The sequence below is a fragment of the Saccharopolyspora sp. NPDC050389 genome, assembly GCF_040655595.1.
Classification (GTDB): domain Bacteria; phylum Actinomycetota; class Actinomycetes; order Mycobacteriales; family Pseudonocardiaceae; genus Saccharopolyspora.
Genome location: NZ_JBFAKG010000018.1, coordinates 69,679 through 126,308, shown reverse-complemented (window position 1 = coordinate 126,308; position 56,630 = coordinate 69,679). Strand labels below are relative to the sequence as shown.

Below are 56,630 nucleotides of genomic sequence, written 5' to 3'. Positions count from 1 at the left end.
CAGCGTCGCCAGGACCGGCGAGAGCACGGCGTAGGCGATCGAGAAGACGGTCACCAGCTGCCCGGCTTCGGCGATGCCCACCTGCAGATCCGCCGAGATCTCCGGCAGGACGCCGGCGACGACGAAGGCGTCGGTGCCCACGGTGAACGTGCCCAGCGCCAGCACCGCCACCCGGAGCGGGACGCGGCCGGTGGCGGGTTCAGCGGTCTTGGTCAAGGGGGCTCCCCAAAACGGTACCGATCGTTTCCATGTGGCAGACGGTACCGATCGTTTCCGTTTCGGTGCAAGCTCGGATATCGTGGCGGTATGGCAACGCGCGCTCGGGAACGTCTCGTCGAGGCCGCGGAGCAGCTCTTCTACACGGAGGGCATCCGGGCGGTCGGAGTGGAACGGCTGGTCGCCGTTTCCGGAATCGGCCGCGCGTCGTTCTACCGGCACTTCGGCAGCAAGGACGACCTGGTCGTGACCATGCTGCGCGGCTACTCCGACGGCGTGCTGGAGTGGCTGAACGCGGAGGTCGCCCGCCGTGGCGGCGGGGCGTTGTCGATCTTCGACGCGTTCGCGGAACGGTTCGCGGCGCCGGACTTCCGCGGCTGCGCCTCGATCAACACCATGGTCGAGATGGCCGACCCGGACAGCCCGGCGCACCGCGTCGCGGCGGAGCACAAGGAAGCGGTCACCGACTACTTGGACGGCCTGCTGAAGGAGGCGGGCCACCGCCGGCACCGGCAGCTGGCGGAACAGCTGATGCTGCTGATCGACGGGGCCAACGTCACCGCCCTGCGCGAGCGAACGGCAGAACCGGCCAAGCGCGCCAAGGCAATCGCCAAGTCCCTGCTGGACGCCGACGCCTGAGCAGGCCCGCAGCGTGCCGGGATGTCGCCGTTTTCGCGCGAAACCGCCGTTCTCCGTGAGGTAGGGCGGCGATTTCGCGCGAAATCGCCCAGCGTTTCCGGATCTCGGCTCGGCGTTGATGGGCCCGTCGCCGGATCAGCGGTGGCCGTCGCGGTGCGCCGGTAGCGCCGCTGCCGCGAACCCGGCCGCGACGAGAACCCCCGCGCTGGCAAGGAATGCCGTGGCGTAATCCACCGGGGCCTGAGGGGCCTGGGTGCCGGAGATGGAGATCAGCGCGGCGAGCCCGAAAGCGCCGCCGATCTGTTTGGTGGTGTTCATCAGGCCGGCGACGGCGCCGGCATCGGTGGCGCCCACTCCGGCGGTGACCGTGGTCGTGAGCGGTGTGTTCAGCAGGCCACCGCCGAAGGAGAGGACGAGCGCCGGGCCGAGGATTCCGGCCAGGTATCCGCTGTCCGCGGCGATGCGGCTCTGCCACGCGAAACCGGCCGCAGCGATCAGCGCGCCGACGACGATCAAGGTGCGGCCGGTGGTATGGCGCATCAGCCAGGGCGTGAGGCGCCAGCCGACCGCGATGGTCACGAGCGTGTGCGGCAGGAAGCCGAGGCCCGTTTGCAGGGCGGTGTAGTGCAGCACGTCCTGCATGTAGAGCGTGAGGAAGTACCACATCGGCGCTTGGAAGCAGGCTCCTACCAGCAACATCACCGCGTTGCCGAGGGCGATCGAGCGGTTCCGGAACAGCCGCGGCGGCACCAGCGGTGAGCTCGCGAATCGGCTCTCGACCACCGCGAAGAGCGCCAGCGCGGCGGCTCCGGCGGCGAGCGGCACCAGCGTGAGCGGGGCGGTCCAACCGAGCGGGACGTTCGTGACGCCGTAGGTCAGGCAGGTGAGGCCCGTGGTGGCGAGGATCGAGCCGGGTAGGTCCAGGCGCGTCCCGCGCGCCGGGCGGGGAGGGTCGGCGGCCAGCACGCGGGCTGCGGAAACCAGTGCCAGCGCGCCGATCGGCACGTTGATCAGCAAGGTCGCCCGCCAGGACAGGTACTCGGTGAGGATGCCGCCGACGAGGTTGCCCGCGGCGGCGCCCGCCACGCTGACCGCGGTCCAGGTCGCCAGCGCCTTCGTCCGATGTGGACCTTCGGTGAACGTCGTCGTCACCATGCTGAGGGTGGCCGGGGCGAGCACCGCCGCGCCGAGTCCTTGCGCGGCGCGTGCGGCGATCAACGTGGCGGGATCGGTGGCCAGGCCGCCCGCCAGGCTCGCCGCGGAGAACGCCGCGAGCCCGGCCAGGAAGATCCGCCGGCGACCGTGCAGATCGGCTAATCGCCCGCCCAGCAGCAGGAATCCGCCGAAGGTCAGCAGGTAGCCGTTCGCCACCCACTGCAGGGATTCCGGGGTGAACCCCAGCTCGGCCTGGATCGAGGGGAGCGCGACGTTGATCACCGAGACGTCGAGCACGACCATCAGCTGCGCCGCGCAGGCCAGCGCGAGCACCGCGCCGGCGGCTCGTTCCTGCCGCATCGAGTCCTCCACCGTTGATGATACGTCTGTATCAGATACACTTGTATCACAAAGGAGGGAGGCGCATTGCCGAAGACCGTCGACCACGACCAACGGCGGGCCCAGATAGCCGAGGGCCTGGTGCGGGTGGCCGCACGCGAGGGGCTGCACGCGGTGACGATGCGTTCGGTGGCCGCCGAAGCCGGCGTCTCGCTGCGGCTGGTGCAGTACTACTTCCAGACCAAGGCCCAGCTGATGCACGACGCCCTGCGCCACCTGGAACGGCAGAGCCACGAGCGGTGGGCGGCGCGGCTGGCGCGGATGCCGAGCCCGCCGTCGGGTCGCGCCTTCGTCGAAGCGTTCCTCGCCGAGGCGCTGCCGACCGACGAGGCGAGCCGGGCGTTCCACCTCGTCGGCACGTCATATGCGGTGCTGGCGATGACCGACCCGGAACTCGCCGACCAGCCCTTCGTCGCGGGCCTCAACCACCTCGAAGAACAGCTCGCCGAGGCCCTGCGCAAGGCTCAAGCCGACGGCGAGCTGTCGGAAAACCGCGACGCATCAGTGGAAGCGGCTCGCCTGATCGCGCTCAACCACGGGCTGGGCACGGCGATGCTCGTCGGACAACGCACCGGGCAATACGCGGAAGCCGTGCTGCGCCACCACCTCGACGAACTCTTCACCGCCTCAGGCGAGCCCTGACGATCGTTCCCGCAGGTCAGGACCCGTGCGTGTTTTGCGTCGCTATAGAGCCTGTTTCCAAACTCGTCCTGCTTAGCGGTGCGGGTGGCGGAACCTCAGAGGCCTTCTCGGCTGTGGGATCCCCGACTTATGTATGACCAATACGCGGCATCGGGGCTGTCCTCGCGAGAAGACCTCTGAGAACCCGCAGCGGTGCCGGTTGTGTAGGTGGGCTAAGCGGCTGCGCCGCTTCAAATACAAAACGCCCGCGTTACCACATCCGCACGTCACCACATCCAAAACAGCCTCTATAGCAGCACAAAACACACACGGGTCCAGCCGGGCGGAACGCAGGCCCTGGCCTGGTCAGGAATCCTTCTTGCGGCGAGGTCGGAGGCTCGCGGCGAAGCGGGGCTTTTCGAGCGCGTTGTAGAGCGCCATGAACGCCTGCTGGACATCGCGGCGGGAATCGTCCGGTGTGGACGGTGCGGCCTTGTGGTCGGGGTCGGGCATGCTCTTGACCTGCATCCACCGCTCGTTCCACAGCGCTTCCATCGCGGCGTTCCACCGCTTCCGCATGTCGTCGACCACCTTCTCGCGCTGCTCGTCGGCGGCCTCCCGGCGCTGCCGCCCCGCGGCGACCGCCTCGCCCAGCTCACCGGCTCGCTCGCGCTCGTGCCGGCGCAGCTGCTGCGCGGCCGTGGTGGCCCGGGCGGTGATCTCCTTGTACCGCTCCGCGGCCGGAATCTGCTCAGTCACCGGCTTCCTCCCGGATCTCGCACCGCTCGTCCGCCGATCGCGGGGCCGGGACCGCCGGCACCGGCTTCGCCTGGTCGCCGAGGTCGAACGGCAGGATCACCTCGGGCCGGGAGTGCACCGCGCGGTCGAAGAACAGGCCGCGCCGCGCCCGCGGCGACCAGTTGACGACCTGCCCTGCCGCGAACGCGGCCAGTTCCTGGCCGTGCACGTCGAAGGCGACCCAGGCGCCGATGTCGTCGACCGGGCCCATGCCCAGGGTGTTCTTCACGCGCTGCGCGCTGCGCCACCAGCCGATCACGTGCACCCGCAATTCCGGGCCCTGCTTGAGGATCTTCCGGAGGTGGTCCAGCCCGCTGACGCGGGTGGTCGGATCCTTGCGCTCCAGCGTGGTGTGCGCCGCGTCGGCGGCGTAGAGCACCAGGCAGTGCGGCCGGTCGGCGCCGGATCGTTGGTCGATCGTCTCGGCGGTGGCGGCCAGCGCGGCCTCGATGCCGTCCAGGCCGACCAGTTCGACGTCGTGGCCGTCGCTGCGCAACGCTTCGGCGACGCCGCGGGCGTCGTCGTCCACGTCGTCGAGCAGGGCGGCGATGGTGAACTTGATGCTGCCCGGAACGTATTGGCGCGCGAGGGAAAGCGTCGCCGTGCCGAGCACGCTGGTCGCATCCGCCAGCACCGAGCCGATCACCGCGATGTTGCGTCCCGGCGAGCGCACCAGCCGAACCGCGGCGGCCGTGCCGTTGACGTCGATGATCTGCCCGAGCAGGACCTTCGGCACCGCCGCCGGTGCCCGAAGCTTCGCATAATCGTCCAGTGTGGACAGATTGGGCAGGTTCGAGCCGTCGAACAACCGCGGTGGCGGGGCGTTCTCGTCGCGCCGCTTCCAGAGTTCCTGCTGCAGCGCGTCGAAGGTGTTCTTCGCGGTGGCGTCCGGGATGCGCGCGATCTCGTTGCCGTGCTTGACGCCCGACTCGTGGTTGACGACCGCGTGCCAGCGGGGCAACTCCAGCGCCGCGTTGTTCTGTTCGGCCAGCACCCGCCGCGCCTTGGGCAGCGCGATCCGCAGGATGAACTGCTCGAAGATCGCCGGCTTGCCCCAGAACGCCTCGATCCCGGACACGTCCTGGCTGGCCAGCACCAGGTGGATGCCCTGCGAGCGGCCGCGCCGCGCGACGTCCTCCAGCAGCGTGGCGGCCTGAGCGGTCACCGGGTCTCGCTCGGCGAAGAGGTACTGGAACTCGTCGATCACGGCGACGATCCGCGGCCACCGACCGTTCGGGTCCTCGGCGCGCAGCTCCTCCAGCTTGGTGACCTCGTGCTCCTTGGCGGACTCCGCACGCCGCCGCATCTCGTCGGCCAGGAACCGCAGCAGCGCCAGCCCGAACTCGCGGTCGGTGTTGACGTTCACCCCGACCAGCTGCGCGTGCGGCAGCCAGCTCGGGTCGCGGCGGCCCGGAGTGAACTGGGCGAACGAGACGCCCTCCTTGAAGTCCAGCAGGTAGAGCTCCAGCTCGTCCGGCGAATACCGGGCGGCGAGCCCGCCGAGCATGCCGTAGAGGAAGTTCGTCTTGCCCGAGCCGCTGGGGCCGCCGATCAGCGTGTGCGGGCTGCCGTCGCCGAGGGTGATCCACACCGGCTCGCCCTCGTTGAACCCGACCGGCGCGTGCAGCCCGGCCGTCGAGCGCTGCGTCCACAGCTGGTCCGGTACCAGGTCGTCGAAGGTCCGCACCCGGGCCCGCCGGGCGAGGAACGCCTCCGCGATCGCTGAGCACGCCTTGGTGACCTCGTTGCGCGACGGCGATTCGTCCAGCTGCACAACGGCTTCCGGACCGGTCATGCTGGTGCGCGCCCGGTCGCCGCCGAGCAGCCTGATGGACTCGATCGCGCTGTTCACGGTCAGCGAGAGGTCCACGACGATCAGCTGGATGCCGCAGGCCAGGCCGTTGCGCGCGATCCGCTGCAGCTGTTGCTGCTGATCCTCGCGCAGGGCCTCGCCGTTGCCGAACAGCACCGCGATCCGCCACGGCTCCGAGCGGTGCCCGCTGTCGGCGGCCAGCGAGCGCAGCGAGGTGTGGCCGCCCACCAGCGAGCTGGTGTGGATCCGCCGGATGTGGTCGGAGAGCGCTTCGAGCATCTCGTCGAGCCGGGTCGGATCGTGCGCGGTGAGCAGGCCCGCGCGGGTCAGCGGGTAGAGCCCGGGCAGCGTTCCGGTCAGCTGCGCGACGTCCCAGACGTGGATGCGCACCAGGCCGGGCTGGAAATGGCTGAGCAGCCGCAGCAGCAGGTTCTGCACCAGGGCTTCGGCGGAATCCGGGTTGCCGTCGGTGACGATCCGCAGGTGCGACTCGTCCAGCAGCGGGATGGCGGCCGGGAACGGTTGCGGGTCGGGCGAATCCGGGACGGTCGCGGTGCCGATCCGCCACAGCTCGGGCGGCGGCGCGGCGGCGTCCCGGGTGCCGAGCTCGCCGAGCCACTCCGGCCACGGAAGTCCCGCGGTACCGGGAGCGGCCTCCGCGACGAGCCCGCCGAGCTGCTCCGGGCCCTGCTCGGTCCACTCGGCGTAGATCTCCGCCCGCTCGCGCAGCGCTTCGCGCATCGCGGCCTGGAAAACCGGGTCCTCGGCGTCGGCGATCTCCGCCGGCTCGCGTTCCGCTGCGGCCACCCCGACCTGGGCGATGCGCAGCGCGAACTCCTGTTGCGCGCATTCGGCGAGGATGCGGGCGTGTTCCTGCTCGGCGGCGCCGAGCGCGGAGGCGATGCTGGTGCGCAGGCGCCCGAAGGCCGCTTCGATCCGACTCCGCCGCTCGTTGCGTTTACCCACGCCCCACCTCGGAACCCGTGTTACAGACCGTGATCAAAATACCACTCGACGAGGAGCCGGGCAGGCCCCTGGGGCACCCATGCACGAGGGCGAATGTGGCGCGGTTGAGCGCCGAAAGCCGAAAACGCCCGCGCGTACTACAACCGGGTGGCGAAGTCGCGCACCGTGTCGAGGACGTGCTCGATCATCCCCTGAGATCGCTCGATCTGGTCATCCGCGCGGTGCAGGCCCGGCGGCACCACCGTCTCCGGGTGTTCCGGGTCGAGCTTCGCCAGCGCCTGCTCCGCCTCGGCTAGAGCGGTGCGGCTGGTGTTGAGGTGGGCGCCCGCGTCCGCCAGGTGTTCCTCCACGAGGCGCAACGTCTGGATCAGTTCGTCGAGTGTCGACACGGTGCCACAGAGCCTGTCTACGAGATCGGGTTGGACTTCTGTCGTTTCGGCGGTGTGACGATTTCGCGCGAGACCGTCACCCGGTACGCGTGGAGGACGGCGGTTTCGCGTGAAACCGCCGTCCCGCGGAACGGCCGGAAACTAGAGGCGGCCCGCGTAGCCCTCGGTGGAGTTGATCGTGCCGTTGATCGTGGCCTGCGCGCCGCTGATCGTCTGCATCACCTCGGCGAGCTCGCCGTGCGCGCGCTGCATCTCCTCCTGGGTGCTGCCCTGGGTGGCGGTGAGCAGGGCCGACTGCGCCTCTTCGAGCGCGAGGTTGCCCTGTTGCAGTGCGGCGATGCTTTCCTGCATCTTCTGATTCGCCAAGGCAATTCCCGCGCGAACTTCTTCGACGCCCGCCATCTGGACTCTGAACCTCCGTGGTGCACAACGCTGTATCGGTCCACAAGTTAGCGCCCGGTGATGGCGACGGCGCAGGCAGGTGGGTGCGGATGATCACGACTCGATCGCGGTGCGTGACGACCAGCGGAATTGATCACCCGACCGGAAGAGGCCGGCGCTGAAATGCGCGTTTTGCCCGATACCGGCTCGTCAGCCGCGCCCGGTGGCGTCCACAGTGGAGCTCGGTTCGCCGGCTTCCGCGTCGATCGCGGACACCTCGATGGCCGCGACGCCGGACGGCGGCGTCGGCGCGGCCGACCACCGGGCGGTGGCGCAGTGCTCGTCGACGCGCAGCCGCGACCAGCCGTTGCCGCCGAGGGCCGAAACCGCGCCGAGCACGATTTCCGGCAGGTCGCCGAGCGCCGGCCCGAGGTCCATCGCGACCCGCACCAGCGGCGGATCCACCGAGTACTCGGTGATCGTCGCCGTGCGCGAGAGGCGGCTGGCCACCGCCCGCGCCGGCCACTCCGCGCCCGCCCGCCGTTCGGTGACCACGTCCACGAGCAGCCGCAGCCGCGGGCGCGGATTCCCGCGCTCGTCCAGATCGCCGATGCTCTCGGGCACCTCCGCCGGCGGTTCGTCGGGGTCGCCGGGGTCGGACCTGCCGAACAGGATCGACCCGCCGGACCACGCCTCGACCAGCAGCCGCTCTCCGCCGTCGACCAGATCGCCCACCAGCTCCGGGTGCTCCACCACCGTCCACGCCGTCGGCGGTTCGCAGGACACCCGGTGCCTGGCGTAGTCGGGGCCGAGCTCGCGCAGGAAGTTGCGCACCGCGCGGGACAACCCGGCCACGTGCTGCCCGGTTTCCGCGCTGGCCCGGCTGATCGTGACCGACCAGCAGCCAGGCTCCTCGTCGGAGCAGTCCCCGGACGCCACGATCCGGCCGCCGATTCGTCGCACCAGCCCGTGGCAGGCGGCGCGCGCGGAGGACTCGTCGTCGGCCGCGACGACAACGGTGATCAGCAATTCGAGCTCGGTGTTCTCAGCCATCGCGAGAAGCATTCTCGCGCACTGAACCCGAACGTCGAACGGATGATCAGGTGAAGTCGCGACGAGCCGGCGGCGGCATGTGCCCGACGACACAGCCGGCCGGTTTGACCTTCACACTGATGTGACGGTTGGAGCATGGCCGCAACACCCCGGAAAACACCGCGACAGCAGGGAATTCCCGCCGCGGCAGCCCATCAGGAGGCGGCAGTGCACAACCAGCTCTTCGACTACAGCCCGATCGTCGACCGCGCGCCCGTGCGTTGGCCGGGCGGCGCCAAGCTGGCGTTCTACGTGGGCCTGAACGTCGAGCACTACGAGATCGACCGGCCGTCCACCAGCATCTTCGCCGGAACCAGGGAGCTGGCGCCCGACCCGCTGAACTACGGCTGGCGGGACTACGGCCCGCGGGTCGGCATCTGGCGGCTGGTGGACATCTTCGACCGGCACGGCATCCGGCCCAGCGTGCTGCTGAACTCCGACGTCACCGAGCACTACCCGCAGATCGTCGAAGCGGGCAAGCAGCGCGACTGGGCCTGGCTGGCGCACGGCAAGAACAACTCGATCCTGCAGGCGAACATGCCGGTCGACGAGGAGCGCGCCTACCTACGTGACGTGGTCGACACCATCGAAGCCGCGACCGGCACCCGCCCGCGCGGGTGGATGGGGCCGGGGCTCACCGAAACGTTCCACACGCCCGAGCTGCTCGCCGAGCTCGGCCTGCGCTACGTGCTGGACTGGAGCAACGACGACCAGCCGTACCGGCTGAACGTGCCCGGCATGCTCAGCGTGCCCTACCAGACCGAGCTCAACGACGTGACGCTGTTCGTGGGCACCGGGGTGAGCGGCCCGGACTTCCTGCAGGCGGTCAAGGACCAGTTCGACCAGCTCTACGCGGAGTCGGCGGACAGCGGGCGGGTGATGTCGCTGGCGCTGCACCCGTTCGTCATCGGCCAGCCGTTCCGGGCCAAGTACCTGGACCAGGCGCTGGAGTACATCACCGGCCACGAGGGCGTGTGGCTGACCACGAGCGACGAGATCGCCGAGCACCACGCCCGCTCGACCGGCCCGGCCGCGCCTCGCGATTGATCCCAGGGGTGGGAAATGTCGTTGAGCCCGTGGCTGCCGTTCGAGAAGACTTGGGCTCTCGACATTTCGTGCCGCTGGATCCCGACGGCATGGCCGGCGGATGGCTGTACGTGGTGGTCGAGGCCCGTACCGGCGTCGTCTACCAGCAGCAGCACGGCGGCACCGCTTGCCAGCAGGGGCAGGTGGAGGGCTTCCTGGTGCCGACGTTCGGCGCTGATGCGCTGGACGCGCTTCGCGAGCTGTTCGAGGCGCCGGCACGTGGAACCTGACGTGGCCGGACGAGGAGCGCGGCAGGCTGCGCGGGATCGTCGAAGGCATCCCGCACTGGTCATCCGACGGGCGCACCGAGAACTTGCGCGTCCTGAAGCTGGACGAGAGCCGGATCGGTGAAGCCGATGAGGCTTGGGTGCCGGTGGTCACGCCGGACGGCCCCGGAGTGTTGCTGTGGTTCAACTCGGACTGAACGAGACCACCGCCGCGATGACCACCCCAGCGACGGACGAGACCTAGAGCTGCTGCTCCGCCTCGGCGGGCGGCTCCGGCGGCTCGCCCTGGTCCAGGCCGTAGTAGTGGTAGAGGTCGCGGCCCTCCTGGTCGGAGAGGTGGCCGTGCTCCGCCTCGATGCGAGGAGCGTTGCGCACCCGGTCCTTGGCGACGCCCAGGTCCAGGCGGTTCTCCTCGGTGGTCGCGCCGGACAGCGGCACGAAGGTCTCCTTGACGCCGAACACGCCGATCCGGACGGTGACCCACTCCGGCTGGTTGGTCACGTCGTCGACGTAGACGTTGCCGACCCGGCCGACCCGGTCGCCGTTGCGGTCGAAGACCGGCGTGCCGATCAGGTCCTGTGCGCGCTCGACGTTCATGGCCACCTCAGCTCGCTCCACCCCACCCGGAGGCGCCGACCCCCCGCCGGCATCCTCAAGCTGCCCGTGGAGGGCTTGAGCTGCAACCGCGCAAGCGACACGCCTCACCCGAACAGGTAATGATCGAGATTATTTGGCGCCCACTATTAATGATCCTTCGTTTTCGGTCGGCTACGAGTTCAGTTCGCGGCCGATGAAGGTGAGGACGTCGTTCATCACCTCGGCCTTGTTGACCTCGTTGAACAGCTCGTGGCGGCCGCCCGGGTAGATGTGCTCGTGGAACTCGCCGCCGCGGATGCGGTCGATGCCGGTGCGGGTGTCGGCCTCCGGCACCAGCTCGTCGTCCTCGCCGTGCACCCACAGCGTCGGCCGGTCCAGCGCCGGCCCGTCGTTGATGGCCAGCAGGCACTCGTCGATCGCCTGCAGCGTGGCGCGCTTGAACGGGCCGTGCCAGACCAGCGGATCGGCGACGTACGCCGCGCCGACCTCCGGGTCGCGGGACAGCGTCGCCGGGTCGATCGGGGTGTCCGGGATCTCGTCGTGCTCCAGCAGGTCCAGCACGTGCCAGGTGCCCAGCACCGGCGCGGACAGCACGACCGCCGCCAGGTGCTCCTGGTGCTCCTGCGCGTAGCGGGCGGCGAGCATCCCGCCCATCGAATGTCCGATTAGGACGACGGGCAGGTTCGGGTGCTCGGCGGTGACCTGCCTGCGGAGCGCGTCCAGATCGGCCACGATCGTCTCGGCGTCCTCGAAGAAGACCCGGTCGCCGGGGGAGCGGCCGTGCCCGATGTGGTCCGGGGCGTAGACCAGCGCGCGGGCGCCGACCAGCTGCTCCGCGACCCACTGGTACCGGCCGGAGTGCTCGCCGTAGCCGTGCGCGATCAGCGCGATCCAGCCGGGATTCGTCCCCGACCACTCGCGCACCGCCAGCTCGCCGTGCCGTCCGCTGACCACTCGATCCGTTGACTCGATCATGCCGCCACCCCAGCACACCCAATCCGGCCGGGCCAACCCCGGCTCTTCTCACCGAACGGCGAATTCGCGCGAAATCGGCCGTTCCCCGATGTCGGAACGCCGATTCCACGCGAAGTCGTGCCGCCGTCAGCGGTGGTACGCGCTGCCGTTGATCGTGCCGAACCCGCACACCGGGCCCACGTTCCAGGTGACGGAGAGCGCGTCGGTCTCGTCCGGCGGGATGACCTGCGCGCGGGCCGGCGTCGGCTGGCAGGGGCCGTCCATCGGCTCGCCCTCGTGCGGGACGGCCGTCCAATGCAGCGTGGCGCTGGCCGACTCGCCGGGCGCCAGCGTGATCAGCCCGGGGCCGGGGTTCGGCGTGCGCTCCATCTTGGTGGGCACCGCCTGGCCGGAGCCGTCGACCAGCTGCATCCCGCCGTAGCCGTAGAGCGTGCAGGTCTCGTTGCTGGAGTTGCGCAGCACCAGCTCGGCGTAGCGCTGGCCCGCTCCCGCCTCGGAGTTCTGCACCGAGCCAGTGAGCATCGAGGTGTGGCAGCGCTCCACCTTGTTCGGCTGGGCGCGCGCCGGCGACGAGGCGGGCGTCGCGCGGCCGCCGGTGGCGGCTTCGGGGGCCTCGGAAGCTTGAAGATCCGGTTTTGCAGCTGTGCTCGTGGCCGGTGGTGCCGGCTGGACGTTCTGCTCCGGTGCCGTGATTACCTGGCCGGTCTGCGCGTTCTGTGCGCTTTGCGCTCCGCAGCCGGCCATCAGCCCGGCGATCAGCAGTGCCCCGGACGCCTGGAGCGTCCGCGAGCCGAAAATCCGCAATCGGTTCGGGGTCACGGTGACCACCTCCCGTCCCCCGGCCTCGCGGCGGGGTCGTCGGTATTTGCTCTGCTGTTCCTGAAGACGTCCGACCGGCGGCGGGGTTGCCCGCACGGTCGATTTTCCCGCCGTCGGTGACTTCGTGACCTGCGGCGGGGTAGTGCTCCGGTTGCCCCGATCGACTCCCGCGACCAGCGGATCGAGTGACGGCCGGCTGCGCCGAATAGGTCTTCTCACGACTGGGACCAACCCGATTCGGGTAATTCCCGACGCCGCGAATCCGTTACGCCTCGCGCAGATATCGACCGATCGGGTGGGGATCTTGACCTGAACGGCGGGACTGCCCGTTTGCTCGACTTCGATACTTTGGCAACTGCAGAAGGCCGAAGTCAGGGGGTTGATCATGGCCGAGCGAATTCCCGGCATTGACGTAGCGCGATATCAGGGGGAGCCCGACTGGGGAGCGGTTCGCGGCGCCGGATATGTCTTCACGTACATCAAGGCGACCGAAGGAATCGGATATGTGAGCCCGACGCTGGACGCCCAGCTGGCCGGCGCCCGCGGCGCCGGGCTGGTCACCGGGCTCTACCACTTCGCCCGCCCGGACACGAATTCGCCGCAGCAGGACGCGGCCGATTTCGCCGCCCAGCTGGCGCGGCTGAACTCCAGCGCGCCGGGCAACCTGCCGCCGTGCCTGGACATTGAGACCGACGCGCCGAACCTGGGCGCGTGGGTCAAGGGGTTCATCGACGCGGTCCGCGGGCACACCGGGCGGCAGGAGATCGTGGTCTACGCCTCGACGTCCTGGTTCCAGAGCAAGCTCGCGCCGGAGACCTGGGTCGATCCCGGCGTGTTCCTGTGGGTCGCGCACTACGGGCGCCCGCCGGGCGAGCCCGGCTACCTCACCGACCGGGTCGCGATCCACCAGCACGCCTCCGACGGGAAGGTTCCGGGGATCGCCGGCGACACCGATGTGAACGTCTCGCTGGTTCCGCTGGAGGTGCTCACCGGGGCCGGAGCCCCGCCGCCGCCTCCGCCTCCTCCGCCGCCGCAGGAGACCTACGTCGTGCAGCCCGGCGACACGCTCTCCGAGATCGGGCAGAAGCTGGGCGTCGACTGGCGGGAGATCGCGCGGGTCAACGGCATCACCGACCCGGACCTGATCTACGTCGGCCAGGTGCTGAAGATCCCGCGCTGAGGAAGCGCCGTTCTCGCGACGGAGTCCCAGGTAGGCCCCGTGCCGGGCGCCCGGGGCTCTGCGTCGGCAGCCCGCTCCGGCGGGCTTCGCAGTTGGCGGATTGCCCAAAATGTTACTGCCGCGTATGTCGTTGCCGCACGCTCGCGATCAGTACCGACTACCGTTTTTCGCGTGAACATCGCGCAAGGTGGAGGTGAACGCGATGGCGGGTACAGCGGAGCTGGTCCGAAGCCACTGGACGCGTGGTGAGCCGGGTCGTGAGGCTCCCCAGGAACTCGTGGTCGCGCTCTATCGCTGGTGGGTGGTCGCGATGGCGCTCAAGATCACGGGCGCCACCTGGGACATCTGCTGGCATTTCCGGTGGCTGCGCGACGATCTCGCGCCACCGCACATGATCAACACGGTCGGCACCGTGATCGTGATCGGGTTGGTGATCTTCCACACCTACACCGGCATCGGCGCCGATCGCGCCACGCTGCGCTGGATGCAGTGGGGGCTGGGCATCTTCCTGGTCGCCGCGCCGCTGGACGTGATCAACCACCGGATCAACGGGCTGGACATCACCGCGTGGAGCCCGTCGCACGCGCTGCTCTACCTCGGCACCGGGCTGATGAGCGTCGGCCTGATCCGCGGCTGGGCCCGCTACGGCGGCGGTGACCGGTACTACTACCCGATCGCCTGCTTCCTGTGGTTCACGGTGCTGGACAACTTCCTGTTCCTCAACCAGCACCAGGAATACGGCGTGCTCGGGCTGGCGGCGTGGGAGCGCGGAACGCCCTACGCCGAGGACATCCTGCTGCAGTTCGCCGCCGACGACCTCGGGCGGCCGCTGGACTGGATCGCCGTCAAGTCCTTCACGCTCCCGGTGCCGGACTGGGTCTATCCGACCTGGGCGGTCATGACCGGCCTGGGCACGCTGCTGCTGGCCCGGTGGCTGGTCGGACGCCGGTGGACGGCGACCACCATCACCGCCGGCTACCTCGTTTTCCGTTGCGTGGCCTGGGGATTGCTGGCGGCGGCCGACTTCCCGATCTCGACCGTGCCGTTCTTCCTGCTCGCCGGGGCGGTGGCGATCGACCTGTCGTTCCGGTTGGCGTCGTGGATCCGGCCGTTCGCCGGTGCGGCGATCGTGACCGCGGTGGCCTACCTCGCCCTGTGGGCGCAGCAGACCTACCTCGCCGCGCCGCCGGTCGACTACTGGTCGGCGCTGTACACGGTGGTCATGTTCGCCGCGGCGTGGTGGGGCATCTCGTACCTGCTCGACACCGAACGCGGTCGCCGGTTGCTGTCGCGCGGTCAGACGATGACCGGGGCGCGGGAGAGCACGACGCCCAAGCCGTAGGCGATACCCATCACGCCGACCTCGGCAGCGGCCCAGCCGATCAACGCGGCGCGCTGGTGGCGCGCGATGCGGGGCAGCAGGCGGAACCGCATCTGCGAAGCCACGATGCCCAGCAGCACCAGGCAGCCGATCTTGGCCAGGATGATCTGGCCGTAGCCGGTGTTGATCAGGCCGGGCAGGCCGACGGTCGGCGTGATGATCAGCACCATCAGGCCGTTGAACAACCCGGAGGCGCCGACCACGAAGATCGCGATGGTGGCGAGCTTCGAGAAGCGCGGTAGGGCCTCGGCGAGCAGCCCGCGGCGCGGCGCGACGAACAGCGCGATCGCGGCCAGGCCGCCGGTCCACATCGCGGCACCGATCACGTGCAGTTCCATCGAGATCATGCTGAAGTCGTGGTACTGCCAGTCCGTGGCGTGGCCGGTCAGCGGCATCGGGAGCAGGCCGAGCAGCGCGACGATGGTGCGCAGCTCGGCCGGCACCTTCTCGCCGAACCGGACCGCGAGCAGGCCCAGCACCGCGCACACCAGCCCGGCGCCGGCGCTGGCGAGCAGGCCGGGGCCGGCCGGCACGTTCGCGATGTAGTCGATCAGCAGCTGGGTGGTCACGGGCCGGCCAGGGCTGAGGTCGGCGGCGTGCAGCACCAGGGAAAGCAGGGCGCTGAGCATCCAGATCAGCGAGGTGATCACGGTGACCCGCCGGGCCAGCGACATGACCGGCTCGGTGTGCTTCGGGCGGTCGAAGCCCAGCAGCTTCGGCAGCAGGCTCAGGCCGACGGTCCCCAGCGCCGCGATGTCGAGCAGGGCTCGCACGACGGGCAAGCCGAAGTGCACGAGCGGCGGCGGGTCGGGAAGGCCGGGAATGGTGCCGACTGCCGTGTAGGCCGTCGCGGCGAGCGCGGTCAGCAGTGCGCCGCCCAGCAGTGCAGCCACCACTGCGGCCTTGGTGCCGAGCACGTTGCGTTCGTCGGCTTCGGCGGGGTGCTCCGGCTTCGCGGTCCGGCCGTGCTGGGAGACATCAGAGTCGGCAGCCACGAGTGCATCGTCTCACCCGGACGAGCGAGCATTGGCCTTCGGCCCTGAGGATGAGCCGGATTTGATCACTGGTCGTGACCGAATTGTTTCGGTGTGCGAACGGTATGTCGGGCGTGATGTTGTCGCGGTGTCGCATCCGTCACCGTTTCCGCGGCGATTAGTTGATCTTCATTGTTTCTGATTTCCCTGCTGGCGGGCTGTTTTTGAGGGCGCATCGATAATCCTCGGGTTTGTGGTCGAGGCGATGCCGTTGCGGCCCGGGCGGGTCGGGATGTGTTGCTGGCAAAGTCCTCAGCGACGTTGTTCTACAGTCGTGCACGTGTATCCGGCGGACAGTGCAGAAGCGCACGCGGGAGGTGCGTCCGGCGCGCCTCCATCGTGCGCGAGTGCAACGATTCCGAAACCGGTTGGGTTCATTCCGCTTGTTTCTCCGGGCGGTCGACTTTCGTTCACTGGATCGGTTCGCACATATTCGTCTGGCGTTTCACGAGCCGCCGCAATTCCGTGCTTTGCTGTAATGCCCGGCGGACGGGCCGGGATGTGCGTACGGGTTCCCCGGAGAGTTGGCCGGGTCGGTGCCGCAGCGCGTTTACCCAGGTCCGACAGGGTTTCGGGGTCGGTTTCGGGCCGTCTCGGCCCGGCGGCCCGGCGGGCGCCCCAGGGTGCGAACCCGGCACGTCTCAGGGAAATTGGGGGTCCGGCCCCGGATGTGAGCCGGACTCGCGAGACGCGAGATTGAGCGGTGTGGACGGACAGCGAAGGCGGGAATCAGCGGGCTCGGAGCCCGATACTGGTAGCAGGCCGACGCGGCGGACGCCGCGGGGCTCGACAGCGGGACGTGTCATGGATCGCGCACTAGGGTGTTCGGTAGACGAACGTTCCCGCAGCCTGGTGAAGAGGACTGATCCGGTCGTGCAGCACCATTCGGCCACCGTCGCGGGACGTGGTTCACGATGACTGCGCTCGCGGTACTGCTCGCCGCACTCGGGGCCTGCGGATATGCCGTGGGGGCGAGGCTGCAGCACGCCGCCGTGCACGACACGATGGACGGCAGCGGGCTCGGCCTCCGCAGCCAGGCCCAGCTCATCCGCAACCCCCGCTGGCTGGGCGGCCTCGCCGCGCTCGGCAGCGGCACCGTCTTGCACGCCTGCGCACTCGGCCTGGCACCGCTGAGCGTGGTGCAGCCGGTCGGCGTGCTGGCGTTGCCGATCACCGTGCTGCTGAACCTCAGGCAGCAAGGCATCACCGCCCGGGACCTCAAGCCCAGCGTTGCGCTGTCGGTGGTCGCGGCCACCGGCGGCGTCGGCGCCTTCGTCTTCCTCGCCGCGGGCAGCGCGACGGCCACCCCGATCGCCGGCGACGCGCAGTTGCTGGCGACCCAGCTGGTGGCCGGCGCGATCCTGGCGTTGGGCGTGCTGGCCATGCTGACCCGCTCGAAGGTTCGGTGCGTCCTCTTCGCCGCCGGTTGCGCCGTGGCATACGGGTACGTCTCGGTGCTGATGCGGGCAGTGGCGCAGCAGCTGGGGACGACCGAGCTGCTGAACATCAACCCGCTGCCGCTGCTCGGCATCGTCGTCGCGATGGTGGTGGGCGGTTGGCTGCTGCAGCACGGGTACGCCAGCGGCCCGCCGGACCTCGTGGTGGCCTGCCTGACGGTGATCGACCCGCTGCTGGCGGTGGGGCTGGGCATCGGCCTGCTCGGCGAGGCCGATCACGTCAGCACCTGGACGGCGGTCGGCGAGGGCCTGTGCGCCGTCGTGGCCTGCGCGGGTGTCTTCGCGCTGGCCCGCTACCACCCCGACACCCAGGAACGCAGTGCACCCGCCGCCGCTGCGCCCCCTTCGACCACCGTGACCACTGCGACCTCAACGAACACTGCGAACGGCAGCAGTGATCTTGCTGGACCGAGTTCGACAGATCGTCCTGACGGGAGTTCCACTTGACTTCGCAACCGCCCAGCAGGCGCCCGATGCGGATCGTGGTCGGCGCGACCACCTATCCCCCCGACGTGAACGGGGCGGCGAACTTCGGCCACCGCCTGGCGACCGGGCTGTCCGGTCGCGGCCACGAGGTGCACGTCGTCTGCCACTCGACGGACCGGGAGTCGCGCACCGAGGTCGAGGACGGCGTGACCGTGCACCGCGTCGCCTCCTTCGGCTCGCCGTTCCACCCGTCGATCCGGGGCCTCCTTCCTTGGCAGGCCCGCCAGGCGGACCGGCTGATCGCCGAGATCCAGCCCGACGTCGTGCACGTGCAGTCGCACTTCTTCATCTGCCGCGGCCTGATCAACTCGGCTCGCCGCCGGGACATCGGGCTGGTCGCCACCAACCACTTCATGCCGGAGAACATCTTCGGCTACTTCAAGGTCCCGGAGTTCCTCCAGCAGGCGGCGGGCCGCCTGCTGTGGCACAACCTGGTCAAGCACTACCGGAAGGCGCAGCTCGTCACCGCGCCCACCCCGCGGGCCGTCCAGCTGTTGCAGGAGAACGGCTTCGAGGACCTGGCGCTGCCGGTCTCCTGCGGCATCGACGTCGAGCGGTACCGGCGGCGGGCCCGGAGCTACCGCAAGCAGCACCCGGACCCGGCCATCCGCACCGTGCTGTTCGTCGGGCGCCTCGACGAGGAGAAGCACATCGACGACCTGCTGCGGGCCATGGCGCTGCTGCGCACCGAGGTGGCGACGCGGTTGGAGATCGTCGGCAACGGCAGCCGGCGCGACGCCTTCGAGCAGCTCGCGGTGGAACTCGGCATCGCCGACCGGGTGCACTTCCACGGGTTCCTCAGCGATGACGAGCTCCTGGACGCCTACGCCCGCGCTGACCTGTTCTGCATGCCCAGCATCGCCGAGCTGCAGAGCCTGGCCACCATGGAAGCCATGTCGGCGGGCACCCCGGTGGTGCTGGCCAACGCCATGGCCCTGCCGCACCTCGTGCGGCCGGGCGAGAACGGCTGGCTCTACCCGCCGCGGGACGTGCACGCCCTGGCCCGGGCGATCGACGACGTGATCGGCGACCGCGCGACGATCGACCGCATGGGCGCGGCCAGCGAGCGGTTCGTGTCCCGCCACGACATCGACGAAATCCTGGGCCGGTTCGAGGCGATCTACCACCACGTGACGGACCCGGAGAGCACCGTCGAGCTCGACGAGATCCGCACCGAGCTGGCGAGCTGACCCACCATGACCATCCCGGAACTCCACCCCGCGGAGCGGGTGGAGCACATCAGCGGCGCCGAGCTGCACTATTGGGTCTACCGCGAGCACCTCGCCGAGAACGGTTCCGCCGAGCCGGTGCTGCCCGCCAGCCTGGCTGCGTCGCCCGAGCCGGGCGTGGCGATCGGGCCGGTTGACGCCGCCGAGACGGTGGTGATGGTGCACGGCCTGCGCGGTACCCACCACGGCCTGGAACTCGTCGCGGCGGGCCTGCCGGACCAGCGCGTCGTGATCCCGGACCTGCCCGGGTTCGGGGATTCCGGGCCGATGACCGGGCGTCGGCACGACGTCGCCGGCTACGCGCACATCATCACCGAACTCATCGAGCGGCTCGGCGGCCGAACCCGGCCGGTCGTGCTGCTCGGGCACTCCTTCGGCTCGATCGTGGCCGCGCGCGTCGCCGCCGCCTCGCCAGAACTCGTCCGGCGCCTGGTGCTGATCAACCCGATCGCGACGCCCGCGCTGCGCGGGCCCCGCGTGGTGTTGTCCGGACTGACCTCCGCCTACTACACGCTGGGCAAGCGGTTGCCGCTCCGGGCCGGGCACTCGCTGCTGAGCAACAGGTGGGTGGTGCTCGCTGCGAGCCGGGCGATGACGCGGACGAAGGACAAGCAGCTGCGCGGGTTCATCGACGAGAACCACCTGCGGTACTTCAGCCGCTTCCACAGCCCGGCGCTGCTCAGCGAGACCTTCGAGGCTTCGGTGACGCACACCGTCGCGGACCACGTCGACGCGCTCCGGATGCCGACCCTGCTGATCGCGGGGGAGTCCGACGAGATCGCGCCCCTGGCCGGTCAGCGTGCGCTGGCGGCTCGGCTCGCCGACGCCGAACTCGTGGTGATTCCCAACGTCGGCCACCTGGTGCACTACGAGACGCCGGAGCCGGCGGCCGAAGCGATCCGACGTTTCCTCGGAGCGCCATGAACGACCTTGGGCAGCACGGGAGCGGTACCTCCGGCCTGCGTTCGGGCGAGGCCGGGGCGGCGACGATGAACGTCGTCGTCGACGCGCGCTGGACGCGAACCGATCAGCACGACGGGATCAGCCGCTTCGGCGCGAGCTTGATCGAGGCATTGCACCACCTCCATCCGGTGACGATGTTGATCCATGACGAGCGGCAGCTGCGGTTGCTGCCGTCCGGGGTTCCGCACGTGAAGGTCAACAGCCCGTTCTCGCCGCGGGAGTTGTGGCTTTCTCGCACGCTGAACCGGCTCGGTGCGGACGTCGTGTTCAGCCCGATGCAGGTGATCGGCGGGTTCCGGCGCGACTACCGGCTCGTCCTCACGCTGCACGACCTGATCTACTACCGGCATCCGCAGCCACCGGGTTTCCTGCCGTTGCCGGTGCGCGCCGCGTGGCGGCTCTACCACAAGGCCTTCTGGCCGCAGCGGGTCATGCTCAACCGGGCGGACGCGGTGGTCACGGTCAGCGAGACGACCCGCAAGCTCATGGCCGAGCACCGGCTCACCCGGCGCTCGGTGACGGTCGTCCACAATGCACCGTCTCCGCCGTCGGGAGACGGCGCCGCCACCAAGGCGGAGCCCGGCGTCGATTCCGCTGCGGATCTGGAACGGCCGGGTGGGCCGCGGGAGCTCGTGTACATGGGCTCGTTCATGCCGTACAAGAACGTGGAAACGTTGATCGCGGGCATGGCTCTCCTTCCGGAACACCGGTTGCACCTGGTCAGCCGGATCGCGCCGGCGCGCGAGGCGGAATTGCGTGCGCAGCTGCCTCCGGACGTGGATGTTGTTTTCTGGCGTGGGATCAGCGAAAGCGACTACCAGGCGTTGCTCGGCAGGGCGAGCGCGTTGGTGACCGCTTCCCGGGACGAGGGTTTCGGGCTGCCGATCATCGAGGCGATGAACGTGGGGACGCCGGTGGTCTGCAGCGATCTGGAGATCTTCCACGAGGTGACCGGGGGACACGCGAGGTTCTTCGATCCGGGGTCGTCGAAGGACTTCGCCACCGCGGTGCGTGCCGTGGAGGATCCCCGGACGCGTGTGGATCTGGTCGCCGCGGCTCGCGGTCAGGCGGCGAAGTTCACCTGGGCCAACTCCGCCGAACGACTGCTGGAGCTGATGCGGGACCTGGTCCGCTGAGTTCCTGCCGGGGAACGGAAGCGGCGTGGTCGACGCCGGGTTGCGGCGGGTCTCAGGCGTCGCCTCGGGAGGACGGCACCGGCGCGGCGCATTGGTGAATGCACGAGCCGGGATGCCGTCGACGGCGTCTGAGATTCCGCTGGCACCGCAAATCGTGTTTCGAGGCAGGTTCTAGCGGGTCAGTGCGACCAGATCTTGATTGCTCGCACGACGTATGCCGTCCGTGGATTCTGGGAACCCGTTGGATACGTGCTGAATTCCGCTTCGGTGTCGCAGTCGGGATCCTGGTAGGCCGTCACCGGGTGACCGGTGTTGTTCACGAAGGACCGCGTCTCCACGCCCTGCTGGAGCTGGACGCACTGCTCCAACGCGTGCGCCTGGAGGCCGACTTCGTGCGACTGGCCGGCGAAGTTCTCCTCCGGCCAACTGCAGAAAGATCCTGTCGGGCAAGGGGTTTCGGGTGGTGCGGCGTATGCGCCGCCCGCGCCGACCGCGATCGCGGCGAGGACGGACAGCACCGGGACGACTATTCTCCAGAGGCCGCCACGCCAGATCCGTCGCCGGGAGGACGAGAGGATCGCGATTCGGCGCGACGCGGTGGAAGAAGCGCACTCGGACATGCGAAAAATCCTTTCTTGAACGGATAATAAGTGGACGGCGGCCGAAATCGGCTCGCTGGAAACAAGATTCCCGAAGCCCGGATCGGAATGCCAGCGAATTTGCTGGATACACCCCGACCGGGTGGATTTCCGCGCCTGCGGAAAATGTCGCGGTGCCGCGGCGATCGGCCGGACGGGCTGTCGGAGCGCCCTCGACTGCGGTATACAGGCACTCGGTTACCACTCGGTAGTGCGGAGGTCGGCAGTGACGTTGGATGCTGATGTCGTCGTGGTGGGCGCCGGCCTGGCTGGCCTGGTCGCCGCCGCCGAGCTGGCCGACGCCGGCCGCCGGGTGGTGCTGGTGGACCAGGAGCCCGAGGCCTCCCTGGGCGGCCAGGCGCACTGGTCGTTCGGCGGCCTCTTCCTGGTGGACTCCCCGGAACAGCGCCGGTTGGGCGTCCGCGACTCCCGCGAGCTGGCCCTCCAGGACTGGCTCGGCTCCGCCGGATTCGACCGGCCCGAGGACCACTGGCCGCGGCAGTGGGCGGAGGCCTACGTGGACTTCGCCGCCGGGGAGAAGCGCGGCTGGCTGGCCGCGCAGGGCGTGCGGTTCTTCCCGCTGGTGCAGTGGGCCGAGCGCGGCGGCTACCTGGCGACCGGCCACGGCAACTCCGTGCCGCGGTTCCACGTCACCTGGGGCACCGGCCCCGGATTGCTCGCGCCGTTCATCCGCCGCCTGCGGGAGGCCGCCGAACGAGGCCTGGTGTCGTTCCGGTTCCGGCACCGCGTCAGCGAGCTGATCACCAGCGGCGGAGCGGTGACCGGCGTGCGCGGCGAAGTGCTCGCGCCGAGCACGGCGGAGCGCGGGCAGCCGAGTTCTCGCGACGTGGCAGGCGATTTCGAGCTGCACGCGCAGGCCGTGGTCGTCGCATCCGGTGGCATCGGCGGGAATCTGGACCTGGTGCGCCGGAACTGGCCCAAGCGCTACGGCCGGCCGCCGGAGGAGATGATCGCCGGGGTGCCCGACCACGTGGACGGGCGGATGCTCGAAGTGGTGTCCCGAAGCGGCGGGCGCATCATCAACCCGGACCGGATGTGGCACTACACCGAAGGAATCCGCAACTACGCGCCGATCTGGAGCAAGCACGGCATCCGGATCCTGCCCGGCCCGTCGTCGCTGTGGCTGGACGCGCAGGGCCGCCGGCTGCCCGCGCCGCTGTTCCCGGGCTTCGACACCCTCGGCACGATGGAGCACATCGTGCGGACCGGGCACGACTACACCTGGTTCGTGCTCAACCGGCGCATCATCAGCCGCGAGTTCGCGCTGTCGGGCTCCGAGCAGAACCCGGACCTGACCGAGCGCAGCATCCGCAAGCTGCTGCAGCGCGGCGGCGGTGGCACACCGGGTCCGGTCGCCGAGTTCGTCCGCCGCGGCCCCGACTTCGTCGTCCGGCGCACCGTGCCGGAGCTGGCGCGCGGGATGAACGACCTGGCCGGCGAGCAGTTGATCGACGCCGCTGCCCTGGAACGCGAGATCGTCGCCCGCGACCGCCAGGTCGAGTCGGGGCTGGGCAAGGACGAGCAGGTCATCGCCATCCGCGCGGCCCGCCGCTACGTGGTCGACCGGATGATCCGGGTCGCCGAGCCGCACCGGCTGCTGGACCCGGCCGCCGGGCCGCTGATCGCGGTGCGGCTGTCCATCCTGACCCGCAAGACGCTGGGCGGGCTGGAGACCGACCTGTCCGGCCGGGTCCTGCAGGAATCGGGCGAGCCGCTGCCCGGGCTCTACGCGGCCGGGGAGGTCGCGGGATTCGGCGGCGGCGGCGTGCACGGGTACCGGGCGCTGGAAGGCACCTTCCTCGGCGGCTGCCTGTTCTCCGGCCGTCAGGCCGGGCGAGCGGCCGCCGCTGCCGTCGGATAGCCCTGCTGACCTGCGGAATCCGGCTGGCTCGCGGACAATCGGATCATGCGAGATCCGGCCGAGTCGGGCCCGTGGGTGTTGCGGATCGGGCGCGAGGAACTGCTGATCCGGCGGCGGTACGAGGTCATCAGCATCGTCAACGACTTCCTGATCGCGGTCTGGTTCATCGTCGGCAGCCTGCTGTTCTTCCACGAGTCCACGGCGACGGCGGGCACCTGGCTGTTTCTGCTGGGCAGCTGCGAGCTCGCGGTCCGGCCGGTGATCAGGCTCGCCCGGCACGTGCGCCTGCGGCGATTGCAGCCGGCCGGGCTGCGTGGATCGGACCAGGATTTCTGATCCGCCGATTCCCGGCGGCCGAATGCGGCTCGATCACAGGAAGCAGCCGCTGACGAATCCGCTGACGCGGGTGCGGCGATTCGTGACGTCGAACCATTCCGAATTCGTCGATCCGTCCGGGCAGCGGACGGATTCCCCGCCGGCCGCCTGGCGAATGTTGACGTTGTCGCCGGGATTTCCCACGCCGCGCGCGGCGGCCCCGGTATTGGGCGCCGAGCGGATCAGCACCCCGGGCTCGCGGAAGTCGCCCGCCCGGCCGTGTGAGGCCTTGTCGGCCAGTTCGACCAGGCTGTTCTTGATTTCGGCCGCGATGGTGATGACCTGGGTGCCGAGCCCGGACATGGGCAGGACGGCGGCGGTGACCGCAGCGAGCAGTGCATTGCGAACCGTTCGCATGGAATACCCCCCGATTCGCCCGCCGGGTCGCTTCCCATTGCCCCCTGATATTGCCGAAGCGTCCCTTTGGCGAGCAGCTCCATTTTATGGAGAATTGCGGCCGACCGGCAGTATCCGATTGGGTAGAGCGCAATTGAGCGCGGCGACCGGACGGCCGGTGACCCATGGCGATCGGGGCGCGCGGAGAAGCCCACCTGTGGGTTAGCGGCGGCGGGCCACCGCTGCGGTGCGTGCAGACGAAGACGGCCCCGGAACACGGGGTTCCGGGGCCGCTCTCGGGCGTTCCAACGCTTGGCTGCGAAGCGCCGGGCTGCTTCGAACCACGGCCCGCTACGCGCATCGCCACGCAGGATGAGACTGGAAATCCAGGTGCTCAGCCGGCGCGGGAGCCGATGCCGGTCAGGGAGCGGACCTCCATCTCCGCCTGGCGGTCCTCGTCGACCGCATCCTTGCCGATGAAGGTCCCGATGATGCCGCAGATGAACGAGACCGGGATGGACACGATGCCCGGGTTCTTCAGCGGGAAGAAGGCGAAGTCCAGGCTCGGGATGATCGAGTCCGGCGAGCCGGACATCACCGGCGAGAAGATCACCAGCAGCAGGCAGGAGCCGAGCCCGCTGTAGATGCCCCACAGCGTGCCGGTGGTGTTGAACCGCTTCCAGAACAGCGAGTACAGCAGCGTGGACAGGTTCGCCGAGGCGGCGAACGCGAACGCCAGGCCGACCAGGAACGCGATGTTCTGCCCGATCACGAGGATGCCGCCGAGGATCGAGGCCACGCCGATCACCAGCGCGGTCAACCGGGCGACCCGCACCACGGAGTCCGAGTCGATGTCGCCGCGGCGGATCACGTTGGCGTAGATGTCGTGCGCGAACGACGCCGATGCGGTCAGCGTCAACCCCGCCACCACCGCCAGGATCGTGGCGAAGGCGACCGCGGCGATGATGCCCAGCAGCACCGTGCCGCCGATCCGGTAGGCGAGCAGGGGGGCCGCGGAGTTCTCCGCGCCTGGCGCGTCGAGGATCGCGTCGGTGCCCACCAGCGCGGCCGCGCCGTAGCCGATGACCAGGGTGCAGATGTAGAACGTCGCCACCACCCAGGTCGCCCAGACCACCGAGCGGCGGGCCTCGCGGGCGTTGGGCACGGTGTAGAACCGCATCAGCACGTGCGGGAGGCCGCCGATGCCGAGCACCAGGGCCATCGACAGCGACACGAAGTCCAGCTTGGTCAGTTCGGACTTCCCGTACTGGACGCCCGGGGCGTAGATGTCGCGGCCGTGCGGGTTGTTCTCGGCGGCGTGCTGCAGCAGGTTCGTGAAGCTGTAGCCGAACTTGCCGAGCAGGAAGATCGTGATCATCGCTACCGACAGCAGCAGCATGGCGGCCTTGATGATCTGCACCCAGGTGGTGCCTTTCATGCCGCCCACCAGCACGTAGATCATCATGATCGCGCCGACCGCGGCGATCACCAGGGCCTGGCCGAACTTGCCGTGCACGTTGAGCAGCAGGGCGACCAGACCGCCCGCGCCGGCGATCTGGGCGATCATGTAGATGATCGTGATGGCCAGCGTCGAGGAGGCCGCCGCGGCCCGCACCGGGCGCTGGCGCATCCGGAAGCTGAGCACGTCGCCCATGGTGAAGCGGCCGGTGTTGCGGGTGCGCTCGGCGAGCAGCAGCAGGTTGATCAGCCAGGCGACCAGGAAGCCGATGGAGTACAGGAAGCCGTCGTAGCCGTAGACGGCGATCGCCCCGGCGATGCCCAGGAACGACGCGGCGGACAGGTAGTCGCCGGAGAGCGCGATGCCGTTCTGCACACCGCTGAACGAGCTGCCCGCGACGAAGTAGTCGCTGGAGGTGCCCCGGTTGCTCACCCGGTACACGATGAACAGCGTGATTAGCACGAACGCCGCGAAGACGCTGGTGTTGATGATCGCGTTGTCGGCCGGGATCAGCTGCGGCTCATTCACTGGTCGAACTCTCCCGCGTCCTGTCGGATCCGGTCGACCTCGGGGTCGATGCGGCGGCGGGCGAACCGGACGTAGAGCGCGGTCAGGCCCAGGGTGGTGACGAACTGGCCGACGCCCATGACCAGGCCGACGTTGATCTCGCCGATCAGCGGCCGGGCCATGAATTCCCGGGCGTAGGCGGCGATCGCCACGTACCCCATGTACCAGATCAGGAAAAACGCCGTCGCCGGGAAAACGAACCATTTCAGTCGGCGGCGCAGGTCGCGGAATTCCGGGCCCTGCTGGATAGCGACGAAATCGGGACGTTCGTTAGTCGCGCGAACGGAGCTCTTGTCGATTCCACCGAAGGCTACCCGCGGATTTCCGGGCTGGTCGCGGGGACCGCCGCGCAGCGCGGATTGCGTTGCGTTGCTCATGCATCCTTCCTGGAACTTCGCGTTGGCCGCTGGGCTCTGGGCCTGGCGGTGGCGGGGAATTCTAACCATGTGTCGCGCGGGATCGACAGTGTGGTGATCACCACTCGGTTTCGGCCGTGGCGGAGCGGCTCGCGGGCCTCGGCGGGACGGCCGTCGACGCTTGGTTACTGCCCGGTATTGCCAGGTCAGAGGTCTGGCTTCGCCGGTGCTGATCTTGTTGACCAGGTCTTTTGCGCGTCTCGCGACCAAAGTGGAATATCCCGCTCTAGGCTGAACGAGTGAAAAAGCAGTCGGGTCTGGAGTCGGGTTCGAACACTCGGTGTGACAGCGCCTGTTTGTCGTAGTGGAATGGGAAAAAGCCCCCGGTGCTATCTCGGGTTCTGGGCCTTATAGTGCTTGGGCACTGAAGGACAGTCGCGCGATCCGAAAGGTCACGGTTCGGTACCAGTGTTCGAAATGCGCCAACCGGGGACGCTCGTGGTTACTCTGAGTGAATCTGATCCCGCATTGGTACGGTGCCGTGCCGTAAGCCGTTTCCGGTCGCCGGGTGGTGCTCGACCGCGGCTGGATTTCACCCCCGACAGCCCAGACGACGATTGCGGGACCGCACGCATGCGCCGTTCTCCAACGCATTGTTCGCCCGAGAGGGTCCAGACCTTGGTTGACCAGCACGAGGACCCGAGCTCGCAGCCTGGAGGGTGCTCGTGACCGCGGGTGGATTCGGGCGCGCCCGCGACACCATGACGCAGTGGCGCAACTGGTCGCTGCCGACCAAGCTGGCCGCGGTCGTGCTGGTGCCGGTCATCTTCGCGATCACGCTCGGTATCGGGCAGATCCGGTGGCAGGTCGATCGCGCCGCCGAGTACGGCCGCGTCGCGGACGTGCTGGACGCCGTCGACCGGGTCGAGCCGCTGCTCGTCGGCGTCCAGCACGAGCGCGCCCGCTCCGTCGAGTTCCTGGTCGGCGACGGCGACCTCGGCGCGGCCGAGGAACCGGCCGGCGCGGTGGACCGCGCGGGCGCTGACCTCGGGCAGATCCTCGCCTCGCCCGACGTCGACACCGGCGTCGTCGCCGACCGCTACGGCGAACTCCGGCCCCTGCTGGACGGGCTCGGGCAGCTCCGCCAGCAGATCCGCGAGCACCGGATCAGCCCGGCCCGGGCGATCGGCGAGTACACCCGCGTGATCAACTCGGTGCTGGCCCTGGACCGCGCGCTGAGCAGCAGCGTCGCCGACCGGAGCCTGTCCAGCACGGCGACCGCGCTGCAGGACATGCTGGGCCTGACCGAGGAAGTGCGGCTGCAGCAGGCCTGGGTGCTGACCGGGCTGACCGAGGCCGACATCGACTCGGTCGCGCTGGAGAACCTGAGCGGTTCACGGGCCCGCCTGCTCAGCAAGATCGGCGATGCTCGTTCCACCGTCGCCGCTTACTGGCAGCAGCGGCTGGACCAGACGCTCGCCGCCCCAGCGATCCTGGACCGCAACCGGATGCTCGACGCGATCGTGCGCGAGAGCACCGACAACATCTTCTCCGGCGAGTTCTCGGTGCAACGCGAGGACTGGAACGCCGCCACCGAAGCCTCGGTCACGTTGATCGACCAGGGTCACGACGACCTCGCGGCCGACGTGCGCGCCACCGCTTCGCGGCTGGAGGACGAGGCCAGCAACGCCGCCGGCTGGGATTCGGTGCTGCTGCTGTCCGCGCTGATCGCCGCCGCCGCGGTCATCATCGTGATCGCCCGGCAGCTGCTCGGCTCGCTGCGCGACCTGCGCAGCAGCGCGCTGGACGCCGCGGAGTACGAGCTGCCGGCGGCAGTGGCCAGCATCCGGCAGGGCCGGACCGCCGACGCCGTCGTCGAACCGTTCCCGGTGGACACCACCGACGAGGTCGGGCAGCTGGCCCGCGCCTTCGACGAGGTGAACCAGCAGGCGCTGCGGCTCGCGGTGGAGCAGGCCGACCTGCGCCGCGGCTACGGCGAGGTGTTCGTCAGCATCTCCCGGCGCAGCCAGAGCCTGCTGGAACGGCAGCTGCGGCTGTTCGAGCAGCTGGAGCAGGACGAGGAAGACCCGGACCAGCTCGCGCGGTTGTTCCAGCTGGACCACCTGGCCACCCGGATGCGGCGCAACAACGAGAACCTGATGGTCCTCTCGGGCAGTGACCTGGCGCGCCGCTTCACCCAGCCCACCGACCTGGCGGACGTGCTGCGCGCCGCGGTGTCCGAGATCGAGCAGTATCCGCGTGTCGTGGTGCAGCCGCCGCCGGCGGTCAAGCTGCGTGGCCACACCGCCAGCGACCTGGTGCGACTGGTCGCCGAGCTGCTGGACAACGCGGCGAACTTCTCCGCGCCGGACACGAGCGTCACGGTGTCCAGCTACCAGGCCGGCGACGGCACGGTGGTGCTCGACGTGCTGGACCAGGGCATCGGCATGGGGCACGACGAACTCGTCCGGGCCAACGATCGGCTGGCCCAGGTGGACGAGGACGACCTCGCCACCTCCCGGCGAATGGGGCTGTTCGTCGCCGGGCGGCTGGCGGTTCGCCACGGCGTCGGCGTCGAGCTGCACGGCGGACCCGACGTCGAGGGCGTTCGGGCGACCGTGATGATCCCGGCCGAGCACGTCGTCTCGGTCGAGTCCGGGCCCGCCCTGCAGCCCACGGCGACGCCGCCGGGCCAGCGCAACGGGCACGCGCACACCGACCTGCCGACCTCCGGGGTGCTGCCGCGCCGCGGCGCGCAGCCCGAGGCGGCGCAGGACAGTTCGCCGTGGCAGGAACCGGCTTCGGCGAGCCTCTTCGAACCCGGCCCCACGCGGGAGGATTCGCCGACGGAGCACCTGTTCGACGCGCCGCTCGACATCCCGCAGCAGCCGCGCGCGGTGTCCGCGGAGCTGGGCGTCGACTGGCCGGAGGCCGAGCCGCCCGCGGAGCGGCCCGCGGCCGAGTCGCCGCTGTTCACCGAGGTCTCCACCCAGTGGTTCCAGCCGGCCAGCGAGAACCCGTACGCGAAGGAGCGCGGCGACTCCGATGAGGTCGGCTGGCCCGACGCGGAGGGCGAACCGGCGGGCTTCCCGTCGAGCTCGGACTTCCTGCCGGGCGACCGGCAGGCGGAGGAGCCGTCGCTCACCTCGTCCGGGCTGCCGCGCCGCGTGCCTCGCGGGCAGCAGCCGGCGGAACCGCAGGCCGACAAGCCCGCCCGCAGCGCGGAGGACATCAGCCGGCGGCTCGCTCAAAACGGCGTCCAGTTTGGACACCCGGTCGACGTGCCCGCGGAAACGCCCGCGGAGACCTCCGGGGCGGGTTCCTGGTTGTCGGAATCCGCCGGGCAGGATTCGTGGGCGGAGCCGGCTGGATCGGACGGCCCGGCGACCGAGTCGCCGTGGATCCCGGACACCTCCGGGGCGGACGCCTGGAACTTCGCCGCCGACAAGGCGCGCGAGGCGGCGGAGGCCGCGGCGAACCCGCAGCCGGCGTCGTTCACCCAGGCAGGCCTGCCGCGCCGGACCCCGAAGGCGCACCTGGTGCCGGGTAGCGTGACGAACTCCGAGCCCCAGGCGGAGGCCACGAATTTCCAGCGGGACGCGGATCAACTCCGCGGTCGGCTGGCCGACTTCCAGAGCGGTATCAGTCGTGGTCGGCATCGAGCAACCGATGAGGGCTGACATGGATTCCGCAGCGCGAAGGCGTGATCACCGCGGCGACGAACAGGAGGTTGCATGACTGCTCAGGAGATGATTTCCCGCAGGTTCGGCTGGCTGATCACTGACTTCACCGAGCGCGTGGCCGGTGTGGCGCACGCGATCGTGGTGTCCGCCGACGGCCTGGTGCTCACCGCCTCGGCGGCGTTGCCCAGGGACCGGGCCGATCAGCTGGCCGCGGTCGCCTCGGGGCTGCTGAGCCTAACCCAGGGCTCGGCGAAGTGCTTCGAGGCCGGACGAGTCGTTCAGACCATTGTCGAGATGCAGCGCGGAACGTTGCTGCAGATGGGCATCAGCGACGGCTCCTGCCTGACCGTGCTCGCCGCCCCGCAATGCGACATGGGACTGGTCGCCTACGAGATGACCATGCTCGTGGAGCGCGTCGGCCAGATGCTCACGCCGGAAATCCGGTCGCAGCTGCAGGGAGCGCCGAACGCGTTCACCGGCCAACTGGTGTGAGGATGCGATGAGTCGACGCTCGGAATACCCACGGCAGGGCCGAAGACGGGACAACTCGGGAGACGACAGCTTCGCCAACGTCGTCAACGGGTTCACCTTCGGTAGCGGGCGCAAGAAACGCAAGCGGGACGAGCCGCAGGAGCAGTACGCCGAGCATTACGACGACCGGTACGACGGCCAGTACGACGACTACGGCGATTACGACGACAGGCAGGAGCCGTACCCGGACGACCTCGTCGAGCCGGAGGCGCCGGCCGCGTCCAGCATCCGGTCCTACACCTGGACCGGCGGGCGCACCAGGTCGAACCACCAGCTGGAGCTGGAAACCCTGGTCTCCACCGGGGAGATGTACCAGGCGGGCGCGGCGGTTCGGCTGGAGCACCAGTCGATCGTCGAGCTGTGCCAACACCCCAGGTCGGTGGCGGAAGTGGGGGCGCTGTTGTCCGTGCCGATCGGGGTCGCTCGCGTGCTGCTGGCCGATATGGCCGAACTGGGGTTGATCACCGTCCACCAGACGGTGAGCGAAAGCGGTAGCGCACCACACATGGTGTTGATGGAAAGGGTTTTGAGTGGACTCCGTCGGCTATAGCGCGCCCCAGCTCGGCTCCGCGCCGCCGCAGGCCGTCAACCGGGGCGGCACCACGTCGACCTCGGCGAAGATCGTGGTCGCAGGTGGTTTCGGGGTCGGCAAGACGACCTTCGTCGGGTCGGTGTCGGAGATCGTTCCGTTGACAACCGAGGCGGTGATGACGGAGGCGAGCCGGGGAGTCGACGACCTCGGCGCGACGCCGAACAAGACCACCACCACGGTCGCGATGGACTTCGGCCGGATCTCGCTGGCCTCCGACCTGATCCTGTACCTGTTCGGCACGCCCGGTCAGCAGCGGTTCTGGTTCATGTGGGACGACCTGGTCCGCGGCGCGATCGGCGCGGTCGTGCTGGTGGACACCCGCCGGCTGGCCGACTCGTTCTCCGCGATCGACTTCTTCGAGGACCGCGGGCTGCCCTACCTGGTCGGCGTGAACCTCTTCGACGGCCAGATGCTGCACTCGATCGAACAGGTCCGCGAGGCCATGGCGATCGGCCCGAACGTGCCGATCGGGCCGTGCGACGCCCGGGACCGGGAGTCGACCAAGCGGACCCTGATCGCACTGGTCGAGCACGCGATGCGGCACTGGACGACCAAGCATCCCGGCTGATCGGGGCGGGTTCCGATACGAGGTCGTGAGTGTTTTGGGCCGCTATGACGGTCCAAAACACTCACGATTCTTCTTTCACGCCTTGCGGCCGACACCGCCGAGGAGGTTGTACTCGGCGTCGGACGGTTCGGTGAGGCGCGGGCCGTCGGGCCACCAGTCGAAGAGTTGCGTCAGGCCCGGCTCGACCATTTCGAGCCCGCAGAACAGATCCTGGATCTCTTCCCGCTTGCGGTAGTAGCAGCTGCCCATCATCGAGTTGAACCGCAACTGGGACTCGGTCGCGAGTTTTGCCCGCGAGCTGCCGTCGGACGGGTTGTGCAGGTGCGAGATCGCGAGGTACGAGCCGGGCGCCAGCGCGTCGACGTAGGCCGACATGATGCCCAGCGGATCCTCGTCGTTGGTGACGTGGTGCAGGGTGTTGCACTGGATCAACGCCACCGGGCGGCTCAGGTCCAGGTACTTGGTCACCACCGGGTTCGACAGGATCTCCGCGGGATTGCGCAGGTCGCCCATTGCGAAGTGGGTGTAGTCGTTCTCCTCCAGCAGCGCGCGGCCGTGCGCTGCGACCGACGGGTCGTTGTCGATGTAGACCACCCGGGCCTCGGCGTTGAGCCGCTGCGCCGCCTGGTGGGTGTTCTCCGCGGTGGGCAGCCCGGAACCGAGGTCGAGGAACTGGTCGATGCCGGCCTGGCCGGACAGGAACCGGACCACGCGGATCAGCCACGCCCGGCACTGCCTGCCGACCTGCACCGCCTCCGGGGCGATCTTCAGGATCTGCTGCAGGACCTGGCGGTCCACCTCGAAATTGTCCTTGCCGCCGACGAAGGCGTCGTAGACCCGCGCGATGCTGGGCTTGGTGGTGTCGATCTGCGGCCTGTCAGCACTTGCCATGGGGAGGATCCGCTCGGTCCGGGGTCGAAACGATCAGGAGCAGGGTATTCCGACCAGGTGCGATGGGTAAACACCTATCACTCAACGGCGCCAGTGATCTGCACGTCGTGGGCGGCGGCATCCGGCTCGGCGAACCGCAGCAGCCGGTGGCCTTCCTCCGCTATGGCGTCGGCGTCTTTTTCGGACAACTTCCGGTACGGCTCGACCAGTAGCGTCGCGGAGTTCTTCTGCCGGTCGAGCCGCCAGGTGCCGTGCAGGAACCCGTCGACCAGGATCGTGCCTGGCAGCACGGCGTTCTTGACGCTGAACAGGCGCTTGCGGTCTTCTTCCCGCATGACCCGGCTGCGGTCCTTGTGCGAGAGCAGCAGGTTGTCGAACGGCGGCAGGAAGCGCGGCGGGCTGGGCACGTCTGGATCCGGCCGAGGCGCGTCGGGGAGGTCGAGCAGCTCGCGCCCGTTCTCGTCGCGGAAGCTGCGCAGGTCCAGCCTCGACGCGATCGCCTTCAAGCCCGTGAGGCCGCACCAGGCCTGCATGTCCGCGACCGTGGCCGGGCCGAACGCCGCGAGGTAGCGGCGGAGGACGTCCTCCAGCGCGGGTTCGGTGGCCAGCGGTTGCCCGAGCCAGGTTTCGGCCGTCGCATAGGTCGGCTGGCCGCTGCGGCCCCAGACCGCGCGCGGCGGGATCTGCACCAGCGGCAGCAGGACGCGGATCGCGAACGCCAGCGACGCCGGCTTCCGGTCCGGCCACTTCTCGGCGAGCAGCGGGCCGAGCTGGGCGGCCGTTCGGGGCTGCTCGTCGAGCAGTTCCCGGGCGACGGCTGCGAGCTTGGCGTGGTCCAGGCCCGCGATCTCGGCCCGGTGCTGGTTGTTCGTGCGCAGGGCGCGATCCATGATCGGCTGCACCAGCGGGCGCAGCAGCAGGCAGTCGGCGGCGGAGACCAGGTGAACGGTGCCGCGCATCAGCACGATGCGGACCACGCTGCGATCGAGCAGCCGCTGTGCCAGGTCGTCGGGCCGGAACTCCGCGAGGCGGGTCCACAGGCCGAAGTACGGAGGGAACGGTGCCTGCGCCTGCATCCCGACGAGGTGGTCGATCACCTCCACCGCGGACCGCTCGGAACGGCGCAGCAGCAGTTGCCGCTCCAAGGTCGCGCGGTTCAGCTCGCGCAGGCTGAGCACTGTCATCGATTTCCTTTCGCCGGACGGACCTTATGTCGTCGGGCCGACAGGGTTCGGTGCGAACGGATCGTTCGCCTCGATAGGCGTGGCGAACCGAGCCGAGGGGCCGGTGGCAGACTTGCGGCGATGAGCGGAGCGGTATTGGTCCTCGGGGGCCGCAGCGAAATCGGTGTGGCGGTGGCGGAGCGCCTCGTCAAGCGCGGGCACGGCACCGTGGTGCTGGCGGCGCGGCGGTCGGCGGACCTGGACGTCGAGGAGGCCGCGCTCCGCGAGGCCGGGGCCGCCGACGTGGCGAGGGTGGAGTTCGACGCTTCGGACGTCGACAGCCACGCGGAGCTGCTCCGCGGCATCGTCGACCGGCACGGCCCGATCGACGTCGCGGTGACCGCCTTCGGCCTGCTCGGCGACCAGGAGCGGGCCGAGCGGGACGCGGCGCACGCGATCGACATCGTGCACGTCGACTACGTCGCGCACATCAGCGTGCTGACGCAGCTGGCGAATCTGCTTCGCGAGCAGGGCAGTGGCGAGATCGTCGTGTTCTCGTCGGTCGCGGGCGTGCGGGTGCGGCGGGCGAACTACGTCTACGGGTCGGCGAAGGCCGGGCTCGACGGCTTCGCCAACGGCCTTTCCGACGCGCTGGTCGGCAGCGGCGTGCGGTTGCTGATCGTGCGGCCCGGGTTCGTCATCGGCCGGATGACCCGGGGCATGAGCCCCGCGCCGTGGTCCAGCACGCCCGACCAGGTCGCGGATGCGACGGTCAACGCCCTGCGGCGGGGGCGGCGCGTGGTGTGGGTGCCGCCGATCCTGCGCTGGGTGTTCGCGGCGATGCGCTTGGTCCCGCAGGCGATCTGGCGCCGCATGCCCCGCTGAGCCTGGCGATCTTCCGGTCGGTGCGCGGTGTCGGTGCCGTTTCCGCAGGTCACGGGCCGTGAGTGTTTTTTGCTGCTATAGCGGCACAAAGTACACACGGGCCCTGACCTGCAGAGATGTACCCATTCACAGCAGACCCTGCGTTGTTGCGTCGATCGCGAGGAGATCGCGCAGGGCTTTGGTGCCCGGCTGGGTCAGGCGGACCGCTCGGCCGGTGCCGATCCGCTTGATCCAGCCGTTGTCGAAGAAGCTGCGCAGCAGGTGGGCCCCGGCGGAGCCGGCCAGGTGGGAGCGCCGTTCGGTCCAGTCCAGGCAGGCTCGGGCCAGCGGGCGCCGGGTGCCGCTGAGGTCTGCGGCGGCGATGCCGAGGGTGCCGGTGAGCCAGTCCACGCCCGCCTCGGTCATCGCGAATCCGCCGGTCTGGTCGAGCAGGCCCGCGGCGGTCATGCCGTCGGCGATCGCGACGCCGAGCCGGCCGGCGAGGTGGTCGTAGCAGGTGCGGCCCCGGGCCAGGGCGGCCGAGGCGCCGACCGCGCGCAGGCCGCGCGGCTGCTCCCGGCTCGGCCCCAGGTGGCCGATGAACGCCTCCAGCAGATCCGCCGCCTGCGAGTTCGCAAGCTGGACGTACCGGTGCCGCCCCTGGCGGCGCTCGACCAGCAGCCCGCCAGCGACCAGCCGGTTCAGGTGCTCGCTGGCCGTCGAGGCGGCGACCCCGGCGTGCGCCGCGAGCTCAGCCGCCGTCCAGGCCCGGCCGTCGAGCATCGCCAGGCAGAACGCGGCACGGGTCGTGTCGGCGAGCAGCCCGGCCAGTCCGGCGACATCACGTGCCATCGTCATGCCGGTCATTCTGCAACGGCGACGGTTCGGCGAGCACCGAACCGTCTCGGCCCTATGGTGCGGGCATGTTCCGAGAATTCCACGCGCTGCACCACGCCGACGCGCCGCTGCTGCTGCCGAACGCCTGGGACTTCGCCTCCGCTGCGGCGCTGGTCGAGGCCGGTTTCGAGGCGATCGGCACGACGAGCCTCGGCGTTGCGGCGGCCCACGGCCTGCCGGATGGCGCGGGTCGCACGCGCACGCAGACGATCGAACTCGCCCGTCGCCTGGCGGACCTGCCGCGGCCGGTCACCATCGACATCGAATCGGGCTTCGGCGGTGGCCCCGGAGAGGTCGCGGAGCTGGCCGCGGAACTGGCGGGGGCGGGCGTCGCCGGGATCAACCTCGAAGACGAGCTCGGCGATCCCGCGCGCTATCAAGAGCTGATCGGCGCGGTGAAGGAGCGGGTACCGGGACTCTTCCTCAACGCCCGCACCGACACCTACTGGCTGGGCGACGAACCGTCGCTCGCCGACACGATCGACCGCGCGAAGCGCTATGCCGCTGCCGGTGCGGACGGCGTCTTCGTGCCTGGCATGGCCGCAGACGACGACATCCGCGCGCTGCGGGGCGCGATCGACGTGCCGATCAACATCCTTTTCCAGCCAGGACAACGCATCGAGCACCTGGCGGAGCTCGGCGTCCAGCGCATCAGCATGGGCTCGCTGCTGTACCGCGCAGCGCTGCACGCAGCCGTAACCACGGCGCGCAGCGTCCGTGACGGTGCTGCCGTGGCGACCGGCATCCCCGGTTATTCGGTTGTGCAGGACTACGCCATCGGTGGCCGTCGGCGGGGTTCCGGCGGCTTCCAGTGACCTCCGTCCGGGCCGGTCCAGCGCTCGACCCCGGCGCCGAGGTAGTTGCGGAACCAGCTCGCGGCGAGCTCCGCGACCTGGTCCAGCGCGCCGGGTTCTTCGAAGAGGTGGCCGGCGTGCGGCACGATCTCGATCTTGATGTCCGTCAGCGGCAGCGACGTGAGCAGCTCGGCCGCCTGCCGGTTCAGGTTGAGCACCTCGCGGTCGTCGCCGCCGACGATCAGCAGCGTCGGCGCCTGCACCGATGCCAGCCCCTCGCCGCCGAGGTCCGGGCGGCCGCCGCGCGACACCACGGCGGCGATGCGGTCCGGACGCCGGGCGGCGGCCTTCAGCGCGGCGGCCGCGCCGGTACTGGCGCCGAACAACCCGATCGGCATGCGTCTGGTGGCCGACCACTCGTCGAGCTGGTCGATCGCGGGCACCAGCCGTTCGGCGAGCAACTCGATGTCGAAGCGCAGTTCGTGGGTCCGCTGGTCGAACTTCGCCTCCTCCGGGGTGAGCAGGTCCAGCAGCAGGGTGCCGAATCCGGAGTACTGCAACGACTCCGCGACCGCGCGGTTGCGGGGGCTGTGCCGGGAGCTCCCGGAACCGTGCGCGAACAGAACCACCGCCCGAGCAGGCGGTGGCACGACGAGATCCCCTTCGAGGTCGCCCTTGGGGGTCTTGACGATCACCGGCTCGGTTGCGACTTGAACCATGTGAGCCTCCTCCAGTTCCGCAAGCTCCGACTACCCCGAGTCGCGGGCCCCGACACGCGCGCGCAGCTGATCGACCGGCTCGGGCGCTGCCCACCGGCTGGTGCCGCGTGACGTCCGTGAGTGTTTTGGGGCGCTATGGCACCCCAAAACACTCACGGGACCCACACGAGGCGGCACGAGGCCCATCCCATGTAGTCGTGGGACTGGGTCCGTCCGCCTCATGCCGGAGATCTACTAGCTCTCGGCGAGCGTGACCGCGCGGCAGGCCAGGTGCAGGGCCAGGCGTTCGTCGCGGTGGCTCAGGTCGACCGCGAGGAGGCGTTCGACGCGTTCGATGCGGGCCGCGACCGTGTTGCGGTGCACGCCGAGCACCGCCGCCGTCTCCGCTATCGACGACTCCGCGTCCAGGTAGGTCGCGAGGGTCCGGATCAGGTCGCCGGGCTGGCCGCGCAGCGGCGCGATGAGCGCGCGGGCCGCCGGCTCGAAGGTGTCCGTGCGGGTCCACTCCAGCAGCAGCTGGGCCATGCCGAGCTGGTCGACGTGCAGGAACCGGCCCGACTCGGGGCGGGTCTTGGCCATCCGCGCGGCGTCGGTGGCCTCGGCGATCGTCGTCGCCAGCCCGTCGGCCTGCGGGTGCGGGCGGCCGACTCCCATGTGCGCGTCCAGGGTGCGCTGCAGCTCGTGGGTGGCGGCGCGCAGTTGCGCGGCCAGCGCCCGCACCCGGTCGGCCGTCGGCTCCTGGTCGAAGGTGACCCAGCCGGTCCAGCCGTCGCCGTGCTCGACCACCACCGCGTCGACGCCTTCGGCGTGCAGCACCCGCTCGACTTCCCGGCCGCGCGCAACGGCGTCCACTGTGGACTGGGTGCCGATCCGGATGCCGACGTGCCAGCCGCCGAGCCCCCAGCCCGCGTCCGCCGCGCGACGGCGCAGGTCGGCGGTCGGCTCGTCGTCCAGACGCAGCAGGTCGCTCAGCAGCGCGGCCCGGGACCGGGCGTCGCGTTCGAGTTCGAGCCGGTTGGCGAGCAGCCAGCGCTGCACCGCCGCGGCGGCGACCGACAGCGCCGGCGGCACGATGTCGGCGCGTGCCGCATTGGCGTAGGGCAGCTCGGCGGCCAGCCAGAGCGTCGGCCGAGCCGTGTCCGGGAGCAGCACTGGGTGTGCGAGAAGCACGTCGTCGTCGAGCGGGACGCGCTGCGGAACCGGCTCGTGCACACGGACTTCGGTGGCGTGGGGAAGTTTTCCGGCGAGCAGCGCGCCGCTGTCGTCGAGCAACGCGACCGGTGCGTCCAGCAGCCCGTTCAAGGTCGCGACGATCTCTTCCGGCGGGCGGATGCGCGAGCCGAGCGCCTCGTGAGTCGCCAGCACCAGGTCCGCGCGGTCGAGCGCCGGAGCGGCCAGCAGGAGCCGGGCCGAGATCAGCAGGTCGAGCGGCGACGCGGTCGCGGCCAACAGCGGGATGCCGAGCCGTTCACCGAGCAACCGGGTGGTTTCCAGCAGCTCGCCGGCAGGCAGCAGCACGCCCGCGCCGCCGCCGTCGGCGACCCGGCGGAGCAGCGCATCGATGCGCCAGTCGGTGGCCGGTATCGGCTGCACCAGCACCACGAGCTCGCCGGGCTCGACGGGACGATCGGGTGCCATCGGCCGGGCCAGCCGCACGACGCGCTCGACGTCGCCCGCCAGCACCCGCACCGACTCGCGCCATTCCGGCAGCGCGAGCAGCCGGCGCACGCTGATGCTCATCGCCGCACCTCCAGCAGGATCGGGTCGCAGTCGATGCCGAAGGCGCGCGGCTCCAGCACCGGCAGGCGACGCGGATCGGTCCAGAACTCCGCGGCGGGCAGCTGCAGGACGGTGACCTCCACGCCTTGGCGGACGACATCGCAGGGGATCGGCACGCCGGTGCGGCGATCGAGCACCGCGAGAACGTCCGGTGTGGACGCCACGGGTTCGCCGTCGCGCATCGCGAACAGGTACTCGTTCTCCATCTCCAGCCGCAGCAACGACCGGCTCCGGTGATCCCGGACCGTCGCGCTGCCGCGGGCAAATCCGGTCCGGCCGTGCTCGCCGGGGCCCGGCCGCCGCGACACCTCGACCACCCGGCCCAGCCCGAGCACCCGCCCGCCGGTGGCCGCCGCGAGCGCCTCGGCGCCCGGCCGTTCGCCCACCGAAAGCGCTTGCCTGCCAAGGGAAACCGCAGAGCTCATGCTGCCTGGAATCGCGCAGGACGGCAGCTCGCGAGCGGAGATCGGGGCGATCGCGAGAACCGCCCAGCCACCGGAACCGGCGAGGAAGGCGCGCGCGGTGCGCTCCAGCTCGGCTGCGGTCGCCTCGGCGAGCACCAGCACCTGCCCGCCGGGCTCGGCCAGCACGGCGGGCGTCAGCCCCTTGCCCGCGGCGGCCACGGAGAGCTGGTTGAGCCGGGGCACGCCGCGCCCCGACAGGTCGGCGTCCACCACCGGCAGGCCCAGCCGCCCGCCCACGACCAGCGGCAGGACCCCGTTGAGCCCGCCGACCTCGATCGAGACCAACGCGTCCGCGGGCCGGCCGGTCCACCGCTCGATCGCGGCGATGGCGGCGCCGAACTCCGCCCCGCTGGGCAGCTTCTCGGCGAACACCGCGGTCGCCCCGACCACGCCGATCGGCACCACCTGCGCATCGGCGCCGAGCTCGCCGACCGGGGTGAGCGCCACCCGGTGACCGGCGGCGAGCCGGTTGCGCAGCAGCGCGGCGCCGGTGACGGTGTCGCCGCCACCGCCGGAGCCGAGCAGCGAAACGCCCCGCTCCAGCGCGGGCACGTCAGGCAGGCCGATGCGCATGACCAACAGCCTGCCCCACCAGCGAATATCCAGCGCGGACGGCCCCGCTCCGGGGTTGGGGTCGTGAGTGGCGATGGGTGTGGTGACGGCCATCGCCACTCACGAGGATCAGGGTTCGACGAGCTCCTCCACCGGGCGGAAGTCGTAGGGGAGGCCGAAGGCCGCGGGGCCGAAGACCGCCAGGGCCTCCGGGGTGCGCATCAGGTCCGGGGTGGAGATGCCGATGACCGTGACCCGCTGGCCGTAGCGCAGGGTTTCGGTGGTGATCGGCTCCGCCTGCTCGGATTCCAGCACGCACACCAGGTCCGGCACCACGCACCGCACCTCGCCGTCGACCAGCGCCACCAGGTTCTCGTTCTGGAACTCCAGCTCCAGCTTGTGCTCGCCGTCGAAGGACACCGCCGCCGCGCGACCGCGGGCGAACCCGGCCTCGGTGCGCCGCTCCACGTCCGAGACCTTGCCCCGGAACAGCACCCGCAGGTTCCCGTACAGCGTGTCCTTCAGGACCTCGCCGAGGTGCGTGATCGGGTCGCCGTTGCCCTCCCGGGCCTCGCGGATGGCCTTGCCGACGGTGTGCGCCAGCGTGAGCGTGCGCGGGATCGCGGTGCGCTTGACGTCCGCTCCGCTCATCGAGTACTCGGCGATGTGCGCGACGCCGCCCAGCCGGATGGTGATGCCGCGCGCCAGCCACTCCATCCGCTCGTTGTCGTCGCCCGCGTCGATCACCGCCGTCTCGCCGCGCTCCCCGGCCACCGCCATCGGCGAACCCGTCACGCCGTAGACCCCGAAGGTCTCCATCTGCAGCTCCGGGAACGCCCGGCCCATGCCGTCGGCGTCCACCACCGGTAGGCCGGTGCGCGCGGCCACCACCAGCGGGATCATCGAGTTGATCCCGCCGCATTCGATCGGCATGGTCGCGCTCGCCGTGGCCCCGAGGTAGGACTCCAGCGCGCGCAGCGCCGACACCGGCTCGTCGCCGCTGGGGATCTTCTCGTGCACCACCGTGGGCGCGCCCATCTGCGCCGTCGGGATCACCAGCGCATCATCGTCCACTTCGGACGGATTGAGCACCGTGATCGGCCCGGACTCGCGGATCGCCTGCTGCACCAGCAGCCGGCCGACGTACGGGTCGCCGCCGCCACCGGTGCCCAGCAGCGCCGCGCCGCGGGCCAGGTCTTCGAGGTGCTCCTCGGTCAGCTGCCAGCTCACTGCGCGACCCCCACCGGGTCGATGTCGTAGCCGAAGTAGCGCGGCCCGGCCAGCTCCAGGCCCGCCGGGGTGTGCCAGCGCGGGTCGGCCGGCGCGGCGATGACCGCGATCCGCTGGCCGAAGCGCAGCGCCTCGGTGGTGACCGCCTCGCCGGATTCCCTGTCCAGCGTGCAGATCAGGTCCGGCACCGAGGCCAGCACGGTGTCGCCGCGCTCGGCGACCAGGTGCTCGTTCTGGAACCGCAGCACCAGCTCGCTGCCGCTGTCGCCGCCCATGCCGGTCAGCCGCGCGTCGCCGCGCGCGAAGCCGGTGACGGTGCGCCGCGAGACGTCGACGACCTTGCCGGTGAACAACCGTCGCCCGCCCAGCCGCGCGACGACCGCGTCCACCGGATCGGCGTGCTCGGCCTGCGCGGTGCGCACCAGCCGGCCCAGCTCGGCGCAGAGCGTCAGGGTGCCCGGCACCAGCGAGTCGCGGGCCTGCTGCCCGGTCATCGCATACGTGCTGATCATCGCCGAGCAGCCCATGTCGATGGTGGCGCTGCGGGCCAGCCGCTCGGCCCAGTGGTTGTCCACAGTGTCCAGAACGCCGCGATTGCCCTTCTCGTCGGCGATGGCCATCGGGGTGGCCTCGACGCCGTACAGCGTCGGCAGCACCATCTGGATCTCGGGGAACGCGCGCCCCATGCCGTCGCCGTCGATCAGCGGCAGGCCCAGCTGCGCGGCGGCGGCGACCGGGATCAGCGAGTTGACCCCGCCGGCCTCGGCGCACGCGATGTGCGTGAGCTCGCGGCCGAGGTAGTCGGCGAGGGTGCGGGCGGCCAGGCCGATCTGCTCGATCGACGGCAGCTTCTCGACCATCACGGTCGGCGCGCCCATCATCGCCACCGGCAGCACCGCGGCATCCGCGGGCACTTCGTCAAGCGGCGTCAGGGAAACCGGGCCGTGCTCGCGCACCGAGGCGGCGGCCAGCAGCCGGCCGATGTGCGGGTCGCCGCCGCCACCGGTCCCCAGGATGGCCGCGCCACGGGCGATGTCGTCCAGGTCGGACAGCGTGATCTCGCGCATGGTTCAGGCCCCCAGCTGCAGGTCGCCGACGGCCTTCACCCGGATGCGGGTCGCGTTGCCCGGCAGGTACGGGATCGGCACCTCGTCGAAGTCCACGATGTCCACGGTGGACGGGCTCGCGCCCGCGGCCACCGCCCGGTCGATCGCCTCCTGCTTGGCCTCGTCGACCACCGACTCGCGGCGGCCCGGCTCGATCGCGTACACCCGGTCCACCTCGCCGCCGATCTGCGCGATCGCGGCCCCGATGGCGTTGGCCACCGCGTAGTTCTCCGGCCGGTGCACCTCGCCCGCGTCGCCCAGCTCGTCCGGCAGCAGCACCGAGCCGCCACCGACGGCGACCACCGGTAGCGGCTCCGCGGAGGTCCGCATCCGCTCGACCGCGTCGGCGTTGTCCGCGGCGATGCGCTCCAGCGCGGCCCGCACCATGTCCTTGTCCAGGTGCTTGACCAGCTCCGGGTCGCCGATCTCGGCGCGCCCGGCGGCCACCGCGATGTCCGTCGCGGTGAGCGTGTCGCCGCCGAACACCAGCGCCTTCGAGGTCAGCCGGTAGCCCACCGACTCGGGCCCGACGGTCACCGCCGACTCCTCGCCGCGCACCAGGCTGCCGCCGCCGATGCCGATCGACAGCACGTCCGGCATCCGGAAGTTGGTGCGGATCCCGGCGACGCTGACCGCCGTGGTCGCCTCGCGCGGGAAGCCCTGGTTGAGCACGCCCACGTCGCTGGTGGTGCCGCCGACGTCGACCACCGCGCAGGTGTCCAGGCCGGAGAGCACGGCGGCGCCGCGCATCGAGTTCGTCGGGCCGGAGGCGAACGTCGCGACCGGGTAGCGGCGGGCGAAGTCGACGTCCATCAGGGTGCCGTCGTTCTGGCTCAGGTAGAGCGGGGCGGTGATGCCGGCACCGGTCACCGACGCGGCGAGGCCGTCCACGATGTTGGCCGCGAGCTCGCGCAGCGCGGCGTTGATGACGGTGGCGTTCTCCCGCTCCAGCAGGCCGATCCGGCCGATCTCGTGGGACAGCGAGATCGCCACGTCCGGCAGCTCCGCGGCGATGAGCTCCGCCGCGCGCTGCTCGAATTCGTGGTTGACGGGCGAGAACACCGAGGTGATCGCGACGCTGCGGATGCCGTTGCGGCCCATGTCGTCGATGGCCTTGCGCAGCTCGGCCTCGTCCAGCTCGGCGATGTGCCGGCCGTCGAACTCGTGCCCGCCGTGGCACAGGTAGCTGCGCCCGGAAACGGCGTCCACCAGCCGCTGCGGCCAGTCCACCATCGGCGGCAGCGACGCGCCGGCGGGCAGGCTGAGCCGCACCGCGGCGGTCGGGGCGAGGCGGCGGGCCTCGACGAGCGCGTTGATGAAGTGCGTGGTGCCGATCATCACGGCCCGCACCGCGGCCGGATCGAACGCGTGCTGCCGCTGGAGACCGTCGATGGCCGCGACGATGCCGGAGGTGACATCGGTGGTGGTGCTCATCTTCACCGCGGCGAGCACCTTGGTGCCGTCCAGCAGGACGGCGTCGGTGTTGGTGCCGCCGACGTCAATGCCGATGCGCAAGTCGGAACTCCTTGTCTGGGTTGGGTGTCGTGAGTGTTGAATCCGGTTCTAACCGGCGTCAGCGCTCACGACCTCAGCGGTGGTGCGGGTGCTGCCGACGCCGCGGACGAGACCGAGCTTCCCGGCGACGACGTAGAGCACGAAGGCGAGCACCAGCGAGTTGATGCTCGGCAGGCCGATCTCGACGAACCCGCCGACCAGCGCGGCGATCAGCCAGACGACCAGCGTCGCGGGCACCCAGTTCGGCGAGGAATCGGGGATTCGGCCCAGCGCCCGCGACGCCTCCAGCTCGCCCCGCCAGCGCCGCACGATGAAGTACTCGGCGACCATGATCCCGCCGATCGGCGGGAACACCACGCCGAGCACGCTCAGGAAGCCGGTGAACTGGTCGAGGATGCCGACCGCGGCCAGCACGCTGCCGATCAGGCCGAACACTGCGGTCGCGATGCCGCGGTTGAGCTTCTTGCCGAAGACCGTGCCGACGAAGTTCACCAGGCCCAGCCCGGAGGAGTACAGGTTCCAGTCGTTGATCTTCACGGTGCCGGCGACGACCACCAGGATGCCGACCCAGCCAACCGAGGAGGTGACGATGGTGGTGATGTCGGCGGAGCGCACGGCGTGCGCGAGCAGCACGCCGGCCAGCCCGATCACGTACTCGCCGAGGGTGATGCCGACCAGCGTCTGCTTGACCACGTCGCCGACGGTGCGGTTGAAGCGGGTCATGTCCGGGGTGATCACCGCGCCGGTGATGAAACCGCCGGCCACCAGCGTGGTGCCCTCCAGCAGCGACAGCTGCGGGCCGGGCGGGGCGGAGGCCATCAGGGTGCCGATGTCGTGCTGCGAGAGCTCGACGCCGATCGACCAGCCGACCAGGACCAGGAAGGCAGGCACGGTCACGTAGGCGACCCAGGCCATCGAGCCGAACCCGCGCAGCACGACCGCGGTGACGATCAGCCCGAACACCAGCGCCCAGCCCCACTCCGGCAGCCCGCCGACCAGCGCGACCAGGCCCTTGGCGGAGACCGCCGACTGGATGCCGAACCAGCCGATCAGGCTGATCGCGATGGCCAGGCCGATCAGCGCGGACCCGGCGCGGCCGAAGCCGGTCCAGCGGGCCAGCATCGAGGTGGACAGGCCCTCGCGGGCGCCGATGATGCCGACGAAGATGGCGACGATCTCCAGGATCACCGCGCCGAGCGTCAGCGCGAGGAAGGCGTTCCAGAAGGTCATCCCGAAGCCGAGGGTGGCGCCGAGCAGGAACTGGCTGAGCGCGGAGACCTGGCCGAACCGCTGCACCGCGACGGACCACCAGGAGTAGCGGGCGCCGGTGGGCACCCGGGTCAGCGCGTAGTCGTCGACCCCGACGGATGAGGCCATGCGAGCTCCTTCGGATGGGCGCCGGTGTTAGCCGGTAACCGTAAGCCCAGGTCAGCTCGTCGTCAGTGGGCTGAATGCACAGTCCAGACGGCTTGGAAGTGCGCTTTGCACAGTCGGCTGTTTCGCTGGTGTGAACCAACGGGTCGGCGATGTTGACCTCCACTTTGATCGAGGTTTTACGTTCTGCCCATGGAACGAGAAGAACAGTGGATCAACAGTCAGGCGCTGCGGCTCACCTCGCTGGACCCTTGCGCTCCGCACGAGGACCTGCGGCCGTTCCAGGACAGGCTGCGCGGCGCCACGGTCGTAGGGCTCGGCATGTCGTCCCGGGGAACTCACGAGCTGGCGACCATCGCGCATCGCATGCTGCGGTTCTTGGTGGAGGAACTGGGATTCCGGTCGTTGTCGCTGGAGGGCGACGACGCCGCGAGCGCCGAGCTCGACGCCTACGTGCGGACCGGGCGGGGCGATCCGCGTGAGGTGCTGGCCGGCGCCCGGTCCTTCCTGCGCACCGAGGAAATCCTCGACGCCGTGCGGTGGATCCGCAGCCGCAACGAGCGGCACCCCGATGACCAGGTGCGGTTGGCCCTGGCGGACGAGACCGTCGGGCCCGGGCAGGACCTCGCGGACATCGAGCGCGGCTTGGCCGAGAACACCATCCGCTGGCACGAGCGCACCCGGCACAAGATCGTCTACTGGGGCGGCCTCGCGCACCTCGTCAACGGTGCGGCACGCACGGTGTCGCCCGGAGCGCTGAGCCACCGCAACGCGGGGAGCTACCTGCGTGAACGCTTCGGCGCCGGATACGTCCCGGTCGCGTTGACCTTCCGCGACGGATCGCCGTGGTACGAGGTGCCCGCTCCGCCGGTGGATTTCGCGGAGACCGTCCTCGCCGCCGGGCCGGACGCCTACGTGCTCGACCTGCACGCCGATGCCCCGGCGGACGTGCGGGCCTGGCTCGACGCCCCGACGCGGACGAGGCTGATCGGCCCGCACTACGACCCGGCCGACGATGCCTCCTACAACCTCTCCGGCGGTTCCCTGGCGGAATGGCTCGACCTCGTGGTCCACGTCCGCGAGGTCAGCGCCGCCCGCCTCCTCAGCTGATCGGCCCGCAGGGCTTCGGTGGAGGCAGGTGGTTTGCGACGATGCTGGGGTTGGCGGAAACCGGGGAACCGGTGGAGGTGTCTGATTGGAGCGCGTGAGGTGACCATGTACCGGCAGCAGAGCTCGCACTGGGGACTGTTCGCGGCGGCCAGCACGCCGGACGGCCTGGACGTTATCGCCGATCCGGACGATCCGAATCCGGCGTCGCTGCTGCGCAACGTGCCCGCTGCGCTGGACGAACGGGTGCGCGTGCTCGCGCCGCACGTGCGGAAGGGCTGGCTGGAGGGTGGGGGCGAGCGCGGCCGGGACGAGTACGTGGCGGTCAGCTGGGCGGAGGCGGTCGAGCTCGCGGCGGGCGAGCTGGACCGGGTCCGCCGCACCCACGGCAACGAGGCGATCTACGGCGGCTCCTACGGCTGGGGCAGTGCGGGCCGATTCCACCACGCGCAGAGCCAGATCCACCGCTTCCTGAACGTCATCGGCGGCTACACCCGCTCGGTGAACTCCTACAGCCTGGGCGCGGCCACGCCGCTGCTGCGGCACATCGTCGGCAGCGACGACCCGATCAGCCGCCCGACGGCGTGGCCGGTGCTGGCCGAGCACACCGAGCACTTCGTCTGCTTCGGCGGCATTCCGGCGAAGAACTCGCAGGTCAACTCGGGCGGCATCAGCAGGCACTCGGTGGCCGGGCACCTGCGCCGGGCGCGGGAGCGCGGCGCGCGGTTCACGCTGATCAGCCCGCTGCGCGACGACCTCGCCGCGGAGCTCGACGCCGAGTGGCTGGCGCCGGTGCCGGGCACCGACACCGCGCTGATGCTGGCGCTGTGCCACGTGCTGATCGAACGCGGTTGGCACGCCGAGGAATTCCTCCGCACGCACTGCGCGGGCTTCGAGGAGTTCTGGAAGTACCTCTCCGGCGCAGCGGACGGCACCGCGAAGAGTCCACAGTGGGCGGAGCAGATCTGCGGCATCGACGCGGCGGTGATCGTCGGGCTCGCCGAGTCGATGGCGACGCGGCGGACGATGGTGACGCTGAGCTGGTCGCTGCAGCGCGCCCGCCACGGCGAGCAGCCGTTGTGGGCGGGCATCGCGCTGGCGTGCGTGCTCGGCCAGATCGGCTTGCCCGGCGGCGGATTCGGTCACGGTTATGGCGCGATGGCCGGCATCGGGGTGCGGCCGCTGCCTTACCGGTTGCCGAAGTTGCCGCAGGGCGTCAACCCGGTGCGCCAGTACATCCCGGTCGCGCGCATCGCGGACATGCTGCTGAATCCCGGGCAGGAGTACGAGTACGACGGCGAGCGGCGCGCGTACCCGGACATCAGGCTGGTCTACTGGGCCGGCGGGAACCCGTTCCACCACCACCAGGACCTGACGCGGCTGGCCGAGGCGTTCGGCCGACCGGAGACGGTCATCGTGCACGATCCGTTCTGGACGGCGACGGCCCGGCACGCCGACATCGTGTTCCCGGCCACGACCACGCTGGAGCGCAACGACCTGGGCTGCGCCAGGGAAGATCGCGCGCTGGTCGCCATGCGCCAGGTGGTTCCGCCGCTCGGGGAGGCCCGATCGGACTTTGAGATCTTCTCCGCCCTGGCCGAGAAGCTCGGGCTGGCGCAGGAGTTCACCGAGGACCGCGACGAGTGGGCCTGGCTGGAGCACCTGTACGAGCAGTGGCGGCAGAAGTTCGATCCGGGCCTGGATTTCGCGCAGTTCTGGGAGATCGGCCGGCTCGACTTACCGGGCGAGCCGGACGACCAGGTCCTTTACGACCGGTTCCGCGCAGACCCGGACGAGAATCCGCTGCCGACGCCGAGCGGGCGGATCGAGCTGTTCTCGCAGCGCATCGACTCCTTCGGCTACGCCGACTGCCCCGGGCATCCGGCCTGGCTGGTCCCGGAGGAACTGCACGTCCCGCCGGGATCGGGCGATTTCCCGCTGTTCCTCGTCGCGAACAACCCGGCAACCCGCCTGCACAGCCAGCTCGACCACGGCGCGACCAGCGCGGATTCCAAGGTCCACGACCGGGAACCGATGCGCATCCATCCCGCCGACGCGGCGGAGCGAGGACTGTCCACAGGGGACATCGTCCGGGTCGTGAGCGCCACGGGCAGCGCCCTCGCGGCGGTGGTGATCAGCGACGCGGTTCGCCCCGGAGTGGTCCAGCTCTCGACCGGAGCCTGGTTCGATCCGAGCGCTCCGGAGGTCGCGACCTGCATCCACGGCAATCCGAACGCCGTGACGCGGGACGTCGGAACATCGAGCCTGGCCCAGGGCTGCACGGGCCAGCTGACCCGGGTCGAAGTCCGGCCCCATCAGGCTCCGCCACCGCCGCTGCGCGCCTACGACCCGCCGATCGAAACCGGCTGAGGCTCCGTTTCGCCTGGTAAACACCCGTGCGTGTTTTGTGTTGCTATAGCAGCACAAAACACGCACGGGGCCTGACCAGCGGAAACGGAGCTGCTATCGGGGTCGGGCGGCGTTGCCGAGGGTCATCAGCAGCCGGTTGTCCCAGGTGAACATCGCCGAGACCGCGACGAGGTCGCGGACGTCGTCGGCGCTGAGGCCGACGGCGTGCAGGCGCCGGATGTCGGCTGCGGCCAGCGCCGCCGGAGTGGGCGCGAGTGCGCCCGCGGTGTCGACGATGGCGCGCCGGCGCGGATCCGCCACCGCCGCCGGGCCGGCCTCCGCCAGTGCCACCGCGGTGACCTGGTCGCCCGACAACTGCACCTGGCGGCGACCGTGCACACCGGCGCAGTATTCGCAGCCGGTGATCAGCGACGTGGCGAGCGCGGCCAGCTCGCGGTCGGCCGGGTCGAGCGCGCCGGAGCCGCCCATGATCGCGTTGTGCAGCGCGGTGCGCTCCGCCAACACCTGCGGATCGTGCCGCAGGGTCAGGTAGAACGGCGACCACTGAGCCGAGACGGACTCCTCCGGCGCGTCTGCCGGATCGACCCACGGAACCCAGCGCAGCGCCCGAAACGCGTCGGCGGGATCGGGGAGTTCGCAGCCGTCGGCGGTGGCCCCGGCCTCGATGGTGTTCAACGGGCCTTCTGGAACCGGGCCGTCACCGGCCTCCTCGACGAGCGACAACCCGAGCAGCAACCGGACCCGGTAGCTCACGTACGCGACGATCTGCGCCGCGGCTACCACCTGGGCGGAGCTGAACCCGTGCGCCCGCAGCGCGGTGATCTCGTCGAATCCCGCATCGGCAGGATCGAGCGCGACCTGCTCGCAGTGCGCGAGCAGCGCTTGCAGCTCTTCCGGAAGCGCGGACCAGCGCTCGACGTCGCGGACCACGTCGGCGGCGCCGTCCCCGGCCAGCGAATCGAGCTGATCGGCCAGCTCGTCGGCGTACTCCTCGTGCTCGTTGACCAGCGCGACGCGCAGCGCGATCCGAGCCCGATCGGCGTGGCTGAGCACGGACTCGTCGGCCGGGCGCAGCACCGCGGCATCAACGCTCGCGGTTAACTCGCGCACGTCCGGCCGCAGCACGGCCAGCGCCTCCTCGGTTCGGCTGACGCGCTCGCTGCCGACGATCGTCATAAGCATCCCATCCGCTAGAACGGCTTCTCCCGCAATAGTTTTCCATTGCGCGCTCCAGCGATGACCACGCCCACCCCGTGCGGGCCGCGGCCCTGGGAGTTATGCCGTCATTCTGGGAGGTTCAGCTGCCAGGAGACGCCGAAGCGGTCGTTCAGCCAGCCGAACTTGGGGCTGAAGCCGTAGGAGTCCAGCGGCATCAGTTCTTGGCCGCCTTCGGCGAGCGCCTTGTAGACGCCGTCGAGCTCGGCTTCCGTGCGGCAGTTGACGAACAGCGACATCGACGGCGTGAAGGTGAAGGCGTGCGACACGTGGCTGTCGATGCACATGAACTGCTGGCCGAGGATCGTGAACGTGGCGAGCTGCACGGTGCCCTCGTCGCCCGGGCCGTCGGCGCCGTAGCGGGTGATGTCGAGGATCTCGCCGTCCTCGAACAGCGAGGTGTAGAAGGTCATCGCCTCCTCCGCCTTGCCCTCGAACATCAGGAACGTCGTGATCCGCGGGGAATTCGCGTTGGTCATCGTGGCTGCTCCCTCGAATGCCGGTTCGCGCCGGAATCTAACGTTCGCCCCTGTTGCCCGCACGCCGCGCGGAACGTGTGCTCAGGTGGCTTGCGGGATCGCCGGCGTGTGCCGGGCCGTCTCGCGAGCCGGGGCGAGCAGGGCTGCGACGGTCAGGGCGCCGAGCGCGGTCACCGCCGAGATCGCCCAGAGCAGGACCTGCCAGGCGTCGCTCAGCTGAGCGGCCAGGAAGTCGTGCTGCGCCGCGGCCAGCTCCCCGGTCGCCACCTTCCCGGCCTGGTCGCCGACGCGGCTGGTCAGCAGGCTGATCAGCACCGAACCGAACAGCGCGAGCACCAGCGTCTGGGAGCCGCCGCGGATCGTGTTCAGCAGGCCCGCCGCCATGCCGGTCTGGGACTGGGCGACCTGGTTCATCGCCTGCGCGTCGACGAGCCCGGTGGCCAGGCCGATCCCGACGCCGACCGTCAGCAACGGGCCGAGCAGCCCGCCCGCGCCGATTCCGGGGTGCAGCACGGTCAGCCAGGCGTTGCCCGCCGCGATCAGCAGCAGCCCGGCGGTGATCAGCACGCGCGGCGAGACGCCCCGGTTGACCAGCCGGCCGCCGAGCAGCGGCATGAACAGCGTCGGCACCGTCGACATCAGCATGATCAGCCCGGCGTCCCGCGCCGACATCCCGTTCGCGCTCTGCAGGAACGTGGGCAGGTAGGACATCATCCCGCCGAAGCCCAGCACCATCACGACGCCCGAGGCGAGCCAGCCGACGAACCGCCGGTTGCGCAGCAGCGTCAGGTCCAGCACCGGATGCGGGCTGCGCCGTTCGACGACCGCGAACAGTGCCAGGAGCGCGGCACCCGCGGCGAGCAGGCCCAGCACCAGCGGGCTCGTCCAACCGGCCCGCGAGCTCTGGGTGATCGCGAACATCACCGAGGCGAGCCCGGCGATGAAGGTCACCGCGCCGCCCCAGTCCACCCGCGGGCGTTGCTCAGCCCGCGACTCGGCCATCGCGAAAGTGCCTGCCAGCAAGAGGATCCCGGCGGCCGCGAAGGTGCCGAACGTCGCGCGCCAGCCGAGCGAGCCGACCAGCCAGCCCGCCAGCGTCGGGCCGACCGCCATTCCCAGGCCCGCGGTCGTGCCCATCGCGGCGAACGCCCTGGTCCGTTCGGTTCCGGTGAACGTGGACGCGAGGATCGCGCCGCCGCCGGCCATCACGCCCGCCGCCCCGACGCCGGTGAGTGTGCGGGCCACGTCCAGCACCAGGATGCCCGGCGTGAGCGCGGCGACCAGGCTGCCGAGCGTGTAGATCGCGGCGCCTGCGCGGTAGATCCGGCGCCTGCCGAACAGGTCCCCGGTCGAGCCCGCGACGAGCATGAACGACGAGGCGGTGAGGAAGTAGCCGGTCACCACCCATTGCAGGGCGCCGCCGGAGGTGTCGAGCGAGGCGCCGATCTGGGGCAGCGCCACGGTCGTGCCGGACATCGACATCGGCAGCACCAGGTAGCCCAGCAGCACGACCACCAGGGTGAGTTTGTTCTTCACCGGAGAGCTCCGGGGATTCACGCGGCGTACGGTTCGGCGGCGCGGGCGGCGTGCAGGGCGCGCGCCCACCAGGTGAGCTGGTCGAGCATGTCCTTGGCGGCGCTGTTGCAGCTCTCGTCGATGGGGGCGCCGGTCTCGTCGAAGCGCTCCCAGGCGTTGTGGAAGCTGACCGTGTCGCGGACGGTCGTCGCGTGCAGTTCGGCGAAGACCAGCCGCAGCTGCTCGACGGCGCGCAGGCCGCCGCCCATCCCGCCGTAGGAGACGAAACCGACCGGCTTCGCCTGCCATTCCTCGCGGTAGAGGTCGATCGCGTTCTTCAGCACGGCCGGGAAGCTGTGGTTGTACTCGGGGGTCACGACGACGTAGGCGTCGGCGGCTGCCAGCCGGCCGGCCAGCTCGACGACCTCGGGAGCCGGCTCGACGCCGAAGTCGATGACGGTGGGCAGGTCGATCTCGGCCAGGTCGATGACATCGACGTCGAGGCCGCCGAACTCCCGGGCCTGCTCGGTGAACCAGTCGCCGACGATCGGGCCGAAGCGGCCTTCGCGGTTGGTTCCGATGATCACGGCCAGGCTCAGTGCGGACATCTCTCGCTCCTCGTGGATCGGCGTTCCGGCGGGCTCCGGAAGCGGCGCAGTGGTAAAGTACAACATGTAATGCACTTAATGCAACGATCGTTGTACTTCGGCGGAAAGGGTATTGATGAGCAGGGAAAACGCCCCGCGCCGCGGGTCGGAGAAGCGCCGGGCGATCATCGACGGGGCCCGCGAGGTGTTCGGCCGGGACGGCTACACCCGCGCCAGCATCGACACGATCGCCAAGGCGGCCGGGGTGTCGACCCGCACGATCTACAACCACTTCGCGGACAAGGGCGAGCTGTTCCGCGAGGTCATCCTGGAAAGCGCGGCGGAGGTCCGCGATGCGCAGCTGGCCGACCTGGACCGGCACCTCGGCAAGATCGTCGACCTGGAGGCGGATCTGAACGCCCTCGGGCGCGCCTTCACCGCCGTGATGTACCAGTTCGGCTCCCACTTCTCCCTGGTGCGGCAGATCAACGCAGACGTCGGGCACATCCCGGAGGAGGTGCTGGCGGCGTGGCAGGAAACCGGCCCGCAGCAGGTGCAGGCCGATCTGGCCCGGCGGCTGGCAGAGCTGGGCGACAAGGGACTGCTGGAGATCAGTGACCCGCAGCGGGCTGCGGTGCACTTCGTGCTCCTGGTCGGCGGAGAGGTGCGGAGCCGGACCTTCTCGGGCGCGCAGCCGATCGACGAGGACGAGCTGAACGCCATCGTCACGCCTGGCGTCGAGGTGTTCCTGCGCGCCTATCGTCCTCAGTAGACAGTGATGGGGTGGCGGGATCTTTCGGCGGAGCCCCGCAAGCGCGAGGCTCCGCGAACGGCATCACCGCTTCCGGAAGCGCTCGACCAGGCGGGAGTAGTTGTCGTTGGCGTGGCCCGCCTCGATCGCCTCGGAAACCAGGTTGAGGGTGTAGCCGGGGAACTCGTCGTCGATGCCTCGTGCCCGGCTCTCCCGCACCAGGTCTTCCGCCGACGGCAGGTGGTGTTGCAGCGCCCCGAACTCCACCGCGTACTCGCCGCGATCGACCTCGTCGGCCAGCATCGGCAAGAGCCCCAGCAGTGCGGAAACGGACGCGTCGGCCTGCTCCAGGAAGCGCTTCACCTCGATGCCTTCGTTCGACAACAGCGCCGCCGCGTGCAGGAATCCGTTGAGCGCGCCCCACATCGTGCCGTGCACTGCCATCCCGTACAGGGCCGGGACGCCGGCGTCGGACGAAACCAGGCTGCCGCGGCCGCCGATGAGTTCGAGCGTCGCGCGGTAGCGGTCGAAGGCGGTCTCGGCGCCGCCGTAGAACACCACGGCATCCGGGTGCCCGATTCCCGGAGCGATCGTCATGATCTGCCCGTGCAGGTACTCCGCTCCAGCCGCGGTGGCCCACTCCGCGACGGCCTTGGCCTCGGCCGAGGTGCCATCCGTCAGGTTGAGCACGGTGCGGCCGGCGAGCGCGTCGGCCGCAGGTTCCAGGAGTTCGCGCGCGGTGCTGTTGCCCTTCACGCTGATGACCACGAGCGGGCTGGCCGCGACGGCGTCGCGAACGGTCGCGGCCCGCTGCGCCCCCTTGGCGACCAGGTCATCCGCCTTCCCGCTCGTGCGGTTCCACACCGCGGTCCGGTGCCCGGCGGCCAGGAACGCGCCCGCGAGCGCGAAGCCCATCTCGCCCAAGCCGATCACGGACACCGCCGGTCGGCTATCGATGTTGCTGGTCATTGACCGTTCCCTCTCTCGCGTCAAGTCGATCGAGGGAACGCTAAAATTTCGAGTTAACTCGAAGTCAAGGCCGTTTCAGCTCGGCGGATCCAGGCCCGGGGATTTGATCAGGTCGTGGATCTCGGCCCGGTAGAGCTTGGTCGGTTCGCGGGTTCGGGGACCCAGGTGGCCGTAGATCTCCAGTGCCACCAGCCCGTGCATGCGGCCGCAGACGCGCAGCGCGAGCGCGATGGCCTTAGCTCGGGGAACGCCTCGCGGGTCTCGTCGGCCAGTCCCGGCGAGAAGTCAGGCCAGTCGTGGTCGCCGTCGGACTGGTGGGCGCCCGCCTGCGGCCACCAGGTCCGTGAGGCCCGCGCAGGCCCGGTGCTCCGCCTCGGCGGCGAGCCCGCCGCCGACGGCTGTAGCCGGGAACCGGGGCGGGCAGTTCCAACCTGAGCCGCCCACCGCCTTCGCGCTGGTGCCTGGGTCGATACGCTTTGAACATGGAGCGCGATCCGGTCAACAGCCTGCTGCCCGAACTGGCCGAGTGGGCTGAGAACCAGGAACAACCGGTGCACGGGAACAGCAACGACGCCGAGATCCTGCTCCGGCTGCTGTACGAGCACGTGGGCCGGGCAGACCTCGGGGAGCTGCAACCGGCTGACCTCGACGAACTGCTGCTGGAGCAGTTCCCCGCCAAGGTCGCCGTCGAGGCGGACGAGGACCTCACCGAGGTGCTCGCGACGCTCCGAGACCTGCTGACCTTCGCCGGCGACACCGGCCGGATCGCGCCGGAGCGGGTCGACGACCTGCGGCGGAAGGTCGAGGAGATCGAGCCGCGGTTCGCCGAGGCCGCGATGGCTCCGCCCGCAGGCGAGCAGCCCTACGACCTCCGGGAGGAGCTCGGGCTACCGGACCGGCTGCCGCCGCTGCGGTTGCCGTCGGACGCGGAACTCGCCGCCGCGGCGCGGCAGAGCCCGCTGCTGGACCGGGCCCGGCGGCTGGCGATCCGCACCGTCGCCTGCCCGATCCAGGCCGGCGCGCTGAGCACCGCCGACGCCGTCGCCGCCGCCGAGGAACTCGGCTTCCCGGTTCCGGACGCGGTGGAGGGAATGGCGGACATCCCGGAGCTGGAGCGGCTCTGGGAGTGGGCGGCGGAGCTGGAGTTCATCGGCCCCTCAACGGAAATCGTCGAGATCGGTCCCACCGTCGACGACTGGCCGGACGGCGACGACGACGCGGTGCTGGACGTCTGGGCGGACGCGCTGGGGCTGCTGCTCGAGGAGATCTTCCAGGACGAGTGCGCCGATCTCGACCTCGAAGACGTCGCCTACTACGCGATGGTGTCGCTGTTCCTGGCCCGCAGCGAAGGCGCGCCCGTCGCGGAGCTGCGCGACATGATCCGCGAGATCGCCGTGGACGAATCCACGCCCGACGGTGCGTGGGACGCCTGGGTCGAGAGGTGTGGCGATCCGGCGGAGCGGCTGCTGGCGACCCTGGTCGACCTGGGCGCGACGAAGGTGGAGGAGGGCGTCGCCCGCCTCACCCCGCTCGGCCAGTACACCTTCGGGGGCGCGTTGACCGACGGCGGCGTCGAGGTTCCGCTGCTGCCGCCGGTCGAGGAGATGGCCGCCTTCGACCTGGTGGACTTCGCCAAGGGCTCGACCGACGAGGAGCTGGCCGCGGAGACCGAGGCCTGGTTCGAGGTGCGCGGAGCCGTCGCCGCCACCGACGAACTGCTGTCCGCCGCGGCGGAAGGCGAAGCGGAAGACCGGATGATCGCGATCTCCATCGCCGCGCCGCTCGCCGAAACCGCGAGGCAGCGGTGGCAGCAGGCGCTGGACGAGCCGATGCTGCGGCCTTACGCGAAGGTGACGCTGCACCAGCTGGAACCGTCCGAGGAGCTCGAATCGACGGTCGCCGACGCGGCGCGGTTGCTCACCGACATGCTCGCGGCCGCGCTCGACTCGGTCGACCCGGAGGAGCTGCCCGACCTGCTCGCGGAGACGGTGCCCGCCGGGCAGGAGCTGGCGATCTTCGAGGAGATGTGGCGCCTGGACCACCCGGACGTCCGCGACGTCCTGTCCCTGATCGGCGCCCAGCACCCGGACAAGGGGATCGCCAAGGCGGCCCGCAAGGCGGCCTTCAAGATCGCTCCAACGGAGTGACCTCCCCTTCTGGAGTGGCGTTCCTGCAGGTCCGGGGCCGTGAGTCTTTTGGCGGCGTCGGAGGTGACGTCCACGTCGGTGTCCACGGCGACGGCCGTCTTCACGTACGGGTCCCA

The 56,630-nt window shown here is 70.3% G+C and carries 51 protein-coding genes and 1 pseudogene (1 of these 52 running past the window's edge); 22 read left to right on the top strand and 30 right to left on the bottom strand.

Annotated elements, in window-relative coordinates; all coding sequences use genetic code 11:
* Positions 1–216, bottom strand: partial view of an MFS transporter gene (locus AB0I53_RS14700; protein ID WP_358601897.1) — the 5' portion only. The gene continues 957 nt to the left of window position 1, outside the view; 216 of the gene's 1,173 nt are visible here — the first part of the coding sequence; the start codon lies at positions 214–216; its stop codon lies beyond the left edge, outside the window.
* Between the two features lie 90 nt (positions 217–306).
* On the opposite strand from AB0I53_RS14700, the gene AB0I53_RS14695 reads away from it, so the two are divergent.
* Positions 307–855 carry a helix-turn-helix domain-containing protein gene (locus AB0I53_RS14695; protein WP_358601894.1) on the top strand — a complete coding sequence of 183 codons (549 nt, stop codon included), beginning with the start codon at positions 307–309 and terminating at the stop codon, positions 853–855.
* Between the two features lie 135 nt (positions 856–990).
* Here the strand turns inward: AB0I53_RS14695 and AB0I53_RS14690 are convergent, their stop codons facing one another.
* A complete protein-coding gene (locus tag AB0I53_RS14690; protein WP_358601891.1) occupies positions 991–2,370 on the bottom strand; it encodes an MFS transporter in 1,380 nt (459 codons plus the stop codon).
* A 66-nt stretch (positions 2,371–2,436) separates the two neighbouring features.
* Here AB0I53_RS14690 and AB0I53_RS14685 point away from each other — a divergent pair, with 66 nt between their 5' ends.
* Positions 2,437–3,051, top strand: a complete 615-nt coding sequence (locus AB0I53_RS14685) for a TetR family transcriptional regulator C-terminal domain-containing protein (RefSeq protein WP_358601889.1) — start codon at positions 2,437–2,439, stop codon at positions 3,049–3,051.
* 345 nt (positions 3,052–3,396) lie between these two features.
* Here AB0I53_RS14685 and AB0I53_RS14680 read toward each other — a convergent pair whose 3' ends face one another.
* The 5 genes from AB0I53_RS14680 to AB0I53_RS14660 form a co-directional block, all read right to left on the bottom strand.
* Positions 3,397–3,789, bottom strand: coding sequence for a hypothetical protein (locus AB0I53_RS14680; protein ID WP_358601886.1), 393 nt, complete (start codon positions 3,787–3,789; stop codon positions 3,397–3,399).
* Positions 3,782–6,607: an FtsK/SpoIIIE domain-containing protein gene (locus AB0I53_RS14675; protein ID WP_358601883.1), complete on the bottom strand. Its 2,826-nt coding sequence runs from the start codon at positions 6,605–6,607 to the stop codon at positions 3,782–3,784. The genes AB0I53_RS14680 and AB0I53_RS14675 overlap by 8 nt, the downstream gene beginning before the upstream one ends.
* 137 nt (positions 6,608–6,744) lie before the next feature.
* Positions 6,745–6,996, bottom strand: a complete 252-nt coding sequence (locus AB0I53_RS14670) for a hypothetical protein (RefSeq protein WP_358601880.1) — start codon at positions 6,994–6,996, stop codon at positions 6,745–6,747.
* Positions 6,997–7,137: 141 nt separating this feature from the next.
* Entirely contained in the window at positions 7,138–7,398 is a 261-nt protein-coding gene (locus tag AB0I53_RS14665) for a hypothetical protein (protein WP_358601879.1), read from the bottom strand.
* Between the two features lie 189 nt (positions 7,399–7,587).
* The gene (locus tag AB0I53_RS14660; protein WP_358601877.1) at positions 7,588–8,430 is read right to left on the bottom strand and encodes a hypothetical protein; all 843 of its coding nucleotides are present in this window, start codon (positions 8,428–8,430) and stop codon (positions 7,588–7,590) included.
* A 207-nt stretch (positions 8,431–8,637) separates the two neighbouring features.
* On the opposite strand from AB0I53_RS14660, the gene AB0I53_RS14655 reads away from it, so the two are divergent.
* Together AB0I53_RS14655 and AB0I53_RS14650 are read left to right on the top strand one after the other, a co-directional pair.
* Positions 8,638–9,516: a polysaccharide deacetylase family protein gene (locus tag AB0I53_RS14655; RefSeq protein ID WP_358601875.1), complete on the top strand. Its 879-nt coding sequence runs from the start codon at positions 8,638–8,640 to the stop codon at positions 9,514–9,516.
* Between the two features lie 89 nt (positions 9,517–9,605).
* Positions 9,606–9,979, top strand: a pseudogene (locus AB0I53_RS14650) (DUF6210 family protein).
* A 43-nt stretch (positions 9,980–10,022) separates the two neighbouring features.
* Here AB0I53_RS14650 and AB0I53_RS14645 read toward each other — a convergent pair.
* The 3 genes from AB0I53_RS14645 to AB0I53_RS14635 form a co-directional block, all read right to left on the bottom strand.
* Complete coding sequence (locus AB0I53_RS14645; protein WP_358601872.1) at positions 10,023–10,379, bottom strand: PRC-barrel domain-containing protein; 357 nt, start codon at positions 10,377–10,379, stop codon at positions 10,023–10,025.
* A 171-nt stretch (positions 10,380–10,550) separates the two neighbouring features.
* The gene (locus tag AB0I53_RS14640; RefSeq protein ID WP_358601869.1) at positions 10,551–11,354 is read right to left on the bottom strand and encodes a lysophospholipase; all 804 of its coding nucleotides are present in this window, start codon (positions 11,352–11,354) and stop codon (positions 10,551–10,553) included.
* A 126-nt stretch (positions 11,355–11,480) separates the two neighbouring features.
* Positions 11,481–12,173 (bottom strand): DUF4232 domain-containing protein, encoded by a 693-nt coding sequence (locus tag AB0I53_RS14635; protein WP_358601867.1) that lies wholly within the window; start codon positions 12,171–12,173, stop codon positions 11,481–11,483.
* A 385-nt stretch (positions 12,174–12,558) separates the two neighbouring features.
* On the opposite strand from AB0I53_RS14635, the gene AB0I53_RS14630 reads away from it, so the two are divergent.
* Together AB0I53_RS14630 and AB0I53_RS14625 are read left to right on the top strand one after the other, a co-directional pair.
* Entirely contained in the window at positions 12,559–13,353 is a 795-nt protein-coding gene (locus AB0I53_RS14630; protein WP_358601864.1) for a GH25 family lysozyme, read from the top strand.
* Positions 13,354–13,555: 202 nt separating this feature from the next.
* On the top strand, positions 13,556–14,695 hold the full coding sequence (locus tag AB0I53_RS14625; RefSeq protein WP_358601861.1) for a hypothetical protein: 1,140 nt from the start codon (positions 13,556–13,558) through the stop codon (positions 14,693–14,695).
* Here AB0I53_RS14625 and AB0I53_RS14620 read toward each other — a convergent pair.
* Positions 14,650–15,729: a CopD family protein gene (locus tag AB0I53_RS14620; RefSeq protein WP_358601858.1), complete on the bottom strand. Its 1,080-nt coding sequence runs from the start codon at positions 15,727–15,729 to the stop codon at positions 14,650–14,652. The two genes, AB0I53_RS14625 and AB0I53_RS14620, sit on opposite strands and share 46 nt — an antisense overlap.
* A 953-nt stretch (positions 15,730–16,682) precedes the next feature.
* On the opposite strand from AB0I53_RS14620, the gene AB0I53_RS14615 reads away from it, so the two are divergent.
* The 4 genes from AB0I53_RS14615 to AB0I53_RS14600 are packed head-to-tail and all read left to right on the top strand — an operon-like array spanning position 16,683 to position 21,039.
* Entirely contained in the window at positions 16,683–17,672 is a 990-nt protein-coding gene (locus AB0I53_RS14615; RefSeq protein WP_358601855.1) for a hypothetical protein, read from the top strand.
* Positions 17,669–18,901, top strand: coding sequence for a glycosyltransferase (locus tag AB0I53_RS14610; protein ID WP_358601852.1), 1,233 nt, complete (start codon positions 17,669–17,671; stop codon positions 18,899–18,901). The genes AB0I53_RS14615 and AB0I53_RS14610 overlap by 4 nt, the downstream gene beginning before the upstream one ends.
* Before the next feature lie 6 nt (positions 18,902–18,907).
* Complete coding sequence (locus tag AB0I53_RS14605; RefSeq protein ID WP_358601849.1) at positions 18,908–19,864, top strand: alpha/beta hydrolase; 957 nt, start codon at positions 18,908–18,910, stop codon at positions 19,862–19,864.
* Positions 19,861–21,039, top strand: a complete 1,179-nt coding sequence (locus tag AB0I53_RS14600) for a glycosyltransferase family 1 protein (protein ID WP_358601846.1) — start codon at positions 19,861–19,863, stop codon at positions 21,037–21,039. The genes AB0I53_RS14605 and AB0I53_RS14600 overlap by 4 nt, the downstream gene beginning before the upstream one ends.
* Before the next feature lie 179 nt (positions 21,040–21,218).
* Here AB0I53_RS14600 and AB0I53_RS14595 read toward each other — a convergent pair whose 3' ends face one another.
* The gene (locus AB0I53_RS14595) at positions 21,219–21,557 is read right to left on the bottom strand and encodes a peptidase inhibitor family I36 protein (RefSeq protein ID WP_358601844.1); all 339 of its coding nucleotides are present in this window, start codon (positions 21,555–21,557) and stop codon (positions 21,219–21,221) included.
* Between the two features lie 346 nt (positions 21,558–21,903).
* Here AB0I53_RS14595 and AB0I53_RS14590 point away from each other — a divergent pair, with 346 nt between their 5' ends.
* Together AB0I53_RS14590 and AB0I53_RS14585 are read left to right on the top strand one after the other, a co-directional pair.
* Positions 21,904–23,559, top strand: coding sequence for an FAD-binding dehydrogenase (locus AB0I53_RS14590; RefSeq protein ID WP_358601841.1), 1,656 nt, complete (start codon positions 21,904–21,906; stop codon positions 23,557–23,559).
* Positions 23,560–23,604: 45 nt separating this feature from the next.
* Positions 23,605–23,895, top strand: a complete 291-nt coding sequence (locus tag AB0I53_RS14585) for a YrhK family protein (protein ID WP_358601838.1) — start codon at positions 23,605–23,607, stop codon at positions 23,893–23,895.
* Positions 23,896–23,928: 33 nt separating this feature from the next.
* Here AB0I53_RS14585 and AB0I53_RS14580 read toward each other — a convergent pair whose 3' ends face one another.
* The 3 genes from AB0I53_RS14580 to AB0I53_RS14570 form a co-directional block, all read right to left on the bottom strand.
* Complete coding sequence (locus tag AB0I53_RS14580) at positions 23,929–24,237, bottom strand: hypothetical protein (RefSeq protein ID WP_358601835.1); 309 nt, start codon at positions 24,235–24,237, stop codon at positions 23,929–23,931.
* A gap of 427 nt (positions 24,238–24,664) precedes the next feature.
* A complete protein-coding gene (locus AB0I53_RS14575) occupies positions 24,665–26,257 on the bottom strand; it encodes a cation acetate symporter (RefSeq protein ID WP_358601832.1) in 1,593 nt (530 codons plus the stop codon).
* Positions 26,254–26,673 (bottom strand): DUF485 domain-containing protein, encoded by a 420-nt coding sequence (locus AB0I53_RS14570; protein ID WP_358601829.1) that lies wholly within the window; start codon positions 26,671–26,673, stop codon positions 26,254–26,256. Before AB0I53_RS14570 ends, AB0I53_RS14575 begins: the two co-directional genes overlap by 4 nt.
* 704 nt (positions 26,674–27,377) lie before the next feature.
* Between AB0I53_RS14570 and AB0I53_RS14565 the strand changes: the two genes are divergently transcribed.
* From AB0I53_RS14565 to AB0I53_RS14550, 4 genes are read left to right on the top strand one after another with little or no spacing between them, the layout of a single operon-like run.
* Positions 27,378–30,332: a nitrate- and nitrite sensing domain-containing protein gene (locus tag AB0I53_RS14565; protein WP_358601826.1), complete on the top strand. Its 2,955-nt coding sequence runs from the start codon at positions 27,378–27,380 to the stop codon at positions 30,330–30,332.
* Positions 30,333–30,386: 54 nt separating this feature from the next.
* Entirely contained in the window at positions 30,387–30,827 is a 441-nt protein-coding gene (locus AB0I53_RS14560) for a roadblock/LC7 domain-containing protein (RefSeq protein ID WP_358601823.1), read from the top strand.
* 7 nt (positions 30,828–30,834) lie between these two features.
* Complete coding sequence (locus AB0I53_RS14555; RefSeq protein ID WP_358601820.1) at positions 30,835–31,416, top strand: DUF742 domain-containing protein; 582 nt, start codon at positions 30,835–30,837, stop codon at positions 31,414–31,416.
* A complete protein-coding gene (locus AB0I53_RS14550; RefSeq protein WP_358601817.1) occupies positions 31,397–32,026 on the top strand; it encodes an ATP/GTP-binding protein in 630 nt (209 codons plus the stop codon). The genes AB0I53_RS14555 and AB0I53_RS14550 overlap by 20 nt, the downstream gene beginning before the upstream one ends.
* Positions 32,027–32,101: 75 nt before the next feature.
* Here AB0I53_RS14550 and AB0I53_RS14545 read toward each other — a convergent pair whose 3' ends face one another.
* Both AB0I53_RS14545 and AB0I53_RS14540 read right to left on the bottom strand, forming a co-directional pair.
* Positions 32,102–32,917, bottom strand: coding sequence for an SAM-dependent methyltransferase (locus AB0I53_RS14545; protein ID WP_358601815.1), 816 nt, complete (start codon positions 32,915–32,917; stop codon positions 32,102–32,104).
* Between the two features lie 77 nt (positions 32,918–32,994).
* A complete protein-coding gene (locus AB0I53_RS14540) occupies positions 32,995–34,101 on the bottom strand; it encodes a winged helix DNA-binding domain-containing protein (RefSeq protein WP_358601812.1) in 1,107 nt (368 codons plus the stop codon).
* Positions 34,102–34,221: 120 nt separating this feature from the next.
* On the opposite strand from AB0I53_RS14540, the gene AB0I53_RS14535 reads away from it, so the two are divergent.
* A complete protein-coding gene (locus AB0I53_RS14535) occupies positions 34,222–34,965 on the top strand; it encodes a decaprenylphospho-beta-D-erythro-pentofuranosid-2-ulose 2-reductase (RefSeq protein ID WP_358601809.1) in 744 nt (247 codons plus the stop codon).
* 126 nt (positions 34,966–35,091) lie between these two features.
* Here AB0I53_RS14535 and AB0I53_RS14530 read toward each other — a convergent pair whose 3' ends face one another.
* Positions 35,092–35,802 carry a helix-turn-helix domain-containing protein gene (locus tag AB0I53_RS14530; protein WP_358601807.1) on the bottom strand — a complete coding sequence of 237 codons (711 nt, stop codon included), beginning with the start codon at positions 35,800–35,802 and terminating at the stop codon, positions 35,092–35,094.
* Between the two features lie 65 nt (positions 35,803–35,867).
* Between AB0I53_RS14530 and AB0I53_RS14525 the strand changes: the two genes are divergently transcribed.
* Positions 35,868–36,656, top strand: a complete 789-nt coding sequence (locus AB0I53_RS14525; protein WP_358601804.1) for an isocitrate lyase/phosphoenolpyruvate mutase family protein — start codon at positions 35,868–35,870, stop codon at positions 36,654–36,656.
* On the opposite strand, the gene AB0I53_RS14520 is transcribed toward AB0I53_RS14525, so the two are convergent.
* The 7 genes from AB0I53_RS14520 to AB0I53_RS14490 form a co-directional block, all read right to left on the bottom strand.
* Positions 36,611–37,354 carry a dienelactone hydrolase family protein gene (locus AB0I53_RS14520; protein ID WP_358601801.1) on the bottom strand — a complete coding sequence of 248 codons (744 nt, stop codon included), beginning with the start codon at positions 37,352–37,354 and terminating at the stop codon, positions 36,611–36,613. The two genes, AB0I53_RS14525 and AB0I53_RS14520, sit on opposite strands and share 46 nt — an antisense overlap.
* A 234-nt stretch (positions 37,355–37,588) precedes the next feature.
* Complete coding sequence (locus AB0I53_RS14515; protein ID WP_358601798.1) at positions 37,589–39,094, bottom strand: helix-turn-helix domain-containing protein; 1,506 nt, start codon at positions 39,092–39,094, stop codon at positions 37,589–37,591.
* Complete coding sequence (locus tag AB0I53_RS14510) at positions 39,091–40,263, bottom strand: DUF917 domain-containing protein (protein ID WP_358601795.1); 1,173 nt, start codon at positions 40,261–40,263, stop codon at positions 39,091–39,093. Before AB0I53_RS14510 ends, AB0I53_RS14515 begins: the two co-directional genes overlap by 4 nt.
* Positions 40,264–40,278: 15 nt before the next feature.
* The gene (locus AB0I53_RS14505) at positions 40,279–41,379 is read right to left on the bottom strand and encodes a DUF917 domain-containing protein (protein WP_358601792.1); all 1,101 of its coding nucleotides are present in this window, start codon (positions 41,377–41,379) and stop codon (positions 40,279–40,281) included.
* Positions 41,376–42,446, bottom strand: coding sequence for a DUF917 domain-containing protein (locus AB0I53_RS14500; RefSeq protein WP_358601789.1), 1,071 nt, complete (start codon positions 42,444–42,446; stop codon positions 41,376–41,378). The genes AB0I53_RS14505 and AB0I53_RS14500 overlap by 4 nt, the downstream gene beginning before the upstream one ends.
* Positions 42,447–42,449: 3 nt before the next feature.
* Positions 42,450–44,000, bottom strand: a complete 1,551-nt coding sequence (locus tag AB0I53_RS14495; protein WP_358601786.1) for a hydantoinase/oxoprolinase family protein — start codon at positions 43,998–44,000, stop codon at positions 42,450–42,452.
* Between the two features lie 48 nt (positions 44,001–44,048).
* Entirely contained in the window at positions 44,049–45,377 is a 1,329-nt protein-coding gene (locus AB0I53_RS14490; protein ID WP_358601783.1) for a cytosine permease, read from the bottom strand.
* Between the two features lie 189 nt (positions 45,378–45,566).
* On the opposite strand from AB0I53_RS14490, the gene AB0I53_RS14485 reads away from it, so the two are divergent.
* Positions 45,567–46,484: an erythromycin esterase family protein gene (locus AB0I53_RS14485; protein ID WP_358601780.1), complete on the top strand. Its 918-nt coding sequence runs from the start codon at positions 45,567–45,569 to the stop codon at positions 46,482–46,484.
* Between the two features lie 105 nt (positions 46,485–46,589).
* On the top strand, positions 46,590–48,851 hold the full coding sequence (locus tag AB0I53_RS14480; RefSeq protein WP_358601939.1) for a molybdopterin-dependent oxidoreductase: 2,262 nt from the start codon (positions 46,590–46,592) through the stop codon (positions 48,849–48,851).
* 93 nt (positions 48,852–48,944) lie between these two features.
* On the opposite strand, the gene AB0I53_RS14475 is transcribed toward AB0I53_RS14480, so the two are convergent.
* The 4 genes from AB0I53_RS14475 to AB0I53_RS14460 all read right to left on the bottom strand — a co-directional run bounded on the left by AB0I53_RS14475 (position 48,945) and on the right by AB0I53_RS14460 (position 52,668).
* The gene (locus AB0I53_RS14475) at positions 48,945–50,027 is read right to left on the bottom strand and encodes a peroxidase-related enzyme (RefSeq protein WP_358601777.1); all 1,083 of its coding nucleotides are present in this window, start codon (positions 50,025–50,027) and stop codon (positions 48,945–48,947) included.
* 107 nt (positions 50,028–50,134) lie between these two features.
* Positions 50,135–50,545: a VOC family protein gene (locus AB0I53_RS14470; RefSeq protein ID WP_358601776.1), complete on the bottom strand. Its 411-nt coding sequence runs from the start codon at positions 50,543–50,545 to the stop codon at positions 50,135–50,137.
* A gap of 81 nt (positions 50,546–50,626) precedes the next feature.
* Positions 50,627–52,081, bottom strand: coding sequence for an MFS transporter (locus tag AB0I53_RS14465; protein WP_358601773.1), 1,455 nt, complete (start codon positions 52,079–52,081; stop codon positions 50,627–50,629).
* A 17-nt stretch (positions 52,082–52,098) separates the two neighbouring features.
* Positions 52,099–52,668, bottom strand: coding sequence for an NAD(P)H-dependent oxidoreductase (locus tag AB0I53_RS14460; RefSeq protein ID WP_358601770.1), 570 nt, complete (start codon positions 52,666–52,668; stop codon positions 52,099–52,101).
* A 115-nt stretch (positions 52,669–52,783) separates the two neighbouring features.
* Between AB0I53_RS14460 and AB0I53_RS14455 the strand changes: the two genes are divergently transcribed.
* Positions 52,784–53,419, top strand: a complete 636-nt coding sequence (locus AB0I53_RS14455) for a TetR/AcrR family transcriptional regulator (protein ID WP_358601767.1) — start codon at positions 52,784–52,786, stop codon at positions 53,417–53,419.
* 63 nt (positions 53,420–53,482) lie between these two features.
* Here the strand turns inward: AB0I53_RS14455 and AB0I53_RS14450 are convergent, their stop codons facing one another.
* Positions 53,483–54,367 (bottom strand): NAD(P)-binding domain-containing protein, encoded by an 885-nt coding sequence (locus tag AB0I53_RS14450; protein ID WP_358601764.1) that lies wholly within the window; start codon positions 54,365–54,367, stop codon positions 53,483–53,485.
* Positions 54,368–54,849: 482 nt separating this feature from the next.
* On the opposite strand from AB0I53_RS14450, the gene AB0I53_RS14445 reads away from it, so the two are divergent.
* Complete coding sequence (locus tag AB0I53_RS14445; protein ID WP_358601761.1) at positions 54,850–56,514, top strand: hypothetical protein; 1,665 nt, start codon at positions 54,850–54,852, stop codon at positions 56,512–56,514.
* The last annotated feature ends 116 nt before the right edge of the window (positions 56,515–56,630 follow it).

Coding starts and splice junctions, on each gene's coding strand:
- AB0I53_RS14615 (WP_358601855.1), top strand. CDS start 16,683: ATGACTGCGCTCGCGGTACTGCTCGCCGCACTCGGGGCCTGCGGATAT.
- AB0I53_RS14600 (WP_358601846.1), top strand. CDS start 19,861: ATGAACGACCTTGGGCAGCACGGGAGCGGTACCTCCGGCCTGCGTTCG.
- AB0I53_RS14475 (WP_358601777.1), bottom strand. CDS start 50,027: ATGACGATCGTCGGCAGCGAGCGCGTCAGCCGAACCGAGGAGGCGCTG.
- AB0I53_RS14455 (WP_358601767.1), top strand. CDS start 52,784: ATGAGCAGGGAAAACGCCCCGCGCCGCGGGTCGGAGAAGCGCCGGGCG.
- AB0I53_RS14585 (WP_358601838.1), top strand. CDS start 23,605: ATGCGAGATCCGGCCGAGTCGGGCCCGTGGGTGTTGCGGATCGGGCGC.
- AB0I53_RS14515 (WP_358601798.1), bottom strand. CDS start 39,094: ATGAGCATCAGCGTGCGCCGGCTGCTCGCGCTGCCGGAATGGCGCGAG.
- AB0I53_RS14500 (WP_358601789.1), bottom strand. CDS start 42,446: ATGCGCGAGATCACGCTGTCCGACCTGGACGACATCGCCCGTGGCGCG.
- AB0I53_RS14450 (WP_358601764.1), bottom strand. CDS start 54,367: ATGACCAGCAACATCGATAGCCGACCGGCGGTGTCCGTGATCGGCTTG.
- AB0I53_RS14555 (WP_358601820.1), top strand. CDS start 30,835: ATGAGTCGACGCTCGGAATACCCACGGCAGGGCCGAAGACGGGACAAC.
- AB0I53_RS14480 (WP_358601939.1), top strand. CDS start 46,590: ATGTACCGGCAGCAGAGCTCGCACTGGGGACTGTTCGCGGCGGCCAGC.
- AB0I53_RS14560 (WP_358601823.1), top strand. CDS start 30,387: ATGACTGCTCAGGAGATGATTTCCCGCAGGTTCGGCTGGCTGATCACT.
- AB0I53_RS14510 (WP_358601795.1), bottom strand. CDS start 40,263: ATGGCCGTCACCACACCCATCGCCACTCACGACCCCAACCCCGGAGCG.
- AB0I53_RS14660 (WP_358601877.1), bottom strand. CDS start 8,430: ATGGCTGAGAACACCGAGCTCGAATTGCTGATCACCGTTGTCGTCGCG.
- AB0I53_RS14630 (WP_358601864.1), top strand. CDS start 12,559: ATGGCCGAGCGAATTCCCGGCATTGACGTAGCGCGATATCAGGGGGAG.
- AB0I53_RS14490 (WP_358601783.1), bottom strand. CDS start 45,377: ATGGCCTCATCCGTCGGGGTCGACGACTACGCGCTGACCCGGGTGCCC.
- AB0I53_RS14525 (WP_358601804.1), top strand. CDS start 35,868: ATGTTCCGAGAATTCCACGCGCTGCACCACGCCGACGCGCCGCTGCTG.
- AB0I53_RS14540 (WP_358601812.1), bottom strand. CDS start 34,101: ATGACAGTGCTCAGCCTGCGCGAGCTGAACCGCGCGACCTTGGAGCGG.
- AB0I53_RS14535 (WP_358601809.1), top strand. CDS start 34,222: ATGAGCGGAGCGGTATTGGTCCTCGGGGGCCGCAGCGAAATCGGTGTG.
- AB0I53_RS14580 (WP_358601835.1), bottom strand. CDS start 24,237: ATGTCCGGGCTCGGCACCCAGGTCATCACCATCGCGGCCGAAATCAAG.
- AB0I53_RS14665 (WP_358601879.1), bottom strand. CDS start 7,398: ATGGCGGGCGTCGAAGAAGTTCGCGCGGGAATTGCCTTGGCGAATCAG.
- AB0I53_RS14485 (WP_358601780.1), top strand. CDS start 45,567: ATGGAACGAGAAGAACAGTGGATCAACAGTCAGGCGCTGCGGCTCACC.
- AB0I53_RS14645 (WP_358601872.1), bottom strand. CDS start 10,379: ATGAACGTCGAGCGCGCACAGGACCTGATCGGCACGCCGGTCTTCGAC.
- AB0I53_RS14640 (WP_358601869.1), bottom strand. CDS start 11,354: ATGATCGAGTCAACGGATCGAGTGGTCAGCGGACGGCACGGCGAGCTG.
- AB0I53_RS14530 (WP_358601807.1), bottom strand. CDS start 35,802: ATGACGATGGCACGTGATGTCGCCGGACTGGCCGGGCTGCTCGCCGAC.
- AB0I53_RS14690 (WP_358601891.1), bottom strand. CDS start 2,370: ATGCGGCAGGAACGAGCCGCCGGCGCGGTGCTCGCGCTGGCCTGCGCG.
- AB0I53_RS14445 (WP_358601761.1), top strand. CDS start 54,850: ATGGAGCGCGATCCGGTCAACAGCCTGCTGCCCGAACTGGCCGAGTGG.
- AB0I53_RS14520 (WP_358601801.1), bottom strand. CDS start 37,354: ATGGTTCAAGTCGCAACCGAGCCGGTGATCGTCAAGACCCCCAAGGGC.
- AB0I53_RS14570 (WP_358601829.1), bottom strand. CDS start 26,673: ATGAGCAACGCAACGCAATCCGCGCTGCGCGGCGGTCCCCGCGACCAG.
- AB0I53_RS14470 (WP_358601776.1), bottom strand. CDS start 50,545: ATGACCAACGCGAATTCCCCGCGGATCACGACGTTCCTGATGTTCGAG.
- AB0I53_RS14625 (WP_358601861.1), top strand. CDS start 13,556: ATGGCGGGTACAGCGGAGCTGGTCCGAAGCCACTGGACGCGTGGTGAG.
- AB0I53_RS14605 (WP_358601849.1), top strand. CDS start 18,908: ATGACCATCCCGGAACTCCACCCCGCGGAGCGGGTGGAGCACATCAGC.
- AB0I53_RS14695 (WP_358601894.1), top strand. CDS start 307: ATGGCAACGCGCGCTCGGGAACGTCTCGTCGAGGCCGCGGAGCAGCTC.
- AB0I53_RS14460 (WP_358601770.1), bottom strand. CDS start 52,668: ATGTCCGCACTGAGCCTGGCCGTGATCATCGGAACCAACCGCGAAGGC.
- AB0I53_RS14545 (WP_358601815.1), bottom strand. CDS start 32,917: ATGGCAAGTGCTGACAGGCCGCAGATCGACACCACCAAGCCCAGCATC.